Source organism: Ahrensia sp. R2A130 (genome assembly GCF_000179775.1).
Classification (GTDB): domain Bacteria; phylum Pseudomonadota; class Alphaproteobacteria; order Rhizobiales; family Rhizobiaceae; genus Pseudahrensia.
In genome coordinates, this window is sequence record NZ_AEEB01000014.1 from 1 (window position 1) to 57,305 (window position 57,305).

General features: G+C 55.0%; 52 protein-coding genes (1 of these 52 running past the window's edge). 21 read left to right on the forward strand and 31 right to left on the reverse strand.

What is annotated here, in order from left to right; translation table 11 throughout:
* Positions 1–372: 372 nt before the first annotated feature.
* The 12 genes from R2A130_RS08145 to R2A130_RS08200 all read right to left on the reverse strand — a co-directional run bounded on the left by R2A130_RS08145 (position 373) and on the right by R2A130_RS08200 (position 15,050).
* The gene (locus tag R2A130_RS08145) at positions 373–1,401 is read right to left on the reverse strand and encodes a phosphotransferase (RefSeq protein WP_009464569.1); all 1,029 of its coding nucleotides are present in this window, start codon (positions 1,399–1,401) and stop codon (positions 373–375) included.
* Positions 1,402–1,458: 57 nt separating this feature from the next.
* Positions 1,459–3,015, reverse strand: a complete 1,557-nt coding sequence (locus R2A130_RS08150; protein WP_198008682.1) for a class I SAM-dependent methyltransferase — start codon at positions 3,013–3,015, stop codon at positions 1,459–1,461.
* A gap of 18 nt (positions 3,016–3,033) precedes the next feature.
* Positions 3,034–4,734, reverse strand: a complete 1,701-nt coding sequence (locus tag R2A130_RS08155; protein WP_009464571.1) for a phytanoyl-CoA dioxygenase family protein — start codon at positions 4,732–4,734, stop codon at positions 3,034–3,036.
* 634 nt (positions 4,735–5,368) lie between these two features.
* Positions 5,369–6,652: a TRAP transporter large permease gene (locus tag R2A130_RS08160; RefSeq protein WP_009464572.1), complete on the reverse strand. Its 1,284-nt coding sequence runs from the start codon at positions 6,650–6,652 to the stop codon at positions 5,369–5,371.
* Positions 6,652–7,197, reverse strand: a complete 546-nt coding sequence (locus R2A130_RS08165) for a TRAP transporter small permease subunit (RefSeq protein ID WP_009464573.1) — start codon at positions 7,195–7,197, stop codon at positions 6,652–6,654. The genes R2A130_RS08160 and R2A130_RS08165 overlap by 1 nt, the downstream gene beginning before the upstream one ends.
* Before the next feature lie 39 nt (positions 7,198–7,236).
* The gene (locus tag R2A130_RS08170) at positions 7,237–8,274 is read right to left on the reverse strand and encodes a TRAP transporter substrate-binding protein (protein ID WP_009464574.1); all 1,038 of its coding nucleotides are present in this window, start codon (positions 8,272–8,274) and stop codon (positions 7,237–7,239) included.
* Between the two features lie 86 nt (positions 8,275–8,360).
* The gene (locus R2A130_RS08175; RefSeq protein WP_009464575.1) at positions 8,361–9,209 is read right to left on the reverse strand and encodes a putative hydro-lyase; all 849 of its coding nucleotides are present in this window, start codon (positions 9,207–9,209) and stop codon (positions 8,361–8,363) included.
* 63 nt (positions 9,210–9,272) lie between these two features.
* Positions 9,273–10,181 (reverse strand): LysR family transcriptional regulator, encoded by a 909-nt coding sequence (locus R2A130_RS08180; protein ID WP_009464576.1) that lies wholly within the window; start codon positions 10,179–10,181, stop codon positions 9,273–9,275.
* A gap of 57 nt (positions 10,182–10,238) precedes the next feature.
* Positions 10,239–11,810, reverse strand: a complete 1,572-nt coding sequence (locus R2A130_RS08185; protein ID WP_009464577.1) for a proline/glycine betaine ABC transporter permease — start codon at positions 11,808–11,810, stop codon at positions 10,239–10,241.
* A complete protein-coding gene (locus R2A130_RS08190) occupies positions 11,807–12,871 on the reverse strand; it encodes a glycine betaine/L-proline ABC transporter ATP-binding protein (protein ID WP_040305488.1) in 1,065 nt (354 codons plus the stop codon). Before R2A130_RS08190 ends, R2A130_RS08185 begins: the two co-directional genes overlap by 4 nt.
* Positions 12,872–12,967: 96 nt before the next feature.
* The gene (locus R2A130_RS08195) at positions 12,968–13,933 is read right to left on the reverse strand and encodes a glycine betaine ABC transporter substrate-binding protein (RefSeq protein WP_009464579.1); all 966 of its coding nucleotides are present in this window, start codon (positions 13,931–13,933) and stop codon (positions 12,968–12,970) included.
* A 73-nt stretch (positions 13,934–14,006) separates the two neighbouring features.
* Positions 14,007–15,050 (reverse strand): D-cysteine desulfhydrase, encoded by a 1,044-nt coding sequence (locus tag R2A130_RS08200; RefSeq protein WP_009464580.1) that lies wholly within the window; start codon positions 15,048–15,050, stop codon positions 14,007–14,009.
* 101 nt (positions 15,051–15,151) lie between these two features.
* Between R2A130_RS08200 and R2A130_RS08205 the strand changes: the two genes are divergently transcribed.
* The gene (locus tag R2A130_RS08205; protein ID WP_009464581.1) at positions 15,152–16,057 is read left to right on the forward strand and encodes a LysR family transcriptional regulator; all 906 of its coding nucleotides are present in this window, start codon (positions 15,152–15,154) and stop codon (positions 16,055–16,057) included.
* Positions 16,058–16,113: 56 nt separating this feature from the next.
* Here the strand turns inward: R2A130_RS08205 and R2A130_RS08210 are convergent, their stop codons facing one another.
* Positions 16,114–16,794, reverse strand: a complete 681-nt coding sequence (locus R2A130_RS08210; protein WP_009464582.1) for a YafY family protein — start codon at positions 16,792–16,794, stop codon at positions 16,114–16,116.
* Between the two features lie 128 nt (positions 16,795–16,922).
* On the opposite strand from R2A130_RS08210, the gene R2A130_RS08215 reads away from it, so the two are divergent.
* On the forward strand, positions 16,923–17,318 hold the full coding sequence (locus R2A130_RS08215) for a RidA family protein (RefSeq protein ID WP_009464583.1): 396 nt from the start codon (positions 16,923–16,925) through the stop codon (positions 17,316–17,318).
* A 54-nt stretch (positions 17,319–17,372) separates the two neighbouring features.
* Here R2A130_RS08215 and R2A130_RS08220 read toward each other — a convergent pair whose 3' ends face one another.
* The 4 genes from R2A130_RS08220 to R2A130_RS08235 form a co-directional block, all read right to left on the reverse strand.
* Positions 17,373–18,908: a tripartite tricarboxylate transporter permease gene (locus R2A130_RS08220; protein WP_009464585.1), complete on the reverse strand. Its 1,536-nt coding sequence runs from the start codon at positions 18,906–18,908 to the stop codon at positions 17,373–17,375.
* A 4-nt stretch (positions 18,909–18,912) separates the two neighbouring features.
* Positions 18,913–19,371, reverse strand: coding sequence for a tripartite tricarboxylate transporter TctB family protein (locus R2A130_RS08225; RefSeq protein WP_009464586.1), 459 nt, complete (start codon positions 19,369–19,371; stop codon positions 18,913–18,915).
* A 90-nt stretch (positions 19,372–19,461) separates the two neighbouring features.
* Positions 19,462–20,433, reverse strand: coding sequence for a tripartite tricarboxylate transporter substrate binding protein (locus R2A130_RS08230; protein ID WP_009464587.1), 972 nt, complete (start codon positions 20,431–20,433; stop codon positions 19,462–19,464).
* A 239-nt stretch (positions 20,434–20,672) separates the two neighbouring features.
* Positions 20,673–21,911 carry a urate hydroxylase PuuD gene (locus tag R2A130_RS08235; RefSeq protein WP_009464588.1) on the reverse strand — a complete coding sequence of 413 codons (1,239 nt, stop codon included), beginning with the start codon at positions 21,909–21,911 and terminating at the stop codon, positions 20,673–20,675.
* Positions 21,912–22,042: 131 nt separating this feature from the next.
* Here R2A130_RS08235 and R2A130_RS08240 point away from each other — a divergent pair, with 131 nt between their 5' ends.
* On the forward strand, positions 22,043–22,939 hold the full coding sequence (locus R2A130_RS08240; RefSeq protein WP_040305489.1) for a LysR family transcriptional regulator: 897 nt from the start codon (positions 22,043–22,045) through the stop codon (positions 22,937–22,939).
* Here R2A130_RS08240 and uraH read toward each other — a convergent pair.
* Positions 22,936–23,295: a hydroxyisourate hydrolase gene (gene uraH, locus R2A130_RS08245; RefSeq protein WP_009464590.1), complete on the reverse strand. Its 360-nt coding sequence runs from the start codon at positions 23,293–23,295 to the stop codon at positions 22,936–22,938. The two genes, R2A130_RS08240 and uraH, sit on opposite strands and share 4 nt — an antisense overlap.
* Positions 23,296–23,455: 160 nt before the next feature.
* Here uraH and puuE point away from each other — a divergent pair, with 160 nt between their 5' ends.
* From puuE to R2A130_RS08270, 5 genes are all read left to right on the forward strand, one after another.
* On the forward strand, positions 23,456–24,871 hold the full coding sequence (puuE, locus tag R2A130_RS08250) for an allantoinase PuuE (RefSeq protein ID WP_009464591.1): 1,416 nt from the start codon (positions 23,456–23,458) through the stop codon (positions 24,869–24,871).
* On the forward strand, positions 24,868–25,698 hold the full coding sequence (locus tag R2A130_RS08255) for a bifunctional allantoicase/(S)-ureidoglycine aminohydrolase (protein ID WP_009464592.1): 831 nt from the start codon (positions 24,868–24,870) through the stop codon (positions 25,696–25,698). The genes puuE and R2A130_RS08255 overlap by 4 nt, the downstream gene beginning before the upstream one ends.
* A gap of 24 nt (positions 25,699–25,722) precedes the next feature.
* Positions 25,723–27,174: a uracil-xanthine permease family protein gene (locus tag R2A130_RS08260; RefSeq protein WP_009464593.1), complete on the forward strand. Its 1,452-nt coding sequence runs from the start codon at positions 25,723–25,725 to the stop codon at positions 27,172–27,174.
* A gap of 147 nt (positions 27,175–27,321) precedes the next feature.
* Positions 27,322–28,464, forward strand: a complete 1,143-nt coding sequence (locus R2A130_RS08265) for an aminotransferase class V-fold PLP-dependent enzyme (RefSeq protein WP_009464594.1) — start codon at positions 27,322–27,324, stop codon at positions 28,462–28,464.
* Positions 28,461–28,811 (forward strand): RidA family protein, encoded by a 351-nt coding sequence (locus tag R2A130_RS08270; protein ID WP_009464595.1) that lies wholly within the window; start codon positions 28,461–28,463, stop codon positions 28,809–28,811. Before R2A130_RS08265 ends, R2A130_RS08270 begins: the two co-directional genes overlap by 4 nt.
* Before the next feature lie 11 nt (positions 28,812–28,822).
* Here R2A130_RS08270 and bhcD read toward each other — a convergent pair whose 3' ends face one another.
* Genes bhcD through bhcA form a run of 4 tightly spaced genes read right to left on the reverse strand, consistent with a single transcriptional unit; the run spans position 28,823 to position 33,187 of the window.
* Positions 28,823–29,788 carry an iminosuccinate reductase BhcD gene (bhcD, locus tag R2A130_RS08275; RefSeq protein ID WP_009464596.1) on the reverse strand — a complete coding sequence of 322 codons (966 nt, stop codon included), beginning with the start codon at positions 29,786–29,788 and terminating at the stop codon, positions 28,823–28,825.
* A gap of 33 nt (positions 29,789–29,821) precedes the next feature.
* Complete coding sequence (gene bhcC / locus R2A130_RS08280) at positions 29,822–30,985, reverse strand: 3-hydroxy-D-aspartate aldolase BhcC (RefSeq protein ID WP_009464597.1); 1,164 nt, start codon at positions 30,983–30,985, stop codon at positions 29,822–29,824.
* Between the two features lie 46 nt (positions 30,986–31,031).
* A complete protein-coding gene (gene bhcB, locus R2A130_RS08285; RefSeq protein ID WP_009464598.1) occupies positions 31,032–31,991 on the reverse strand; it encodes a beta-hydroxyaspartate dehydratase BhcB in 960 nt (319 codons plus the stop codon).
* Positions 31,988–33,187 (reverse strand): L-aspartate--glyoxylate aminotransferase BhcA, encoded by a 1,200-nt coding sequence (gene bhcA / locus R2A130_RS08290; protein WP_009464599.1) that lies wholly within the window; start codon positions 33,185–33,187, stop codon positions 31,988–31,990. The genes bhcB and bhcA overlap by 4 nt, the downstream gene beginning before the upstream one ends.
* A gap of 91 nt (positions 33,188–33,278) precedes the next feature.
* Between bhcA and bhcR the strand changes: the two genes are divergently transcribed.
* The 3 genes from bhcR (at position 33,279) to R2A130_RS08305 (ending at position 35,504) form a co-directional block, all read left to right on the forward strand.
* Positions 33,279–34,229, forward strand: a complete 951-nt coding sequence (gene bhcR / locus R2A130_RS08295) for an HTH-type transcriptional regulator BhcR (protein ID WP_198008684.1) — start codon at positions 33,279–33,281, stop codon at positions 34,227–34,229.
* Positions 34,230–34,371: 142 nt separating this feature from the next.
* Positions 34,372–34,920, forward strand: coding sequence for a hypothetical protein (locus R2A130_RS08300; RefSeq protein WP_156798454.1), 549 nt, complete (start codon positions 34,372–34,374; stop codon positions 34,918–34,920).
* A gap of 86 nt (positions 34,921–35,006) precedes the next feature.
* Entirely contained in the window at positions 35,007–35,504 is a 498-nt protein-coding gene (locus R2A130_RS08305; protein WP_009464602.1) for a Dps family protein, read from the forward strand.
* A gap of 42 nt (positions 35,505–35,546) precedes the next feature.
* Here the strand turns inward: R2A130_RS08305 and R2A130_RS08310 are convergent, their stop codons facing one another.
* A complete protein-coding gene (locus R2A130_RS08310) occupies positions 35,547–35,888 on the reverse strand; it encodes a DUF1289 domain-containing protein (protein ID WP_009464603.1) in 342 nt (113 codons plus the stop codon).
* A 167-nt stretch (positions 35,889–36,055) separates the two neighbouring features.
* Here R2A130_RS08310 and R2A130_RS08315 point away from each other — a divergent pair, with 167 nt between their 5' ends.
* Positions 36,056–37,090 (forward strand): Fe(3+) ABC transporter substrate-binding protein, encoded by a 1,035-nt coding sequence (locus R2A130_RS08315; protein WP_009464604.1) that lies wholly within the window; start codon positions 36,056–36,058, stop codon positions 37,088–37,090.
* A 61-nt stretch (positions 37,091–37,151) separates the two neighbouring features.
* Here R2A130_RS08315 and R2A130_RS08320 read toward each other — a convergent pair whose 3' ends face one another.
* Complete coding sequence (locus tag R2A130_RS08320) at positions 37,152–38,186, reverse strand: substrate-binding domain-containing protein (protein ID WP_009464605.1); 1,035 nt, start codon at positions 38,184–38,186, stop codon at positions 37,152–37,154.
* 19 nt (positions 38,187–38,205) lie between these two features.
* Here R2A130_RS08320 and R2A130_RS08325 point away from each other — a divergent pair, with 19 nt between their 5' ends.
* From R2A130_RS08325 to R2A130_RS08350, 6 genes are all read left to right on the forward strand, one after another.
* Positions 38,206–39,801, forward strand: a complete 1,596-nt coding sequence (locus R2A130_RS08325; protein ID WP_211098034.1) for a tripartite tricarboxylate transporter permease — start codon at positions 38,206–38,208, stop codon at positions 39,799–39,801.
* On the forward strand, positions 39,798–40,259 hold the full coding sequence (locus R2A130_RS08330; RefSeq protein WP_009464607.1) for a tripartite tricarboxylate transporter TctB family protein: 462 nt from the start codon (positions 39,798–39,800) through the stop codon (positions 40,257–40,259). Before R2A130_RS08325 ends, R2A130_RS08330 begins: the two co-directional genes overlap by 4 nt.
* Before the next feature lie 21 nt (positions 40,260–40,280).
* Positions 40,281–41,243: a tripartite tricarboxylate transporter substrate binding protein gene (locus R2A130_RS08335; protein ID WP_009464608.1), complete on the forward strand. Its 963-nt coding sequence runs from the start codon at positions 40,281–40,283 to the stop codon at positions 41,241–41,243.
* Between the two features lie 54 nt (positions 41,244–41,297).
* Positions 41,298–42,716 carry an aldehyde dehydrogenase family protein gene (locus tag R2A130_RS08340; RefSeq protein WP_009464609.1) on the forward strand — a complete coding sequence of 473 codons (1,419 nt, stop codon included), beginning with the start codon at positions 41,298–41,300 and terminating at the stop codon, positions 42,714–42,716.
* Positions 42,713–44,161: an AMP-binding protein gene (locus R2A130_RS08345; RefSeq protein ID WP_009464610.1), complete on the forward strand. Its 1,449-nt coding sequence runs from the start codon at positions 42,713–42,715 to the stop codon at positions 44,159–44,161. The genes R2A130_RS08340 and R2A130_RS08345 overlap by 4 nt, the downstream gene beginning before the upstream one ends.
* Positions 44,162–44,253: 92 nt before the next feature.
* On the forward strand, positions 44,254–44,751 hold the full coding sequence (locus tag R2A130_RS08350) for a hypothetical protein (RefSeq protein WP_009464611.1): 498 nt from the start codon (positions 44,254–44,256) through the stop codon (positions 44,749–44,751).
* A 13-nt stretch (positions 44,752–44,764) separates the two neighbouring features.
* On the opposite strand, the gene urtE is transcribed toward R2A130_RS08350, so the two are convergent.
* The 5 genes from urtE to urtA form a co-directional block, all read right to left on the reverse strand.
* The gene (gene urtE, locus R2A130_RS08355) at positions 44,765–45,457 is read right to left on the reverse strand and encodes an urea ABC transporter ATP-binding subunit UrtE (RefSeq protein ID WP_009464613.1); all 693 of its coding nucleotides are present in this window, start codon (positions 45,455–45,457) and stop codon (positions 44,765–44,767) included.
* A gap of 3 nt (positions 45,458–45,460) precedes the next feature.
* Complete coding sequence (gene urtD / locus R2A130_RS08360; RefSeq protein WP_009464614.1) at positions 45,461–46,213, reverse strand: urea ABC transporter ATP-binding protein UrtD; 753 nt, start codon at positions 46,211–46,213, stop codon at positions 45,461–45,463.
* Between the two features lie 2 nt (positions 46,214–46,215).
* Positions 46,216–47,385, reverse strand: a complete 1,170-nt coding sequence (urtC, locus tag R2A130_RS08365) for an urea ABC transporter permease subunit UrtC (RefSeq protein WP_040305490.1) — start codon at positions 47,383–47,385, stop codon at positions 46,216–46,218.
* A complete protein-coding gene (urtB, locus tag R2A130_RS08370) occupies positions 47,379–48,983 on the reverse strand; it encodes an urea ABC transporter permease subunit UrtB (RefSeq protein WP_009464616.1) in 1,605 nt (534 codons plus the stop codon). Before urtB ends, urtC begins: the two co-directional genes overlap by 7 nt.
* Before the next feature lie 174 nt (positions 48,984–49,157).
* Positions 49,158–50,399, reverse strand: a complete 1,242-nt coding sequence (gene urtA, locus R2A130_RS08375) for an urea ABC transporter substrate-binding protein (RefSeq protein ID WP_371179390.1) — start codon at positions 50,397–50,399, stop codon at positions 49,158–49,160.
* A gap of 206 nt (positions 50,400–50,605) precedes the next feature.
* On the opposite strand from urtA, the gene R2A130_RS08380 reads away from it, so the two are divergent.
* Positions 50,606–51,508, forward strand: a complete 903-nt coding sequence (locus tag R2A130_RS08380) for a LysR family transcriptional regulator (RefSeq protein WP_040305502.1) — start codon at positions 50,606–50,608, stop codon at positions 51,506–51,508.
* Positions 51,509–51,548: 40 nt separating this feature from the next.
* On the opposite strand, the gene katG is transcribed toward R2A130_RS08380, so the two are convergent.
* Positions 51,549–53,771 carry a catalase/peroxidase HPI gene (gene katG / locus R2A130_RS08385; RefSeq protein ID WP_040305491.1) on the reverse strand — a complete coding sequence of 741 codons (2,223 nt, stop codon included), beginning with the start codon at positions 53,769–53,771 and terminating at the stop codon, positions 51,549–51,551.
* A gap of 171 nt (positions 53,772–53,942) precedes the next feature.
* Entirely contained in the window at positions 53,943–54,803 is an 861-nt protein-coding gene (locus R2A130_RS18460; protein ID WP_009464620.1) for a LysR family transcriptional regulator, read from the reverse strand.
* 71 nt (positions 54,804–54,874) lie between these two features.
* Here R2A130_RS18460 and R2A130_RS08395 point away from each other — a divergent pair, with 71 nt between their 5' ends.
* Together R2A130_RS08395 and R2A130_RS08400 are read left to right on the forward strand one after the other, a co-directional pair.
* Positions 54,875–56,665, forward strand: coding sequence for an ATP-binding protein (locus R2A130_RS08395; RefSeq protein ID WP_009464621.1), 1,791 nt, complete (start codon positions 54,875–54,877; stop codon positions 56,663–56,665).
* A gap of 14 nt (positions 56,666–56,679) precedes the next feature.
* A protein-coding gene (locus tag R2A130_RS08400; protein WP_256364873.1) for a response regulator crosses the window boundary here: on the forward strand, positions 56,680–57,305 show its 5' portion. It continues 91 nt past the right edge of the window; 626 of the gene's 717 nt are visible here — the first part of the coding sequence; it begins with the start codon at positions 56,680–56,682; its stop codon lies beyond the right edge, outside the window.

A 57,305-nucleotide genomic window follows, 5' to 3' on the forward strand; every position in this document is an offset into this window, starting at 1 on the left:
AGAACCCTTACCGGAGCCCTTGCCGGAGCCTTTACCTGAGCCCTTACCTGAGCCCTTGCCAGAACCTTTGCCTGAGCCCTTGCCGGACCCTTTTTTTCTGGCCGCGTATTCGTCGTTAGCACTGGCTCCGCCATCAAAGGCATACCAATCGAACTGATTATAGAGATTATCTAACATGAAATGATCCTCGAAATATGAAAATCAAATATATCAAAGCGATTCTTGTTTGTGGAAAATTCTAGATATTAACATAACTAAGTAATATGAATATTTACAATTTTAGTTATTAACCATCAACTGTAGATGCTGCGTTCCTGCCCATGCAGGCGGAAATTTAAATTTCTCAATGAAGTGGTCCAATAAAAGGACGGATTAGCCTAGGCCGTAGCGATCGTGTACGGCGCAGAGCCAAGGCGTAAGTGGTGCCCATTCTTCCACACCATCGCTCCATCTTTGCAACCTGTCGATCAGGCGAGAGACCTCTTGGGCCGTCACGCCGACCTTGTCACCGGCAAGGCAATAGTCGCGATCCCACCATTCATCGTCGCGATGGTAATTTTTTGTCGCAAGCCGCAAGCGCAACAACATATGAGTAATACCGAAGTTGCGAAGATAATGGTGCGCTCTGTTGCGATCCATCGAACCGGAAAAAGCGGGTAGATAGCTGTTCAGCAAGCGTTGTTCTGCTTCGACAGTAAGGTTGGACCACTCGTCGCAAATCACAAAGGCGAGATCGTCCAATGCCTTGCTGCGTCCGCAGTCTTCCCAGTCGAACCACACCGAACCAGAAGGGGTGACCATAGCATTACCGGGTCTTGCGTCCCATTTAACGAATTCGTCGCGCTTGACGTTCATGAACTGGACTAACCGGTGACGATCCAGCGCGGGTGCTTCGATGCCTGCAAGTACAGAAATGCGCTTGGCAGCACCTGTGCGGTTCCAAAGCCAGTTATCGGCAACGCCGATACGTGGCACGCGGTGTTGCAAGCCAACAGTGCGTGCAGCCTCATGTAAGGCATGCAAACTGTCCAATGCATCTGCGGTTAGTCGCTCGCGCTCGTCTGCGTTCTCGGTGCGGTCCATGACCACGGGCAACCGCTCGCCGGTGACGAACTGCTGCACCACCCAGTCATCCTCTACCGCTCGCAGTTGAGGCACTTTGCCCGTCGAACCCAGAGCTTTTAATACGATGCCCTCGAGCTGAGCATCGTTGCTGTTTTCACGTCTGGCGAAGACGCAACGCTCATCCCCCATGTCGGCGATGAAGGCCGTTCGGCTTGTTCCGCCTGGAAACGCAACGCGCTCGGGCAAGCGTCCGAAAACCTTGCGGCTTAGCCGCTTTACCTGATCCGACCTTTCCTCACTGAACACTTCGGACGACGATTTTCCTGTTGCGGACATGTGTTTCGTTCCTTGGTGGGTATTCAGATCGTAGGGTAGCTGTCGTTCAACCTAAGACTATGCCTGTTCGATTACGCCGCCTGCATTGAGTGCTGCTAGTTTGCCGGTGAAGAATTCGTTTGCCTTACGCTTAAGACGGGCAACGCCTTTTTCGGACGCGCCAAATCCATGCTTCTCCCAGAAAGGATCATTTCCTTCTACGATCTCTATCGCCACTGTCTCAACGGCTTGTTGGAAAGTTACGCCATTGAGGGCTTTTAACAGTCGCCCTTCCATGAAGCCGACGCGGTAAGCGCAGCCGAGTTTTGGTGCCATAAGGTAACAACGACCTTCGCCGTCAAGAATTTGGTCGAGGCATGTGCGGTTGATCGCATGTGCCATCTTATAGCTTGCAGACGCGCTGAGATGTTCGTGGTTCATCGTCTCCATGATGGGCTGGATCTCTTCGGTGCCCACTAGATCAATTGCGATGTTCACAGCTGCTTGCAAATCAGACGAGGCGGCCTTCTCTATAAACTGTCCGACCGTTTGACTGCCCCGCATCATTTTAGTGCGAAGTGCTGCAACCTCGGAGCTTTGCAGATCAAGCGTACGTCTTCCCAGCGAAGCCGTCTTACGTTTAGGTTCAAGCTGTTTTTTTGCACCCAGCTCATAAGCAGACAGCGCACGGTTACGTTCATCAGGAGTTAGTCGCAGCCCGTCCCGAATATACAAATCACGCCGGAAGAATTCGTTGCGCATCAGACTGCGGCGAGCTTCCGCTTCTGTTTCGTTAGCGGCTGAGTCTGCAAAGGTCTGCAGGTCCGGCGATAACACGTTGTCGATGTCGTTGCGGTGCGTTTTCATTGTGCCTGCAAAGTCCAAGCCCAAGTTCTTCATTCCGTTGGCGACATCTTCAAAATACATCGGTTCAAATATCTGGTTGCAAAATTCATGCGCCACGTAGTTGGGGTCGCGCACCATAAGTCGATCGAGATAGGTCGATGCTGACGGGTTGTCCTTGAAATAACGCGCTCCACCATCACGGACAGCGGCAATTGTCTGCAGAGCTTTTTGTGCCCGCTCCACCGACGTGCCAGATTCTGCATTGGAATAAGACTGCATCATTCGCCACAGAGGAATGAGCTCAGACCAGCCGGGCAAAGTGTTGTAGCAGACATAAACCAGCCCACCCGGCTTCAGCGTCCGGTCGATCAGGTCGCGGATCTGCACACGGACATCCTCGCTCACCCAACTGTAGATACCGTGCAGGGCAAGAAAATCGAACATCGGTGGATCGCCATCGGCGTAGTCGCCAAAGCTGGCATCAATGAATGTGGTGTTGCTCAGCCCGCCTGCGGTCGCCAGTTCATTGGCGTTGACGATGTGTTCGGCGTTGAAATCAACACCGTGAAAATCACCTGTCGGGAACATGGGGGCCAGAAGATTGACGCTCACCCCATTGCCGCAACCAAGATCGCAATAGCTAAAATCATCTATGACAGACGGTGCAGCAAAGCCGTTCAGGTTCGCAATGAAGCTCATTTTCAGCGGATTCTGATACTCGAAATACGACCAGGTGTATGGTGCATCGAGAACGTATTCGCCTTCGGTGTCGGGCATGTTAGTGGTCATGATGTTGTTCATTTCAGGCTAAAGCCAGCTCAAAAGCTTGGCGTGTTCAGGCGAAAGCTTGCTGATATCGAGATCGGCAAGATCGACGGGGCTTTGGTTGTCGTAATTTAGATAGTCGCGGAACCACGGCCGTTGATAGACCATCGAAACGATTGGCCGCGGATGCAGTGAACGATTGGCAAGACCGCGATGCGACAGCCGGAAATCCATCAGGAAAGCCGAACCAATTGTAAGGTGCGGATCTACATGCGGCATCGATTTCGACGCACTTGAACTGATGCGATGGCTTTCAGGCACCAAACGTGTCGTGCCGGTTTCTTCTGTAAGATCGACCAGTGGGACAATCATGGTCATGGCAAACGGCGGCAACGCCATTTCGCCAGCTTCCGGGAAAAGTGCCGAATGGTCTTTGTGCATTCGCTGGTCTTTAGACCCTGGAAGCGATGTCACGCAGGTATAGCTACCAAGGATCGCGTCGTCGGATAACAGCCGTTTTACAACCGGCATTATTGGCTTCGCGGCGAAGAAATCCGGCTCGTCGAAAGGTGCGTTCATCGCAAGCGTCACCATGAAACGCTTGTCGCCTACACGAAGCGTGTCGTCATGATTGGCGGAGGACAGGTAAGAGCCGTATTGTGATAGATAGGCTTCCCGCATCCGTTCGATATGGGCGGTGGAAAAAGCGTTTTCCATGATGAGCGTACCGTTGCGCCCGAACAGTTCTGCGGCCTCGTCAAGCTTTGTGGAAGCGACATCGCCGGACTCACGCTCCGTTTGGGTAAACGTTACCGCGAGCTTCGACCAATGCGATGTTTTCGCGGGTTCTACCTTTGGGGATGTTGGTTGTTTGATAGTGTCGGCTGGCGGTGCAACCGAGGCCTCATACATTTTCAGCACCATCACCAGGTCGTCCAGGCGTCGTGTAATATTACGTGCGATGGTGGACGATCCATCAGGTACCACAGGGGGATAATCTGCAAAGCCGAGTACATAGTGCATGACGCCAGCCACCGCTGCAGATGGCACCGCGCTGCGCAACGCGCGCTCGTCAAGTAAACCCGCTTTCATGAGCGGAGTGGCCCACGCCATCACCTGCGCAAGGTCGCTTGCGATGGGGTTATCTGTGCCTGCCATTGCAGCAGGCGCAGCACGAAGTGCCCTGTACACGCGTGCTGCACCTGAAAACTGTGCGTGGAGCGAATAGCCAGCCGGGGCAAGCAACGCGTCGTCCCAGTCGAAAATGACGGTTGAACCGTCAGCGCAACGCATGGCATTAGAAGTGCGCAAGTCGCAGTGCTCCAAAAGCACTGGAAGGCTGTCACTGCGAGAAACTAATTCCTGCAGCCGATCCCGCTGAGGTCCCAACTTCGCGCGATACCCCTCAGCCTTTTCGCTACCCACCAATTGAGAAAGGTTCGCACTACCATCACCTGCAATTTCGATTTCTTCTCCGTTCACGAACATGAAGAAATTTTCGACGAGTTCGTTTGTCGGAAGATATCGCCGGTGACCCATGTTGGGATATTGAGCGTGAATTCCGACTTGGATGGCGGCAAAGCAGCTTAGAATATCGTAGCGGTCCTCCGGTTTTGCATCACGAGCGAATTTGGTGCCGTCAATATCTGCAAATAGGTACCATCCGCGATCTGGACGACTGGCCAAGAGTTCGGGAACCCGTTCAGGAACCGTATTGGACAAGGCCGTGTGAAGCGTCTGCAAGCCAGTATCAACAGTTGGCGAAGTCTTGAGGAAGCACCGGGATTCGCCGCCATCTAGCTGGTAAACACTGGCCCACGCATGATCCGATATCATTTTTGAGTTTTTGTGGCCGGAATAAAGACGTGCCCACCCCAGGCAGCGTTGCTCTTGAATCGACATTTTGAAATATCCACATTTCCCTAATTCCCTGCAGGATCGGATAAGTCGATTACAGTCGGGTTAATGTGGGCAGGCAGAGCATTTTTTAGACATCCGCTAGCGGTGCTGCGTGCTCGAGATCAGTTCTCTTGAACCGCGAGGTGAACTAAATTTCGTGGCCCGTGCACCTATATGACGACGAACATCCCATAGGCTTTTCCGGAATTGCAAATTGTGAATTTTGAGATGATCTGGTGCCTGCCCAATCGTCTGTGAACGAAAATAGCCAGAACTCACCTTCCTGTGGGTCGACGTGATGGCCTACCGTATCGCTTGGGCCAAGGTGTGCGGTCTTAGCTTAGTCAATATCGACGGTGTTGCCAGATCGAGGCCTCTACTCGAACGCGAAAGGATCAAACGAGACACGTTCAAACAACGGCGTTTGCAACACTGCAACCAAGCCGCGTAAAATTGGAAGCGTTGTTCTATCTTGCGATCAACGAAGCGCGCCAGGCAGATAGAGTGCCAGTTGAGGCAGCGCGATGAGCGCTGCGACCATTGCCAACATGGCGAGTACAAACGGCATAGCGCCCAGCATCACTTCGGACATAGAGCCGCCCTTGCGTGCGGCCTGAACCACGTAGAGATTCAAGCCCACAGGTGGTGTAATAAGCGCCATTTCGATGAGAACAATCATCAAGATGCCGAACCAGATCGGATCATAGCCGAGGCTGACAATAATCGGCACGACGATCGGAATAGTGATGACCATCAGCGACAGCGTTTCGATGAAAAATCCGAGTACGATATACATGGCGACGATGACCATGAGCATCCAGAACGGGTCGAGACCGAGACTTGCAAGGAATGCGCTGAGCTCATTCGACAAACCGGCGGCGGATAAGGTGAAGTTCAGGAATGATGCGCCAATGACGACCAGCATGATCATGCACGTGATTTTGACCGTACCGACCAGCGCTTCCGTTATCATTTTGACCGATACTGCGCCGAACATCGCGGCGATAATGAACGCTCCGCCAACTCCGACGGAAGCGGCTTCCGTGGGTGTTGCCCAACCTTTGTAGATTGATCCGATGATCATCGAAAATAGGATGATGATCGGCCCTAGCGAAGCCAGGCCCATGATCATTTCACGCAAGGGAAAAGTTCGTCTCTGGCCGCCCAATTCAGGGCGGATGGAACAGATGACAGCGACCATCGCCATGAACAGAAGCGCCAGCAAAATGCCTGGCACCAGGCCAGCAAGGAAAAGCTGTGGAATGGAAGTCTGGGTTAGGAACCCATAGACGATGAGATTGATCGACGGTGGGATCATGATGCCCAACGTTCCGCCTGCTGCGATAGCACCAGAAAATAGTTTGGGATCGTAGCCCAGCTTTTCAGCTTGTGGCATGGCAACCGTTGCTACAGTTGCTGCCGTGGCTACCGACGAACCGGACGTGGCGGAGAACATGGTTGCGGTTGCGATGTTGGCGTGAACCAGCCCGCCGGGAAGCCACGATACCCAGCGGTCGAGCGCTTCATATGTGCGCGCGGCGATGCCGCTGCGGACCAGCAATTCGCCCAGCAGCACAAAGAAGGGAATGGCGATAAGGGCTGCGTTTTCGGATGTGGACCAGACCATCGACCCAAGCCCACGCAGAAGCGGAAAAGGCGTGAAGAATTGATCGATGCCAATGCCCAGCAGGAAAAGGACAATGCCGACGGGAATGGAGAGTGTGAGCAGACCCAACAGGCCGATAGAAATGAAGCCGAGCATTACGCGCCCTCCACTTCAGGAAAGACTCCGGTGAAGCTCTCGGCTTTCTGGAACTCGCCCTTTGCCACCAGCGCCATTGCCGCAATGAAAGTTAGCCACGCCATAATGGCGAACCAAATCCAGCCCGCAAACCACGGTACCTGAACGAGGGCCAGCGGTGTTTCCAGCGGCGTGTTCGCGTGGGAATTATTCTTCAGCGTTGCGGCAACTACCTGCCAGCACTGGACCGCGATGATCGATACGGTGGAAGCAAGCGTAAACATCGACACCAGATCGAAGACGGCCTTCCATTTTGTCGATGTGTTGCTGCGCAGGAAATCGATCCTGACATGGGAGAGTTCGAGCAGGGCATAAGCCATGCCCCACGCGGTACCGATAGCCATCACGTAGCCGGAAATTTCGTCGGTACCGCCGAGAGAATTGCCCAGACGGCGAAGAACGATGTCGACAAGGACCAACGCAGCGCAGGCGAGGAACATGACGCCGGTGATGATTGCCACGCCCCTGTTCAAGCTGCGCAGTCCTATGAGAATTCGTTCCGCCATCTGGGCGCTCCTTAGTTGTCCCCGTTACTTTTGGGCCTGTTATTGAGTTTTGATCGCCACACCGACGACTTTGCCAACACTGTCGTTCCAGCGTTTTGCCCAATCACCACCGGCGCGTTCTGCCCATTCCGGCAGGACCTGTTCTTCCAGAATACCGCGAGCCTTGGCGATATCCTCATCAGTGGCTTCGACCAACGTCATGGAGCGCTTGTCACCGGAGGTGCAATCGCCTTTACCGGTGAGGCAGCCGATATCATTAGCCAGCGCGTTTTGGGCAGATGCCCATGCTGGTGCTTCGAAATTTTCTGTGACCTGCGTCTGGATCAACGTCTGCGTTTCAGCATCCAGAGTGTTCCATTTGTCTAGATTGATCGCAGTGACCACCGGATCCCATCCACCCAGTGGGATAGTCAGCAGGTGCGTGGATACTTCCCACCAGCCCGCGCTGTAGCCAGAACCTGCACCGGTAACGGCGCAATCGACCACACCCTTTTGCAACGCGCCGGGAACTTCCGAGAAGGAGACGTTCACACCTTCAGCACCGAGCGCTTCAAGAAATTTTGCGGTCATGCGGCCGGACGCGCGGATTTTCAAACCCTTTAGATCATCCAGCTTGGTGACGGCTTTGTTGCAGAACACAACCTGTGGCGGATAGGGCGCGATGGCCAGAACCTGTGAGTTGAAGCGAACCTTGAAAATTTCCTCCACCATCGGGCGGGCAGCTTCTACGGAGGCTTGCGCTTTAGCAGCGGTCATCGCGAGGAGAGGAACGTCCAGACCTTCCAGTTCAGGTGCGTCTGCAACCGCGTAGTCGCCAACCGTCATGCCAACGTCGAACACGCCTTGTCCGAGAAGACGGAAGACTTCGCCGACACCAAGATTCATCTGGTTGTGGGTGGTCACAGATGTGTTGATTTTGCCGCCGGAAGCTTCGGGCAGGGTCTTGCCCCAGAACGGCGCTTCATACTCGTTGTGCAGCGGCAGGCTCGACCAGCTGCCGACGACTGCAAGGTCTTCGGCAAGTGTCGGGGTAACGATTGCTGCGGAAGCTGCGCAGGCGATGAGAAATTTCTTCATTGGGTTCGTCCCTTTCAGGTGTGCTGTGGGTGTTTGAAAAGATGCACGGGCTGTCACAGCGTTGATCCGTACATCGAAGATTGACCTCATGAGGTGGCGCGGCGCGGCTCACTTGTTTGGTCGGTGAAATCTAGGATTGACGGCATAACCACCGGCACATCGGAGGAGTGGATGTCTGTCACCAACATGCAGCCTGGTGCATGGGTGATGCAGAGTTCCGGCTTTGCCCGTTCGATGGCCGCTTGCGGCGTTACTCCGCAGGCCCAAAACACGGGAATTTCGTCGGGGGGGACATCGACTGCATCGCCGTAGTCTGGCGCACCGAAGTCAGTAATTCCGATTTTCTTAGGGTCGCCCCAATAGATCGGTGTGCCATGGGCGTGGGGAAAATTGGCGGATAAATCGAAGATCGCCGGTATCTGATGCTCGGGAAACGAGCGCATCGTGACGACAAGCGGGCCGTGAAAGATACCCCCTGGCATTGTGTCGATATTCGTCTTGAACATCGGTACATTCCTTCCCTGCTCGATGTGACGAACGGGATAGCCGTGAGACATGAGAGCCTCTTCAAACGTGAAGGAACAGCCCAGCACGAAGGTCACCAGATCATCGTTCCACAGGTCGGCGATGTCTGTGACCTCGCGTTCAAGCTTGCCGCTGTTATGAATGCGATAGCGCGGCAAATCGGTTCTGATGTCGAAATTGCCGAGAGTTGGAATCGAGACCTCACCGGGGCGTGTGATGCCGATCAACGGGCATGGCTTTGGATTGTTGGCGCAGTAGAGCAGAAAATCCTGCGCATGTTCGCGCGGTAGAATGACAACGTTGCCCTGCAGGAAATTGGGCGCTTGCCCGGCAGTCTGGCCGCTGAAACGGGCGGCTCTGACTTCTTCACGAAGCTTTGCACCTGTCTTGAATTTCTCAGCAATTTGCATGTTGCAAGCCTCCCGCTGTTAAAAGGCAAGAGACCAAGCTGAAAATCAAATCGAAAAAATTGTTCAGTTTTGATAAATATTTTTTATCAGTTGGGGGTCGAGAAACTTGGCGGCGCTAACGCCTATATCTTGCACAAGGCTGCTGTTGGGTGTGCCGGAAACGTGGCTGGATGTGAAATGAATGGGCGGTAAAGACGGCTCGGCGTTCAATTCGACCAGATCGCCACGCGCAATTTCGGCGCTAATGATTGCACGAGGCAGTGCGCAAATGCCGTAGCCAACCAACGCAAGGCGCACGATCGCGCCGAGTGATGTTGAGCTCGTTATTTTCAATGTGCCGGATGTGTGGGGAGACAGCAATTCGCGCAGATAACGGTAGGGGCGTGTGTTGGCGGAAAATGTTAAAATGCCTTGATCTGCCAACGATGCTGCGTCCCATAAGCTGCTTTGTATTGCGATTTTTGGCGCAGCAGCGAAGACCATATCATATCCGCAAAGGTCGACATTCTCGATGCTTGCCTCGGCAATTGGGCCCATGAGAAATGCGAGATCCAATTCGCGTGCGACCAAGGCATTTCGCAAGTTGTTGGTCGCATCGACGGTTAGATCGAAGCTGAGGTTGGGCCGCATTTGCGCGTAGTTCGATAGGAAATCTGGCAGCCAACTGCCGACCACAGTTTCTGAGGCGCCAAGCCGCACCGACTGCTCTGCTGTCGTGGTGTCGGAGAAGCGGTTGATGACGGACTGGTCCAGCTCCATCATTTTGGTGGCATAGGGCAGCAAATCACGACCGGCTGCTGTCAACTCCGTATTGCGCGTATCGCGCTGAAAGACAGCTGTTCCGAGGTCCTGTTCTAGAACCTGAATACGCGCGGTGATTGCCGGCTGAGTGACGTTTAGATGCTCTGCTGCTGCCCGAAACGAGTTCAGATTTGCGATCCAATAGAAGGTGTCGAGGTTTCTGATTTTCATGGTGAGCGCGTATCACGCCTAAGTTTGAAATCAAAAATGTCTCGCCTCGACCTTCTTCTACTTCCGTGCGCCTTGCACGATACGGTCTAGGATCATGGCGCAGAAGAGGATTGAGAAACCGGCCAGAATACCTTGGCCAACATTGGCGTATTGAAGCGCTTCAAGCACATCTTCACCGAGGCCTTTTGCACCGATCAGCGATGCAACCACGACCATGGCGAGGGACAACATGATCGTCTGGTTTATGCCTGCTCGGATTGATGGAGCAGCCAGAGGCAGATCGACCCGTGTCAGCAAATACCATTTCGATGCGCCAAAGGATATTGCAGCTTCGCGCACGGCTTCAGGCACACCTCGTAAGCCAAGCACGGTTAGGCGCACGACAGGAGTGCCACCGAAGATCATGGTTGTTACGACTGCTGCCGGTTTGCCGGTGCCGAAAAACGCGATGACCGGGATCATGAATACGAAGGCGGGCATGGTCTGCATGAAGTCCATGATAGGCTGGATCACCGCATAAAGCCGGTGACGGCGCGCGCATAACATACCCAGCGGAATGCCGATGAGGATGGACAGGCACGCGGCTGTGCCAAGAAGCGCGAGCGTCGTCATCGCTTTTTCCCAAAAGCCCAGCAGCCCCATGTAGAGCAGAAACGCGCCTGACCAAAGGGCAGGGCGGACGCCCGCAGACAACCATGTGAGCAGGATGATGAAGCTCGCCACAACGATCCACGGTGTCTGAACGAACACCGTTTCCAGCGCGTCCAAAAGCAGACGGATGCACCACGTGATGAAGTCGAACAATGCGTCGCCGCTGGATACGGCCCATGCAAAGAAAGCCTCCACGCCGGAGATGGCCTCCAGTCGTAAGGAGGGGTCCGTTGGGAATTCTGATAGCGCGGGCAACGTGCCCGGAAAGCTATAATGTAACACGGCTGCAGCAACGATGAAGATGCAGAAGACCGCGCTGAAAATGATCTGCTGTACTGGCATACCTGAAGGCACATCCGGGTCGGATAGCCAGTCGGAAAAACGGGCTTCCAACACGCTGTTGGCAACGAGTCCTTGGCCGATTTTGGCAATGAGCAAAATAGCGAAGCCGGCAAGGGCGATCCAGATGCCCTGATCTGCAATCTGCTCGGCCTCCAACCGTATGCCGCCGATTGCGCTTTCAAGCGACTCCACCGTTCGGCGATAGACATCAATCTTGTCTGAACCGGACTCTTCAGCTGCTGCAAGCTGGCTGCGCCGCAGTTCCAGTGTGCCTTCGATGGAGGCAATGCGTTCGCGGGCAGCGATTGCGAGATCGCCGAAAAGGCCGCGGGCGATTTGAACGAAGGCAATCGTTTCAACGATCAGGAACCCCACCGCCCATTTCCACAAACCGCGACCGCCAAACCAGATGGGGCCGAACAGGGCTGCGAAAAAATTAAAAGTGGCGGTGAAACCGGACTGACTGCCGATCTTCTGGAATTCGGTGGCGTAGCGCTCTGGATTGGTACGAACAAATTCGGCGACCTTTTCGCGTCGTTCCGCTGCAATCGCGTCCAGCTTTTCTGCCGATACGATGATTGCATCATCCATCGTGGTTTCAGCTTTTAAATCGGGAGCCAAGTCGGTCACGCTCATGATACTTCCGTTCCGTCGATGACGACTTGAAGGATGTCGCGGCGGGTGATGATCCCGACAGATTGTCCCTCATCCATGACGACAATGGGTGCGTCGTCGGCGATGGCCATGTGGATGATTTTGGACAGGGCTTCGCTTTCTGCAACTTGCGGTGCGTCAGCTGGAACGGGTCCGACCTCGGCCTCATGCTGCGCGACAGGCCGCATCACAGCATGGGCGCGAACAACCTTCAGGCGCGAGATACCGGCAACGAATTCGGCGACGTAATCGTCTGCGGGGTTCATCACCACTTCTTCAGCGGTGCCGATTTGCACAACCCGGCCATCGCGCATGATCGCGATACGGTCGCCAACGCGGACGGCCTCGTCGAGGTCGTGGGTGATGAAGATAGTGGTCTTTTTCAGAATCTTAGACAGGCGAATGAACTCATCCTGCAGTTGACGCCTAATCAACGGGTCGAGAGCGCTAAAGGGCTCATCCATCAGCAGCACGTCGGGGTCGGCTGCTAGTGCGCGGGCCAAGCCCACGCGCTGTTGCATGCCGCCCGATAGTTCATGGGCGAATTTGTTGCCCCAAGCGCCGAGGTCCACGATGTCGAGAATTTCGCGTGCGCGGCGCATTCGGTCATTCTTGTTTAGCTGGCGGATTTCCAACGGCATGGCGACATTATCGAGAACCGAGCGGTGGGGCAGCAACGCGAAGTTCTGGAACACCATCCCGATCTTGCGATTACGAAATTCCCGCAGCGGGGCTGGAGCAAGGGACGTAACGTCGGTGCCCTCAATAGAGATTGTGCCTGACGTGGGGTCCAGAAGGCGGTTGAAATGGCGCACCAGCGTGGATTTCCCACTGCCGGATAATCCCATGACGCAGAAGATTTCGCCGCGGTTGACCGACAGGCTGACATCGGCGACGCCGACGACCGCGCCATAGCGCTCAAGAACCTCGGCCTTGCCGATGCCCTCTTCTTTAACAGCCTTCATGGCGATGTCGGCATTGGCGCCGAAGATCTTCCATACCTTGGAAACTTCAACTACCGGAGCTGTCTGATCTGCCTGCATATCGCTCACCGGCTGGCCACTCCATGGTTTGCTATCTTGGGATTTGAACGGTGGCGGATGGTAAAGGCATCCGCCACCGAAAAGGTTATTGCAGGACTAGAGGCCCAACCAACCGTCAACACGATCGGAGTTAGCGGCGACCCATTCCTTCGCTACTTCGCCCGGCTCGCGGCCTTTACCGGAAATTTCGTAGGCAAAGCTGGATACATCATCGGCGCTCAGCTTGAAGCGGTCGAAAAATTCGGCGATGGCCGGCGAACGTTCTGCCAGAGATTTGGACCAAGCGATCTGTACGTTCTTCAACGCATCCTTGGTGGCGACCTTTGAATCGGTGAACCAGTCAGGTGAGTCTGAAGGCTGCACCATTTTGTAGTTAGCTGGGTCGAATGTAGGCTCGGTGAGCATTTCTACGTCGAACATGTACCAGATAGCGTGGGGCTTGTAGCAATAGAAAGCGTAACCTTCGCCTTTGGCAATTGAATCTTTCACGCGGGCAGTTTTGACAGCTTCTTCTGCTCGGATAGGCTCGATGAAGTCACCCAAACCATAGTCGCGCACTTTGACTTCGTTGACGTTGGCCGAAGCCCAACCCGGTGCGCCAATCCACATTTCGCCTTTGCCGTTGCCATCGCTGTCCATTTTGGCAGCAACGTCTGGGCGGCCAAGATCAGCGATGTCAGTCACTTTGTTTTCAGCAGCGAAGTTTTTGGAAACGCAGAAGCCCTGATTGCCTTCGTATGGATTGGAGGAGAGCTGAACGGTGCCTGCTCCATCGACATATTTCTTCGTGAAGCTTTCCTGGTTGGGAAGCCACACATCCGGGTGCACGTCGATGTCGCCTTTGCCCTGATCCATCGCTTGGAAAATCGTGGCATTGTTGCCCGGTACAAGTTCTGCCTCACCGCCGATGCGGCTGGTGACCACTTCAGCCAGCAGATGCGCAACGGCCTGCGCGCCGGTCCAAGACGGTACGCCGATGGATACTTTTTCAGCTGCGAAAGCTGTGGTGCTGAGTAGGGACAGCGTTATGGCTGCAGTGAGCGTTCTCATGGAAGTTTTCATGATGTTTCTCCGGTTGGTTTTAGATTTTCAGTCCTGGACCCCGACCAAACGGCCGGGTTCAATTCGCAAGCGTTCAGCCGGTGCGGCTCAACAGAGTTTCTTCATAAGCGGGCAGCGCTGACGAGCCGCCTGTGTGCAGAAATAGAACATTGTCAGTGGGCTTGAAAAACCCATCGCGCACAAGCCCGATAAGACCAGCCATTCCTTTTGCCGAATAGACAGGGTCAAGCAGCAAGCCTTCCTGACGGGCCGATAGGTGGATTGCTTCGATAGTACTGCCGGCGGGTATGCCGTAGCCCTCGCCAACGTAACCATCATCGACGATGACCTTGTCTTCGCTTATTTCGGTGCCGCCGAGCTTGGCAAGCGTGCGCTGCGTTAGGCCGTGAACAGCAGCGATCTGTTTTTCGCGCGGCTGACGTACGCTGATCCCCATAATAGGAAGATCGCGGTTCAGCATCTGGAAACCCGCCAACAGACCCGCATGAGTACCGGTGCTACCGGTGGCCATGACGAGCCAATCGAAGGGTTTGTCGAGATCGTTTTCTTGCGCCACGATTTCCTCAGCGCAAACAGCATAACCCAGCGCGCCGGTGGGGTTGGAGCCACCACCGGGAATGAAATAGGGCTTATGTCCTTCGCTACGCAGCTTTTCGGTCACGGCCATTGCTTCGGCATTCATATCAAGACCGGCTGGACGATGTTCTAGGGTCGCACCGAACAGCTTATCGAGAAATACGTTGCCGGAGCTTTCGTAATTATCGTCGTGCTTAGGCACCCGCCGTTCCAAAAGGGCATGGCATTTCATGCCCACTTTACAGGCAGCTGCCGCTGTCTGGCGAACGTGGTTGGACTGAACCGCGCCTTGCGTGACCAGCATGTCTGCGCCTTCAGCTACAGCTTCACCTACAAGAAATTCCAGCTTACGGGTTTTATTACCGCCGGTTGCAAGGCCGGTGCAGTCGTCTCGCTTGATGAACAAATTTGGTCCGCCGAGATGCGCCGACAGACGGGGCATGGCTTCTATCTCTGTCATGAGATGGCCGAGCGAGACGCGTTCGAACCTATCTATGTTCAAACCATCAGCCGATGCTGAAGTTGGGGCGGTGGTGTTCATCGTAAATCCGTGTCGCGCTTTTCTGATGTGAAGACTAGTCACGGGTGCCAAGCTAGGTCCAATGTCATGTTCACCTAACATCATGCAAGAAACGCATAACTATGCAATTCGACTGGCTCCGCGATCTCGACCATCTTGCCGAAACGGGCAATTTCTCTCGTGCTGCAAAACTGAGTCACCTCAGCCAGTCAGCCTTCAGCCGGCGCATCAAGGCGCTGGAAGAATGGGTGGGTGCTGCGTTGGTTGATCGCTCCCGCCAGCCTGTTCATCTGCTGCCAGCAGGCGAGCAAATTTTGCATGCAGGCAGGCGTGCTCGCGAGCATCTGGACAACGAGCGCAATACAATTCGTGAGGCGCTTGGCGTGACTGACAAACAGGTGGTGACGTTTGCTGTTCCTCATTCAATCGGCTGGCGGTTTTTTCCTGATTGGTTGAACGGACTTGAGGACGGTTTCGGTGCTTTTCCATCCAGCCTGCGGGTAGATGATCTTCCGCGTTGTCTGGAAGCTTTGGAGAACGGGCAGGCTGATTTTATTCTCAGCTATGAGAGCGCAAACTCGCGAGGACTTGCAGACAATGAAGGGCTGCAATCACTGGATATCGGGCGGGACGAGTTGCTGCCGGTGTCGAAACCATCGCCTGATGGAACTCCTGTTTTTTCACTTGATAAGGAAGCGGATGAAAATGTCCCGTGGCTACGTTTTGATACGCATGCGCCAATGGCAGGGCACTTAGCTCCGATTGTCAGCGAGCTGGAAAATTCCGGTCGCCTCAAGGTTGTTTATGAAAACAGCATGGCTGGGGCTCTACGCATTCGTGCGCGTGATGGCGCAGGCATTGCCTGGTTGCCTCGAAGTCTCGTTGCTCCAGATCTGGCAGCAGGTGTCTTGGTGGTGGCTGGATCGTGGGCCTTGCAGGTTCCAATGGCAATCAAGCTCTACCGCGATGTCGATGGCGCAAGAGACCAAGCGGTGAAGCTTTGGACTTTTCTACAAAGCAAACTCTAGCAGTTGAGTTTCACCAAAGTCGTGCTGCTGACGGCAGACAGTTCTCAGTCGCTCAACTAGAATGCGTCGGCTGCCTTGAATGCTTCCAACCCCTTGTCTTCTTCGTCGTCGAATATGTCGTCAGACGCTTCCAATTTACCTATACGGTCCAGCCGAAAGTTGCGAAAATCGCGGCGCGTTTCGCACCAACTGGCCAGCACCCAAACCGGCGTTGCGAAAATGAGGGCCAGCGGGCGCAAAGTTCGTGCTGACTCCCTGCCGCGCTCATCTGTATAAGTGATACCAATTTTTCGATGCTCGCGGATGCATTCCCGCAAGTGCGAGAAACTCACGGTCCATGGCACTAGGTTTGCATCGGGAATGGAGTAGGTCGTGATCTGCTGCATCTCACTTTGGATTTCTGCGGGAAGAACAGTTTGTATTTTGTCGAAGGCGTTCATGGCCTTCTGCGCGAACTCGTCATCCGTCCATTGCCGAACCATAGCGATGCCCAGACCAATTGCTTCCAATTCGTCCATGTCGAAGGCGACTGGTGGCATGTAGTAACGCTTGTCGATCACATACCCCACGCCTGCTTCACCGCTGATTGGGATATGCGAGTCCATCAGCGCCTGCATGTCGCGATAGACGGTACGGGTGCAGATGCCGAACTCATCGGCAATCTGCTGGCCCGTTACCGCGCGACTGCGAGAACGTAGAAATTGGACGATACGGATTAATCTGTCCGCTCTTCTCATGGGGCTACTTCCGGCTTGGTTAAATTTTGTCGCTGCAAAGACTACTGACACTATGCTGTCAGTAGGGTGTCTTTAGGAAGAGCTTATTCGCCAATCAGGCGATCGCACTTTTGATGAGGAATAGTCCTATGAACAGAACACCAGTGAACCCTTGGCCTTGGTCTTTGCACGTTGGCTACAATCAGGCGGAGATCGTTGAGGGCAACAAGCGACAGTTGATATGCGCTGGCCAGACTTCGGTGGATGCTGAAGGCAAGCCGCAACATGCCGGTGACATGCGTCAGCAGATTGCGCTTGCGTTGGACAATCTGGAAGCGGTTCTGGAAGCCGCTGGCATGAGTTTGGCAAACGTCATCCGTCTGAACATCGCTACCACTGACGTGGATGAAGCACTGAAGAACTTCGATTTGATGGGTATGTGCTTTGGGCCAGCGGGTGTTGCCCCGCCGCAAACATTGCTCGGTGTTACGCGGTTGGCGCTTCCCGAATTGATGTTCGAGATTGAGGCTACTGCGGCAGACTAGATCGGCCTAATGAATGGGGCGGCTGGGCGTTCAGTCACCCCATTTTGTTCAGGCTCAATCTGCTGAAGGCGCATCCTGCGTCTTGCTGCGCATTTTCGCGATCACCGGCGACAGCATCGGCACGAACAGGCACGCTGCTGCGATTAGCAGGATGGAAAGCGTCAGCGGGCGCTCCCACAGGAATGACCACGAGTCATCGCTGATAAGAAGTGCGCGGCGCAGGTTCTCTTCCATCATGCCACCGAGAATGAAGCCGAGGATCATTGGTGCCATGGGGAACGATAGAAGCCGCAGGATCGTGGCCGCCAGTCCAAACAGCACCATGAGTTGAATGTCGAAAGTGTTGAAGGACACGAAATAGACGCCGATGAGTGAGAAGAACAGAATGAGCGGCAGCAGAAAGCGGGCGGGGATCGCAAGAACGCGGGCGATGTGCGGGATCAGCGGCAGGTTCAAAACCAGCAGAATGATGTTGCCCAGCCACATGGAAATGATGACCGACCAAAAGACGTCCGGCTGGTCGATATAAAGGCGCGGTCCAGGTTGGATGCCGTAGCCGATAAGTGCGCCCAACATTATGGCGGTTGTGCCTGAGCCTGGAATGCCCAAGGTCAGAAGAGGAACGAAGGAACCTGTTGCAGCTGCGTTGTTTGCGGTTTCAGGAGCGGCCAACCCGCGAACGGAACCCTTGCCGAATTCCTTCCCCTTCACCGGACCAGCAATGCGCTGTTCCGTGCCGTAGGCGAGGAAACTGGCAATGGTTGCACCAGCGCCGGGCAACACACCGATGATGAAGCCGAGGACGGACGAACGCCCGATCACCGGCACCATTTCCTTCACCTCTTCTTTGGTGATTTTCATTGAGCCGAGTTCGGAGGCGGCCTTACGTTCGGCTTCGCGTTTGGATTCGTCCACCTTCTTGATGATAGCCATCAAAGCTTCCGACAGTGCGAATGTTGCCATGACCAGCAGTAGGAATGATATGCCATCAACGAGGTCGATCATGCCCAAAGTGAAGCGGGGCACGCCGACGGTCTGGTCAGTGCCCACGGTAGATAGCATGAGGCCGACCACCGTCATTAGTAGCGCCTTCAGCACTTCGCCTTTGCCCGCAAATGCGGCGACTGCGGAGAGGCCGAGCACCATAAGCGCAAAATAGTCGGTCGATTGAAACGAGAGCGATACGGATGCCAGATACGGCGCGGCGATCAGCAGCAAGAGCGCTGCAATTACACCGCCGGAAAATGACGAATAGGCGGCGATAGCGAGCGCTTTGCCCGCCTTCCCTTGTTTCGCCATCGGGTAGCCGTCGAAGGATGTCGCAACCGTGGAGGCCACACCCGGCGCGTTGATGAGAATGGAAGACGTCGAACCGCCGAAGATTGCGCCGTAATAGACTGCAGCCATAAGGATTATACCGGCCGAGGGCTCTAAACTGGCAGCGACAGGGATCATCAATGCAATCGCCGACATTGGTCCGAGGCCCGGCAACATGCCGATGAATGTGCCAACGAGGCAGCCCATGACGACGAAGATGATGTTTTGAAATGTGAAGGCCGTGGATAGGCCGATGAGGATGCCATCAATCATCGGTTCAGCCTCTCAGAAACGCAGGAAGCGGTTCGATGAAGACGCTCAGGCCATAGTTCATCAAAACCCAGAAAGAGACCACCAGCGGCACCGCAACCAGCAGCAGCTTTGCGATGCTGCGCTCGCCCAACATGGCGAAGCCGATCGTCAGGAACAGCGATGTCGATAGCAGGAAACCGGCGGGGCGAACGGCCAGCCCGTAGGCTGACATAAGTGCCAGAAAGGCTAGGCCGAGACCAAGCTTCTGACCCGTCAGTGTGAAGCGTTCCTTATCGCTTGGAAAAGCGATCACAAGCACAGAAAGACCGACGCCTAGCACGGCCAAAACTTCTGGCATTGTGCGGGCGTGGAAGGAGGAGTTCAACTGGAACGGCAACAGTTTGATGTTCTGGCTTTGCCAAGCGTAGATCAGACAAAACGTTAGCATCAGCAAGCCGCCGATACGGTCTTTGGACAAAGCCATCCGTCCATCCTCCCAAATGGTTTGTTGTAAAAAGAAGGCCGGGCCATAGGGACCCGGCCTTCTTCGTTTTCGTCAGTTCAGAGTAGCGTCCTAGAGGAAGCCGAGCTCTTTCATCAGTCCACCGATCTGCTCTTCCTGACCTTCCAGGAATTTCACGAAATCAGCGTCTGCATTGAAGATGTCGACCCAGCCGTTGCGATCACGAACGGTGGCCCATTCTTCAGTGTCGTACATTTCCTTGAGAGCGGCGATATATGCTGCCTTCTTCTCGTCGGAGATGCCGGGCGCTGCAAAGAAACCACGCCAGTTGACGAAGTTCGTGCCTTTGGAACCAGCTTCATCGCAGGTCGGGGTGTCCTTGGATGCTGCAACACGCTCCGGAGATGTGACGCAAAGGATGTTCACTTCACCCTGACGGGCGAGTTCAATTGCTTCACCGAAACCGGTGGTCAGAGCCTGAATTTCGCCGGACAAAAGGCCGGCCATCGCTTTGCCGCCAGCGTCATACGGGATGTACTTCACTTTTGTAGCGTCCTGACCGGCGTTCTTCATGACCAGTGCCGCGATCAGGTGGTCCATGCCGCCTGCAACGGAACCACCACCAACTGCGACAGTTTTCGGGTCGGCTTTGTATGCTTCAACCAAACCGTTCAAATCGGCGATCTTGGAGTTTTTGCCAACGACGATTGCGCCGTAGTCACCAATGGTACCCGCAATTGGTGTCAGATCGCGGAACGACTGCGGGAAAACCTTGGTCAACGAACGGATGACGATAGGCGTGGAATTCACCATCAAAGTGCCTTCGTCCTTGGTCTCGATGATGTGGGCGATGGCCTTGCCGCCGCCGCCGCCGGACATGTTTTCGTAGGTAGCAGCGCCCACTAGACCGGACTTGGTCAGGGCTTCACCTGTTCCGCGTGCGGTACCGTCCCAGCCACCACCGGCGCCGCCGGGGATGAGGAATTTAACGGCATCGACTTTCTGGTGACCATCGGCATGAGCGACTGAAGCGCCAGCCACGAGTACGCTGGCAGCCAGTGCCAGCTTGAGCATTTTCAACATATGTTCCTCCCAGGAATATTTTCGACGCGCTGTTAGCCGCGCGCTGCCGTGACGCTAACACCGCATTTTGGTTAGGCCAATGGAAGATATTGGAAGGTTTATGAATTTACGGATGTCGCTGTATTTTGACATTCAGCGGCCGTGCAGCAGGCCGTTCGAGCATTAGCCAATATAGCCGAGCTTCGCTTTGTTAGTGCGACCTATTACGCGTCCGCAACAGAGCTTAGGAAATTTGAATTTTAGTTGGATTGGCCGCTAACCGCTGCCTCGTACCACTCCACGATCAACACGCGTTCGTCATCCGTGATCTCTGACAGGTTGCCGGGCGGCATGGCGATGGAACGACCGGCTTGCAGATAAATTTCCCGAGCGTGACGGGCGACGTCTTGGTCGCTTTGCAGAACCACACCTTTGGGCGGCACGATCATACCTTCCCATGTGGGTTCATCTGCATGGCACATGGCGCAGCGGCCTTGCACGGCGATAGCCGCCTTTTGGAAACCCGGAGCAGCCATGAATTGCTCGACCCGCGCTGAGGTCGCAGCTTGCGCTTCTCCGGTGGAGAACTTTGGATTAGTGGACAGCCAAGCTGCAACAACGAACAGGATCGCAGTTGCGAGCCATGTCCAGCTCGGCCCTTTGCCGGTAGCATGCATGGTGTTGAAGTAGTGGCGGATGGTGACGCCCATTAGGAACACCTGCGCTGCGATGATCCAATTGTACTCGGTGCCAAATGCCAGCGGATAATGGTTCGACAGCATCAGGAACAGCACTGGCAACGTCAGGTAGTTGTTGTGCATCGAGCGTTGCTTGGCGATTTTGCCGTATTTGGGGTCGGGTTTTCGTCCCGCCTTCAAATCGGCCACCACGATGCGCTGGTTGGGCATAATGATGACGAAGACGTTGGCCGTCATGATGGTCGCCGTGAAGGCGCCAAGATGTAGAAATGCGGCACGGCCCGTGAAGATTTGCGTGTAACCCCAACCCATGATGACCAGCAGTACGAACAGCAGAACCATGAGGCCGTTGGTGTTCGCGCCGATGGGCGACTTGCACAGGAAGTCGTAGATGATCCACCCAATGGCGAGGGAGCCTGCCGAAAGCGCGATGGCCTGCCATACGGCGAGGTCAGCCACGTTGCGGTCGATCAGATAGAGTTCCGCACCGGCCCAATAGACGATGGCGAGCAGCGCGACCCCCGAGACCCACGTTATGTAGCTCTGCCATTTATGCCATGTCAGATGTTCGGGAAGGCGTGCCGGTGCCACGAGGTATTTGGTGGTGTGATAAAAGCCGCCACCGTGGACTTCCCATTCCTCACCGGATGCGCCTTCCGGCATGTCGTCAGCCGGTTTCAACATCAGGTCGAGCGCGATGAAGTAGAAGCTTGCACCAATCCAGGCCATGGCTGTGATGACGTGCAACCAGCGCACCCCAAAGGATAGCCAGTCCCACATGACTGCGTAATCGTAATACATCGTTGCCTCCAAACGGTGCAGACGGTTGGCCTGCAGACCCTGCGTAAGGTCATGCCCAAGCTTGTCTTTGCATTGAAGGGTTGTAAATCTCCAGCACTTTCAAATTTCATTTGGAAATGGTGAGATTGGTCATGTCCTACGTACCCAATATCAAAACATTCGTGCGGGTTTACGACCTTGGCTCCATGTCAGCGGCGGGGCGCGATTTACGTATTTCGGCGGCGGTTACTAGCAGTCGCATTGCAGATTTGGAGCGCCATTTGGGAGTGCGGTTGTTCAACCGCACCACGCGCAGCCTAAGTCCGACCGAGCAGGGTGAGCTATTTTACAAGGGGGCAATCCGCATTCTCGATATGATTGAGGAGGTGGAGGGTTCGATTGCCGATGTGACGGACAGCCCGAAGGGCACGGTATTTGTTGCGGCTCCGTTGGGGCTTGGTAAAAAACTGATCGCGCCTTTGGTGCCAAGCTTCAAAGAGAACTATCCAGACGTAAATGTTCGCTTGCGCCTATCTGATCGCAAGGTCGATTTCACGGCAGAAGGCTTGGACGCGGCATTCGTGCTGGGTGAGTTGAAAGATTCTGAAATGCGGGTTCGGCCAGTCCATGAGTTCAAGCGGGTTTTGTGCGCCTCACCCGCCTATCTCGAACGACAAGGTGCGCCAACATCGCCAGAAGATTTGCCAAACCATCATTGTTTGTTGCTCCGCTTTCCCGGAGCTGAAGAATTCTTCTGGACTTTACAGGTGAATGGCCGCCGCCAACGCTATGACTTTTCAAGCCCGATGGAGTCGGACGATGGCGACGTGTTAACCGGTTGGGCTGTCGACGGCTGTGGTATTGTTAGCAAGACCCGCTTCGAGGTGAGCGAGCAGTTGGAGGACGGTCGATTGGTCGAAGTTCTGCCCGATACACCGCCGACATCAATCCCGTTTTCATGCGTCTTTCCGCACAAGCGATTGCAGGACCCGAAGACCCGATTGCTTATCGATCATATGATTGAAGGTTGCCAAAAACAGTTGGGTTAGCTGCCGCGGTAGGTGGAAAAGCTGAAAGGAGAGGCGAGCAGCGGCACATGATAATGGCTTGTCTCGTCGTCTATACCGAAGCGGATTGGCACCACATCGATGAAGGGGTGTTCGCTTTTGGGGGCTGATCCTTGGAAAAATGCGCCAATTTGGAAAACTAGCTCGTAATTTCCGCAAATAAGGTCGCCTTTTGCGATGAGTGGACTGTCGGTACGGCCGTCATCATTGGTGGTTTTGGTGACGATGTGCTCACGGGTCTCGCCATCCAATCGGTAGAGATCAATCGTGACATTGTGCGCAGGACAGCCGTTTGCCGTGTCTAGAATATGTGTCGTCAGAAAGCCTTGTTCGGCCATGGATGTCTCAATCGTCGATCGGGTGGTGCTGGTGCGTAATTTATAGGGCAAGAATGCCATGCGTGTCAGGCTTACAGTTCTTCAATAAATATTTGAAAGCGCTGACTGTTTTCTTCCTATAGGATGCATGAACTTTGATGCACGAGCAGGGAGAGCTCAGGTGCACTATCCACGAGATTTGCAGGGCTACGGTCCCAACCCGCCATCTGCGAATTGGCCCAATGGTGCCAAGATCGCTGTTCAGTTCGTGGTCAACTACGAAGAGGGCGGCGAGAACTGCACGCTTCACGGCGATGCTGGGTCTGAAGCGTTTCTATCAGAAATCGTTGGTGCCGCATCATGGCCGGGTCAGCGGCATTGGAACATGGAATCGATCTACGAATACGGCGCGCGCGCAGGTTTCTGGCGGCTGCATCGACTGTTCACAAGTTCCGCAATTCCTGTGACTGTATATGGTGTAGCGACGGCGCTGCACCGCTCACCCGCGCAAGTTGCAGCGATGCAAGAAGCTGGCTGGGAGATTGCGTCCCACGGCCTGAAATGGATCGAATACAAAGACTTTTCCCGCGAGCAAGAGCGCGAGTGGCTGGATGCAACGGTCAAGCTACATGAGGCGGTGACCGGCGAGCGGCCACGCGGCTGGTATCTGGGGCGTGCGAGCGAGAATACGGTTGATCTCGTGACCGAAGAAGGTGGCTTCGACTACATCTCGGACACCTATGATGACGACCTTCCATACTGGCGACGTCATGCAGATCGTTACCAGTTGATCATTCCCTACACGCTTGACTGTAACGATATGCGGTTCGCCACACCGCAAGGTTTCAACTCGGGCGACCAGTTCGAAGCCTATCTGCGCGATACGTTCGATACGCTTTATGCGGAAGGCGAGGCGGGTGCGCCTAAGATGATGTCGATCGGTTTGCATTGCCGTTTGGTAGGACGTCCGGGCAGGCTCGCGGCACTCAAGCGGTTTATCGATTACGCCAAGTCCCACTCTGATGTGTGGTTTGCTCGTCGTGTAGATATCGCAGAACATTGGGCTGTTGTTCATCCGCCGCAGCATCAGGCGGACCGTCCTTCTTTGATGGAGCGAGACGCTTTCGTTTCCACATTTGGCAGCGTGTTCGAACATTCTCCATGGATTGCTGAACGCGCTTGCGATGCTGGTCTGGGCGCTGCCAATGATACGGCTCAAGGGCTACATGCCGCCATGTCTGTGCAGTTCCGTTTGGCATCAGAAGACGAGCGGTTGGGTGTGTTGAACGCGCACCCTGATCTTGCCGGAAAGCTTGCTGCTGCAAACCGGTTGACCGAAGAAAGCACCAGCGAGCAGGCAAGCGCTGGTCTCGATTCTTTGACCGATGACGAGCGCGGTACCTTCACCGAATTGAACACGCGCTACACCGACGAGTTTGGCTTTCCCTTCATCATCGCGGTGAAGGGGCTGAGCAAGACCGACATTCTGCAAGCCTTCAACACCCGCATCAGTAATGACCGCCCGACCGAGTTCGCTACCGCCTGCAAACAGGTAGAGAAAATCGCCCGATTGCGGTTAGGAGATATGCTGCCATGACCCGCCACTACCACGTTCCACGTGGCGGTTTGCCACCGCAAACGGCGCTGATGGACGAGCGTGCGGTCTTTACAGATGCTTATGCGGTGCTGCCAGCATCAACGATGAGCGACATTACAACAAGCTTCCTTCCCAATTGGGAGAAGACGCGGCTGTGGGTTATCGCGCGCCCGATGTCCGGTTTTGCCGAAACGTTCTCGCACTACGTTATGGATGTTGCGCCCAGCGGTGGCAGTGAGCACCCGGAACCGGATACAGGTGCGGAAGCGGTCATCTTCGTCGTTGATGGAGAGTTGCGTCTCACTATTGATGGCGATACCCACATTATGCGCCCGGGCGGCTATGCGTTCATTCCGCCAGCCAGCGACTGGACTGCACAGAATCTGAGTTCGGAACCTGTTCGGTTCCACTGGATTCGCAAGCGATATGACGCTGTCGGCGGGCTAGATGTTCCCGAAGCATTTGTCGTCAACGAGAACGACATCGAACCAATAGCAATGCCGAATACTGAAGGCCGTTGGGCTACGACCCGTTTCGTAGATGCAGCCGACATGCGCCACGACATGCACGTCACTATCGTCACGTTCCAGCCGGGCGGGGTCATTCCGTTTCCTGAAACGCACGTGATGGAGCACGGGCTTTTCGTGCTGGAAGGCAAGGCTGCCTACAAACTCAATCAAGACTGGGTGGAAGTGGAGGCCGGTGACTTCATGTGGCTTCGCGCTTTTTGCCCGCAGGCTTGTTACGCGGGAGGCTCCGGCCCCTTCCGCTACCTTCTCTACAAAGACGTCAATCGCCATGCGCAGCTTGGAAGCTTCGTAAGGTAAAAACCAAAAACTGGGGGAATTCCAATGACTGCCAATTCATCACTCGGGACACCAGCGCAGCTGCGTGACCCGAACTACACGCCGCCGATGGCGCAAGCCATTCCGTTGGGCATCCAGCATGTGCTGGCGATGTTCGTTTCCAATGTCACGCCTGCGATTATCATTGCAGGTGCGGCTGGTTTCGGCTTCGGTTCCAATTCGCCGGACTTCCCGAACCTGATCTATATGATCCAGATGTCCATGCTGTTTGCCGGTGTCGCCACGTTGATGCAGACCATCGGTTTTGGCCCTGTCGGTGCCCGCCTGCCAATCGTGCAAGGCACATCGTTTGCTTTCATTCCCATCATGATCCCGCTCGTCGCGGGCAAGGGTGTCGATGCTATGGGCGCGCTGATGTGCGGCGTTATCGTGGGTGGTATTTTCCACGCGTTCCTTGGCCTGTTCATCGGTAAAATCCGCTTTGCGCTTCCGCCGCTCGTTACTGGCCTCGTTGTCACGATGATTGGTCTGGCTCTGGTGAAAGTCGGCATTCAATATGCGGCAGGCGGCGTGCCCGCGATGGTCTCGCTCAACAAAGCGATTGCTGCCGGTGGTGATTTGTCCGGTCAGGAATACGGTTCGCTGCTCAACTGGGGCATCGCGCTTCTGGTGGTCGTCGTGACGCTTGCCATCAAGTTCTTCACTCGCGGTATCCTGTCGGTTGCTGCAGTTTTGATCGGCCTGATCGTCGGCTACATCGTTGCTTACATGCTGGGCATGGTGTCCTTCGTAAATGTTGGTCGCGCTGCAGTTTTCGCTTTGCCTAACCCATTCCACTTTGGGTTTGAGTTCTCGGTCGCTGCCATCATCGGCTTCTGCCTGATGTCTTTCATCTCGGCTGTGGAAACTGTTGGCGATGTCTCCGGCATCACCAAGGGTGGCGCTGGTCGCGAAGCGACTTCTGAAGAAATTCAGGGCGCAACCTTTGCAGACGGCATCGGTACTTTCATCTCTGGTCTGTTCGGCGCGCTGCCCAACACATCGTTCTCTCAGAACGTTGGCCTGATCGCGATGACCGGTGTTATGTCCCGCACGGTTGTTACAATCGGTGCACTGTTCCTGATCGCTGCGGGCTTCTTCCCGAAAGTTGGCGCGGTCATCTCTTCGGTGCCAATCGAAGTGTTGGGCGGTGGCGTTATCGTCATGTTCGGCATGGTGGTTGCAGCCGGCATCTCGATGTTGTCCGACGTGGTTTGGAACCGCCGCAACATGGTGATCTTTGCGATTTCCATCTCGGTCGGTCTCGGCTTGCAATTGGAGCCTAACGCACTGTTCTTCGTGCCTGGTACGGCCAAAGTTCTGCTGACATCAGGTCTGCTGCCAGCTGCTTTCCTAGCTATCGTTTTGAACCTCATCTTGCCGGAAGATTTGGCTGATGAATCCACGGAAGAAGTATCCGGTGGCATGTCCGGTCAGGGAACCGGTTTGAAAAGCTAAGACTTCCCCACAAGAGAAACACACTTAAAAATGCAAAAGGCCCCGTCGCTTGCGGCGGGGCCTTTTGTCATAGCGGAAGGCCATCGCGTATCTGGAGATTTGGAGCTAAAAGCGTTGAACGCGCTGCAATGAACCAAGGACACAGCCATGACCATTTCCAGCATCGACCCGAACGGATTGTCCGAGTTTTCGGTCGTCTTTACCGAGCGCTCGCTCAACCATATGTCAAAGCGTTTTCAGGGCGCCATGAATGATATTTCTGCTGCACTGAAAGAGGTCTATCACGCTGATGGTGTAGCGCTGGTTCCCGGCGGGGGCACCTTTGGAATGGAAGCTGTGGCCCGACAGTTTGCTGGTAACCGCGATGTGCTGGTGGTCCGCAATGGCTGGTTCTCTTACCGCTGGTCGCAAATCATGGAGGCTGGCGATATCGCGTCGAAGGTCACTGTGCTGAAAGCGCAGCAGGTTGATAACGAGCAGCCACGTTCCTTTGCTCCACACCCCATCGAAGACGTGACGGCCCGCATTGCCGAAGAACGGCCAGCGGTCGTTTTCGCGCCCCACGTTGAAACCTCTGCAGGCGTCATGCTGCCGGACGAGTACATCACAGCGTTGGCCGATGCGGCACATGCTGTGGGCGGTTTGATGATTTTAGATTGTGTGGCGTCCGGTACGATCTGGATCGACATGGAGTCACTGGGTGTGGATGTGGTTATCAGTGCACCGCAAAAGGGCTGGAGCGCCTCGCCTTGCGCCGGTCTCGTGATGATGAGCCAGCGCGCTTTGGACACGATGGCGGACACAACAAGTTCCAGCTTCGCGGTCGACCTGAAGAAGTGGCACGACATCATGAAAGCCTACGAAAACGGTGGCCATGCTTATCATTCGACTATGCCCACCGATGCGCTTATCGCCTTTCGTGACGCCATAAATGAGACCCGTGCGTTTGGCTTTGATGTCGCTAAGCAACGTCAACTTGAGCTCGGTACGAAGGTGCGGGAGTTGCTTGCGGACCGCGGTTTTAAAAGTGTTGCCGCGCGTGGATACGAAGCGCCTGGCGTTGTCGTTTGCTACACTGGCGACCCATCAATGCAGAATGGATCGAAATTTGCAGCCAAGGGTATGCAGATCGCCGCCGGCGTTCCGCTGCAATGTGATGAACCTGAAGATTTCAGCACGTTCCGTCTCGGCCTGTTCGGGCTCGACAAACTCAAGGACGTCGATGGTACGGTCGCACGCCTAACTGCCACGCTTGATGCGGTGGTTGCAGAAACTGGAGAAGCAGCATGAGCAATATCGAACGCATCCACACGGGAGAGCGCAGCTCGAAGATCGTGAAGCATAATGGCACGGTATATCTGACAGGTCAGGTCGGCGGCACCGAGGGCGACATCACCGTGCAGACGCACGAAGTTTTTTCGCGGGTGGAAGCGTTGTTGAAAGAAGCCGGTTCATCAAAAGAGCAGATGCTCCAAGTCGAAATCTGGCTGGCCGACATGGCTGATTTCGCCGCGATGAATTTGGTGTGGAATGCCTGGGTGCCCGAAGGCCATGCTCCGGCACGCGCCTGCGGTCAGGTGCCAATGGCGCGGGCAGCGCTGAAGATCGAAGTGATCGTCACCGCTGCCTACGACTAGGCTTCTACCGCTTATAGTTCGACTTCGATCGCTTTGCCCTGCGCCTTGGCCAAGACAACGGCTGCTGATGCCACTGCGAGATCTTGAAGGCCGACGCCTGTGCCGTCGAACAATGTGATCTCATCATCCGACATACGGCCGGTATGGGTGCCGTTGATGACAGCGCCGATTGGAGTGATATCCGCTTCCTTGATCGAACCGTCTGCAATGGCGTGCTGGCATTCACCTATGGAGATGGACTGTGCGATCTCATCGGCAAACAGGGTTGCCTTGGCGATCAGATCGACGCCGACCTCCTGCTTACCTTTTGTATCTGTGCCCATGCAGGCAACGTGCGTGCCGGGGGCGACATGATCGCCCATCATTGTGGCGTCAAAGGATGAGGTGATCGTGATGATGACGTCCGCTTCCGTCATGCCGGAAAGCTCGACCGCCTCGAAAGGCAGGCCGGCCTCGGCAGCCACCTCTTCCAGATTTGGAAGCATTTCAGGGTGCAGGTTCCAGCCGATAACTTTTTCGAAATCGCGATGTTCAAGCGCTGTGCGGAGTTGGAACTTGGCCTGATGGCCAGCACCAATCATGCCCAATACCTTTGCGTCTTTTCTGGCCAAATGTTTGATTGAGACCGAAGATGCCGCAGCCGTTCGAAGGGCAGTTAGCAGATTGCCGCCGACCATTGCTGATACCTGACCGGTGTCCGGATCGAACAGGAACACCGTCGACTGATGGTTGATGATGCCCTTGGTATCAAGGTTGTTGGGCCAGTAGCCACCGGCTTTCAAACCCAATGACATGCCTGCCTTATCGAAGCCGCCCTTGAAGCCATAGAGCGCATCGACGTGGCCGATTGCTTCGCGGATAACCGGGAAGTTGTAGGCATCGCCTGATGCCATAGCGGCAAAGACGCTTTCGACCGCATCGAAGGCAGCCTCGCGTGTAACGAGACCACCGATTTCTTTTTCAGGCACGATAATCATTTGGCAGTCTCCATTCGGGAAGTTGAGGCAGGCTTAGTAGGCTTTGCCGCGTGCGGAGACGGGCCAGACGGTTTCCACCTTGCCGTTGCGCACGCCGACATACCAGTCGTGAACGTTGCAGGTCGGGTCGCAGTGACCGGGAACCAGCTTGAGTTTATCATTGACCTTCAAAACGCCATCGGGGTCTGCAACCACGCCATGCTCATCGGAGCATTTGACGTATTCGACGTCATCGCGCCCGAATATGAACGGCAGACCGGAGTCGACCGACTGTGCTTTCAGACCGGCATCAACGATAGCCTTGTCTGCCTTGGCGTGGCTCATCACTGATGTGAGAATGAACAGTGCGTTTTCCCATTCGCCTTTGTCGATGCGGTTGCCGTTTTCGTCGAGGATACGGCCGTAGTCAGCGTCCATAAAGGCGTAAGAGCCGCATTGTAGCTCGTTATAGACGCCGGAATTGCTTTCGAAATAGTAGGAACCTGTTCCACCGCCACCAACAATATCGCACTCGATGCCTTCGGCTTTTAGCGCGTCTACAGCGTCCTTTACCTGCGCGACTGCAACGGCGAGTTTCGCTTTGCGGTCCTCGAAGGAGTCCATGTGCTGCATGGCGCCCTGATAGGCCTGAATGCCTGCGAATTTTACGTTGTCCGCCGCCTCCAAAGCCTTGGCGATTTCAACGACGGCTTCCGTAGTGGTCACGCCGCAACGGCCTGCGCCACAATCGATTTCTACGAGACACTCGATCTGCGTGCCGTGCTTTTTGGCGGCTGCTGAAAGGTCGGCAACATTGTCGATATCATCAACGCAGCAAATGGCGCGTGCACCGAGTTTTGGCAGGCGGGCGAGGCGGTCGATTTTGTCGGGCTGACGCACCTGATTGGAGACCAGCACATCCTTGATCCCGCCGCGTGCAAAGACCTCGGCTTCCGAAACCTTCTGGCAGCAAACGCCGCAGGAGCCGCCGAGTTCTTCCTGCAACTTTTGGACGTCGACCGATTTGTGCATCTTGCCGTGGGACCGGTGGCGCATGCCGTGGGCTTTTGCGTAGTCGCCCATCTTCTTCACGTTGCGCTCCAGGGCGTCGAGGTCGAGTACAAGGCAAGGTGTGGCGATATCTTTTTCATCCATACCGACATGGGCTGGAACGTCGTAACCGACTTCAAAATCTGCTGCGTTGACGATGGCGTTCATAATTATGTTCCTTCTGATCGAATTGGGTGGGGCGTGCAGGGCGGACCTACATCCAAGGCAATTTCTTGAGATCGACGTTACCGCCCGTGATGACGACTCCGACGCGCTGACCTGCAAACAATTCGCGGTTCTTGATGATAGTGGCTAGTGGCACAGCGCAGCTTGGTTCGATGACGATCTTCATGCGCTGCCAAGTGAGGTACATCGCATCGATGATCTCCTGTTCCGACGCGAGCAGAATGTCGGTCACGTGGTTGCTGACAAAATGCCATGTGAGGTCTTTCAGTGGAACTTTCAGACCATCGGCAACTGTAACCGGCGCATCGTCTGCGATTATGTGACCTGCCTTGAACGAGCGATAGGCATCGTCCGCCTGCTCTGGTTCAGCAGCGTAAATCTTCGTACTAGGCGAGATATTGGACAGCGTCAGGCAGGTGCCAGAAATCATGCCCCCACCACCAATTGGGGCGATCACAGCATCAAGATCTTCAACCTGTTCATGGAGTTCTTTTGAACATGTTGCCTGCCCGGCAATGACGCGCGGGTCGTTGTAGGGGTGGACGAAATCTGCACCTGACTGTGCGACCACATCGGCAAACACCTTTTCGCGCGATGTTGTGCTGGGTTCGCATTCGACGACTGTCGCGCCGTAACCGCGCATTGCCTCTTTTTTCGCTTCCGGTGCGGTGCGCGGCACGACTACGGAGACGGGAATTCCGCGGCGCCCGGCAGCATAGCTGAGGCACAAGCCGTGATTGCCTGAAGAGTGGGTTGCTACACCTTTCGCAGCTTGAGCGTCTGACAGGCCGAAGACAGCGTTTGATGCGCCCCGTGCCTTGAAGGCACCTGCTTTTTGCAGGTTTTCGCATTTGAAGAACAGTTGGGCGCCCGTTAGCTCATTCATGAATTCGCTGGTCAAAACCGGCGTACGGTGAATGTGTGGCGCGATGCGTTCGTGGGCTGCAACGACGTCATCATAGGTTGGAATGATGTCAGGCGTGGTCATGCTGCTTTGTCCATAGGCTGTGCGGTGGCTACCGGGTTGTTGCGGTAATATTCCTGCGCGGCCGTTACCCCGGACCCGGCTTTGATGGGAAAGCCTAAGTCGAGCATCGTCATTTCTGCCGTGGAAAGTCCGGCGCACATCATGACATCAGTCAGCATGCCCAGATGGCCGATGCGGAAAAGCTTGCCTGAGACCTCACCGAGGCCGACACCAAAAGCGACGCCGTATTTTTCTGCGGCATGGGTAACGACTTTTGTGCCGTCGAAACCATCCGGCACCAACACAGCGCTGACCGTGTCCGAGTAGAGGTCAGGAGACGTTGCGCAGAGCTTCAAGCACCATGCGTTGACGGCTTCCCGCACGCCCTGCGCCAAACGTGCATGACGGGCGAAAACAGCGTCAAGTCCTTCTGACTCCAGCATGGCGATCGCATGATCGAGACCACGGATAAGCTGCACCGGCGGCGTGTAGGGAAAACTGCCATTTCCGTTTGCTGTCAACATGTCTCGGAAGTCGAAGAAGGTGCGAGGCAGCTTTGCGGTTTCCATCGCTGCAATAGCTTTTTGGCTGATGCCAAGAATTGCGAGGCCCGGAGGCAACATGAAACCCTTCTGCGAGCCGGCGATGGCGAGGTCGACCCCCCATTCATCCATTCGGAAGTCCATGGACGCGATGGAACTAACGCCATCGACCATCAGAAGGGCTGGGTGTTTGGCCTTGTTCATCACAGCGCGCACCGCACTGATGTCTGACTTTACGCCCGTTGCTGTTTCATTGTGTGTGGCTAGCACTGCTTTGATTGCATGGCCCGTGTCACCTTCAAGGGCAGCAGCGTAAGCATTCAGCGGAACGCCATCGCCCCAGTTGGCTTCCGCTACGATGACATTGAGGCCGTGGCGTTCACACATGTCGATCCAGCGGTGGGAGAACATGCCCCAACAGCCGACAAGCACTTTGTCCCCCGGCGACAATGTGTTGCTGATCGCTGCTTCCCAAGCACCTGTTCCGGTCGATGGGAAGACCAGTGCCTCGCCGTCTGTCGTTTTCAAAATGCGCTTCACACCGGCAATTGCGGGCGCAAGCATTTCATCAAACACGCTGGAGCGGTGGTCGATGGTGCCAAAATCAATGACACGCCGCAGCTCGTCAGGGATATTTGTAGGGCCTGGAATGAACACCGGGTTCTGCATGGACATGGACACCACCTAAAATATGAAATATATTTTCAAAACGAGAATGAACTGAACTTAGGCGTTGCGCAATTTTTTCGTTTGCTGTGTTCATAACTTGAATGACTTCTATAAAATATCTAAAAATCAATGGCTTGTTGTTTTTCAATCGAGCGAGCTGTGTTTCATTTTTCGTAAAAAATGTTTGCGGAACAGCTTGGAAGCAATTTCTCAGGGAATGAAAATGGATATTGAGGCACGCAAGCGTGGGCGTCCGCGGTTGTTTGAAGGACGCGATGAAGACAAGGTCGTACGTGCTTTGGACAAGGGCTTGGTGGTGCTTCGGGTAATTTCTGAAAGCGACGGCTTGTCTCTTTCAGAAATTGCCGAAACCAGCGAGGTGTCGGCTCCAACAGCCTATCGGTCGCTCATCACCATGCAGATGCACGGTCTTGTCGCCTTTGATGATCACACGCAGTTGTGGCGCATCGACGTTGAAGCGTTTCGTGTTGGAAGCGCCTTTCTTTCCAATAGCGCCGTTTCAGAACAGGCGCGTCCCGTCATGCAGCGATTGATGGAAAGTACCGGTGAGACGTCTAATTTGGGCATTTTGTCCGATAGGGAAGTGGTGTTCCTCAGTCAGGCTGAGACTCACGAACCCATTCGAGCCTTTTTCCGCCCCGGAACACGCAGTCCTGTTCATACGTCCGGTATCGGTAAGGCTCTTTTGGCCTTTCGTCCCCGTGAAGAAGCGCAGCGGCTGGCCGAGCAGCTGGATATGAAGCCCTTTACCGACAACACTATTTGCAGCGCGGATGACCTGATGAAGGCTGTCGATGAGATGGTGGCGCAGGGTTTTGCGGTTGATGATGAGGAGCGGACGCTGGGCATGCGTTGTGTGGCTGCTCCCATCTTCAATAGTTTTGGCGAAGCGGTTGCGGCCATCTCGACATCAGGCCCCAGCGTTCGTGTGACGAAGGATCGGGTATTGGCTTTGGGCAAGCAGGTGCGTGCTGCTGCAGATGAGATCAGCCGCAACATTGCGGGGCGGATTGTAGATTTCTCCTGAGTGGGCGTTCTACCGACTGGATTCAGATCGTTGCTGTTAGTGGGGCTGCGTCAATAAAGTTTGACAATTTTCTGTATTGAACGCCTGACAACGCCTTTACTTTTCCAGATGCCTCGTGCCACATTTTTGAAACTGGATTTATATGATCCAGTATTTTAATGTGCTGGTGCACGTGAGAATCCGCGTGCGTCTGGATAACAGGGTTATGATGAATTCTGCTTCAGCCGAACGGACCAAACCTGCCGCTTTGTCAGTGCCTGCGGAGCTTACAAATGTCGTCGTTCGTCCCGCCTGCTTTTCTCATGTCGTTCAAAAAACTACTGAGCACTTTCAGCCAACAGAACAGCAGCTTGTGACGATTGACCGGCTGCGCTGGTTGGCAATGCGGGCTTGTCTGCGCGGGCACGAGGACTTGGAACGCGCCTGCTTCTTGCTCGTTGGCAGTAAAAGCGAAAGCTTTGAGCGGTTCGGCCTTTTGTTCTTTGGCGCGTTGCGACGGCATTCCCGTCACGGTCTTGCTTTCCACCGGCCAGGTGCAAAGAGCCTGGGGCCAGACGAAGTGTGGGTTTTGCGGTTGTTAGAACAAGCACATGACACTGCCATGTTGTCGCGGATGGTGGCTTGGCACGTTGAAAAGCCAGCCCAACGCTGGTTCCGCTTTCTTGCTGCTGGTCTCGCGCGTCTGGCGTGAAGCGTGATTTCCCGATCGTCGGGCTGGTATTCCCGCGATCGTTGATTTATCTAATCTAGAAGAATTCTAAACTAGGAGATTCCCCCATGAGCCTTGTTGCTGCAAAAATGGAACCGGCTGCTAAAGCTGCAATCATCGAAGGCCTGACACAGGCGCTGGCGGAAACCGCTGTAACAACTGTAAAGGCGCAGAATTTCCACTGGAACGTGACCGGTATGGGCTTTGGTCCGCTGCACGCGCTGTTTCAGGAAATCTACGAAGATCACTTCATCGGTCAGGACACATTGGCCGAGCGCATTAAAGCTCTGGACGGCCATGCCGAGGGCCGTATGGCGAAATGGCTGGAGCGTTCCGCTGTTGAAGAGCATGATGGATACGCCACGGCTGAAGAGATGATTGCCGATATGGTAGCTGCACAGGAAACGCTGTCTTCTACGATGTCGGCTCTGTGCTCCGTTTCCGATGAGCATAGCGACTGGGCGACAAACGATCTGGCTACAAGCCGTGTGGACACCCACGACAAGTTTGCATGGATACTGCGCGTACACCTGCGCGGAAATCCGGTAGACAATTCCGGTAAATAAGTTTCGGTTCGGCTGCTCGTTCTACGGGCCGCTCAAGTGACTTCAGGTCTTTTCGCTGCCCGGACCGTCCAACGGTTCGGGCAGTTTTAGTTTCTCCAACGGATTGGGAACATCTTTCTTGGCGCATTTGCGCGAATAGATCCGCACCCATCGTTCCAGCCTGTTGCTATCGTTCTTGCTGTCTTGCTCCTTCAAGCGGCTGATCAAGGCTTCAAGGAATGGTCTGCGCTCTTCTTTGCCAGACAGTTTTTTGAAACGCTTCTTCTCTTTTTTCAGCATTCCGCAGCCTTTGCAGAACCCGCCATCAGGATATTTGCACACGTCGATGCACGGACTTGGCGCGTCGCGCCATCTGCGCTTGGTGCGATCTTTTTTGACGCTCATGTTGCAGGTTGCCCAATTCTTAATGGGATTTTTAGGTCTAACCTGATCTGGCAACAGGCGGCTCTCAGCACAAGCGCAGATTGGAAATTTTCTAAAATTGGATTATTGAACTCCTATAAAAAACTGAATAGGAGTTTTCTTGTCCATTTTAACGGAGAATGCTCCCTATGACCTCCAAAGCCCTACGTAATGCCACGCTTGCCGCACTTGTTGGCGCTGCATCTTTCGCCACTCCGTCCTACGCTGAAGGCGAGTTGAACCTCTATTCCTCGCGTCACTACGACACTGATGAGCGTCTGTATTCTGACTTCACTGCCCAGACGGGCATCACAATCAACCGTATCGAAGGCAAGGCCGACGAGCTGATAGAGCGCATGAAAGCGGAAGGCGCCAACAGCCCTGCTGATGTGCTTTTGACGGTCGACACGACACGTCTGGAGCGGGCTAAAACGGCTGGTGTTCTTCAGTCGACAGAGTCAGCTGTTCTTGAAGAGCGTATTCCTGCAAACCTGCAGGATGCTGATAACCAGTGGTTCGGCTTCTCCCAGCGCGCCCGTATCTTCTTCTATGACAAAGCTGATGTGACAGAGCCACCGCAGACCTACGTCGCGCTGGCTGACCCGAAGTATAAAGGCCAGGTTTGCCATCGTTCTTCGACCAACGTGTACACCCAGACGCTTCTGTCTGCTGTGATCGAAAACCACGGCGCGGAGGCTGCAAAGGCATGGGCACAGGGGGTTGTCGACAATTTCGCCCGTGAACCACAGGGCGGTGATACCGACCAGCTTCGCGGTCTTGTGTCAGGCGAGTGCGATATCTCGGTCTCCAACACATACTACTTTGCCCGTTCGATCCGTAAGGATGTGAAAGGCTTGCCTGCCGATGCGCGCGAAAACATCGGTTTCGTGTTTCCCAAGATGACTGAGACCGCCGGTGCACACGTCAATCTGTCTGGTGGTGGTGTTGCCAAGAATTCGCCGAACAAGGCCAATGCGGTGAAATTTCTTGAATATCTCGCATCCGATAGCGCCCAGCAGTATTTCTCCGCTGGTAACGATGAGTACCCGGCTGTGAGCACGGTCGCATTGAGCGACTCCGTCAAACAGCTTGGTACCTTGGAAGCAGACCCCGTCGATCTGTCCAAGGTAGCTCAGAACCTCGAAGAGGCTCAGAAAATCTTTGCGGCTGTTGGCTGGAAGTAGTCGCTTCCAAAGCTGAATTGATTAAGGGCGCGGCTATTGTCGCGTCCTTTTTCGTAGTCGTTTACGTTTGGTGCGGGGCGGTGGATGTCCTTGCAATCAGTGTCACTTCCGCCTCCGTAGAACGCGGTTTTGGCGGTCCGCCAGTTTCGCTCATTCGTACCAGCGTTTGCGCGCCCAGCTGACCGATCCGGCGCGCTGGAAGTCGAACGGTTGAAAGGGCAGGTTCCATATCTGCAGCTCCACGGAAGTCACCGATACCAACAACCGATATGTCGTGAGGCACCGACAGGCCTGAAGCGATACAAGCGTAAATAACGCCCTGTGCGATTACGTCATTGGCACAGATCACTGCGCTGGGGCGGTCTTTTACAAAGAGCTTCGTTGCTAGTTTCTTTGCCTCGCCCACATCGTAGGGGCATTCGAAAATGCGTTTCTCACCAAACTCAAGGCCTCGTTTTGCAGCTGCTGTCATAGCGCCTGCAAGCCGGTCGCGGGCGCGGTCGTTTCGACCGGTTTTCGGGAAAAGGAGGATCGGGTCGGTATGGCCTAAATCGAGGATATGCTCAGCGACGAGGGAACCGGCTTTGAAGTTATCAGCACCGATACAGGGTATGGTACTGTCTGCACGATAGTTCCAAAGCGACAGAACGGGTATCTGTCGCTGTGCGAGAAATTCCAGTGGCACGTCATCATGATCGAAACCGACCAGCGCAATGCCGTCGATACGACGCTCCACCAATGCGTGAACGATGGCGACCTCTTTCGACAGATCGTAGTCATGCGTGGCGATGAGCATGGTGCGGCCCTGCGCCTGCAATGCCGTTGAAAAAGCATCAGCAAGCTCTGCAAAAATCGCGTTATCGATGGTCGGCAACACCAACCCAATAGTCCCGGAAAATCGGTTGCGCATAGTGCCGGACGATCGTTCGCGCACGTAGCCGATTTCGCCAGCGGCTTTCAAAATGCTTTGCCTTGTCTCCGGACGCAGCATGTCCGGTGTCATAAAGGCACGGGACACTGTGGCGGGGGACACGCCTGCGCGGATCGCCACATCCACCACACCCGGCGCGCCCTTGCGTGATCTGTATCGCTTCATGGACGCAACATGAACTGTAATGAAAACATTTGCATCACTATTTTCATTGCATAGTCTGGCCCAAATCGTTGTTGCTTGGGAGGGTGCTTCGGGTTTGGAATTTCTGGGTTACTTTGGCGGTGTGTTTGAGCCGATCGCATTCATGTTGCTGATTGGCGGCACGATTGGCGGTTTGATTTTAGGTGCGACGCCCGGTCTGTCGCCGACTATGGCCGTAGCTTTGCTGATCCCGTTCACGTTCCAACTTACCCCCACGCAGGGCCTTATTTTGCTAGGCGCAGCCTATACCTCGACCGTGGCGGGTGGTGCCGTTTCCGCGATCCTTTTAAAAATCCCCGGTGCTCCGGCAAACATTGCAACTGCACTCGATGGCAACGCCATGGCGGTGAAGGGAGAGGGAGCGAGAGCGCTGCATCTGTCTTTTCTGTCGTCAGGTATCGGTGGTGTGATCGGGGTGTTGCTTCTGATCTTCCTGACGCCGGTTCTCGCGAAGTGGGCATTGGCTTTCGGGCCGAGCCACCTCTTTTGGATTGCAATTTTGGGTGTCACCGTCATCGGTTCACTCGATTCAAAAAGTTTCGTGAAAGGGCTGCTGTCCGGTTGTATTGGTCTGTGGCTCTCGACAATCGGCTATGACGATATTCAGGGGGCTGAACGCTTCATCTTCTTCGATGCGCTTGAGGGCGGTATTCATATTATCCCCGCATTGATCGGCCTGTTCGCCATTCCGCAGGTGATGGAGATGCTGGCCAAGGGCCGCAATCAAACGCTGATCGAACAGATCGACGTGCCGCCACACGCTTTTTCAGACAGCGCACGTGAGATCGGTAAATCCGGAAAGGCGCTTACGATTGGTACCGTGATTGGCTCAATCGTTGGCCTTATTCCTGGTGTCGGTGGACAGATTGCCGGCCTCGTCGCTTATGACCAGAGCCGCAAGATGTCGAAGACGCCGGAGAAGTTTGGTACTGGTCATGCGGAAGGTGTGATTGCTGCTGAAAGCGCGAACAACGCGATGGTTGGACCATCACTGGTTCCACTGCTGACATTGTCCATTCCCGGTTCACCTACGGCAGCAGTACTTCTCGGCGGGTTACTGATCCATGGCATTTTCCCGGGGTCAGACATTTTCACCAAACACCCTGAAGTTGTTTGGACCTTCATCAACTCCATGTTGCTGGGTCAGATTTTGATGGTTGTCTTCGGCATTGCTACTGCGGCCTACGCTGCGAAGATTGCCCGTGCTCCGGTGCCTATCATGGCCGCGGGGGTCACGGTGCTTGCGGTCTTCGGTGCGTACTCAGTTCAACAATCCATGGGTGATGTGCACATCATGTTTGCGCTGGGTGTCGGCATGTATGTCTTACAGAAATTTGGTTTCTCTGCCGCCCCTCTGGTGCTGGGCCTTATTCTCGGACCGCTTGCGGGTGACTACTTCGTAAACGGCTCAATGATCGCTGCCGCGCAGGATGGACCTTGGGTCTATTTCTTCACCGGTGCTCTCAACATTGTGCTGATCATGCTCGTGTTGGCATCTGTCGCTTATTCGTTCTGGTCCAACATGCTGCAGGGACGGTCTGCCCCGGAACAGTTGAAGTCAGAGGCCGCAGAATGACCTCATCACGCGCTCAACATGTCGTTCCGGCAGGCGTCGTTTTAGCTCTGGCCATACTCGTGGCGTGGCTATCGTTCACGCAGGAGCCAGCGGATTCGTTCTTGTTCCCGCGGATCATTTCAGTCTTTTTCGTAGCGCTCGCTATCTGGAACTTTGCCCGCGCAGCACTTGGCATGGCAAAGGTCGGTGGCGGTATTGATATGGGTACGGCTGGCCGCATTTTTCCCGGCCTGATCATCATGTCCGTCACGGTTTTTTGGGCGGCCAAAGCGTTAGGCTTCTACGTTGCTTGCACGCTCGCGTTTTTCCTTATTTTTTCGCTCTACGACCCTGCGCCGCACAGCCAGCTTGGCTCATGGTTGCGTCGTATTGTTGTGACGGTTGCTTTTATGGCCGTCATTTATGCTCTCTTTGCCATGCTGCTTCAGGTGCAAACGCCACGCGGCATTTTTCTGTGATTCAACCGGGAGACTAGACACATGAAACACATCCTCACCACTGCGCTTTTGAGCGCTGCAATGCTGGCAAGCCCTGCGCTTGCCGAAGGCTATCCGGACCGACCAATTGGTGTCGGCGTATCTTACGGCGCTGGCGGCGCGACGGACTTTCAGGCCCGTATCGTCACCATGACGGCAGGCAATGAAGATGCGCTGGGCCAGCCCATGTACATCATCAACAAACCGGGTGCCGGTGGTCGCAAGGGCTGGAACTGGTTTGCTACGGAAGCTGAAGCCGACGGCTACATGACATCCGCCTACAACGTGCCTCACTTCATCGCGCAATCGATCAAGGGCGGCGTAAAATATTCGGTCGATAGCTTTGAGCCCATCGCCAACTGGGGTGCTGACCCTGCCGTTGTGATTGTCGGTAAGGACTCCGAGTTCAACAGCGTCGGTGACATGATTACGTTTGCCAAGGCGAACCCGGGTAAGGTTACCACGTCCGGTGCAGGCTTGTTTGTCGGCCATCACATTGCTGCGCTGCAGATTGAAAGAGCGTGCGAGTGCAAGCTGGCTTACATCCCCACAAAGGGCGGCGGTGCGGCAGCTATGAAGGCTGTGATCGCTGGTGAAACAATGGCCGGGATCAACAACCTGTCCGACGCCTATCGTGCTGCACAGGCCGGCAACGTGAAAATTCTTGGCGTTGCTGACCTTGAGCGCAATGCGGAATTCTTGCCGGATGTGCCGACGCTCAAGGAAGCAGGCCTCGACGTCGATAACGCATCGGTCAATTTCCGCGGCCTGATGGTGCCTAAAGGCACGCCGCAGGATGTGATCGACAAGCTGGCGGCTGCGGTGCCGGCAATGTTCCAGAACAAACGGGTCATGGGGCGCATGAAAGCGGGTGGTTCGCCCATGAAGGTTATGTCTCGCGAGGAGGTCCAGAAAATGTGGGCTGCTCGCCAGGAAAGCCTGAAAGAACTGCTCGCGGGGCTTTAGTGAGCCTTATTGGGCGGGGCGTACTGTTCCGCCCATCTTTTCCGGAGAAATTTGATGGCTGTCGCCGTATTGCGTGAAAAACTCAACGACGAAGAACGCGAGATTGACGCACTCGTCGTTCGCGCACGCGCTGCTCAGGAACGTTACGTCGATGGCGCTACCCAAGAGCACTACGACCGTGCAGCTTTCGCTGCCGCATGGGCTCTTATGGAGCCTGCCCGCAATTCAGAACTTGCTGAAATGGCAGTCGCAACCACGGGTCTTGGCAATGTTACCGACAAGATTACCAAGAACCACCGCAAGACACTCGGCCTGCTGCGCGATATTCGCCATGCCAAAACATGTGGCATTATCGAAGAGGCCCGAGGTATCACGCGCATTGCGCGGCCCGCTGGCGTGGTTGGCGCAGTCGTGCCTTCGACCAATCCGGTCGCGACCCCTACCAACAATGTCATCAACGCACTGAAAACCGGCAACGCTGTCATCCTGTCGCCAAGCCCCAAGGGTGTGCAGGTTTGCGAGAAGCTGGTGGGGTATATCCACGACGAACTTCGCAAAGTCGGTGCCGATCCTGATCTCGTTCAAATGGTGCCAGCGCCGGTGTCCAAGGCAAAGGCACAGCGGCTCATGGAGGCCGTTGATATTCTCGTTGTTACCGGTTCGCGCAACAATGTGCAGCGTGCCTACGCATCTGGCACGCCAGCTATTGGCGTGGGTGTCGGCAATGTGCCAGTTATCGTCGATGAGACCGCTGATCTCACTGATGCAGCAGCAAAGATTACCGCGTCAAAGACCTTTGATAATTCGACATCGTGCTCGTCTGAAAACGCACTGGTGGTGGTTGACGCAATCTACGATGATTTCGTTTTGGCGCTCGATGCTGCTGGTGGACGACTTCTGGCTGGCGACAGTGAGCATATGCTACGCGAGGCACTTTTCAGGCCTGAGGGCTTGAACCGCACCATGATTGCGGCGGACATATCGATGGTTCTGAAGCAGGCAGATTTGCCTGCAGATCCAGACGCGCGTTTCTTGCTCATCGAAGGGCAGGGCATCGGCGCAGAGCATCCGGAGTCAGGCGAGAAACTATCTCTTGTTTCAGGCATCTATCGTGCGCGTGATTTCGGTCATGCTTGCGAGGTTGCAACTGAAATTCTCAAGTATGAAGGTGCTGGCCATTCGATCGGCATCCACACAAGTGATGACTCCCGTGCTGTTGCGTTGGGCCACAGCATGCCGACCTGCCGGGTGATTGTGAACCAGGCGCACTGCTTTGCGACAGGTGGAGCTTTTGATAATGATATGCCGTTCTCGCTGTCAATGGGCTGCGGTACATGGGGCGGGAACTCCATCGACGACAATTTCAATCACACTCACCTCATGAACATCACTAAGGTGGTGCGAACAATTGAGCCAAATGAACCCGCGCTTGATGATATTTTTGCCGATCACTGGTCAGTCGCTGGAAAATGAGAACCGTTCGCGACGTCATAGACGCGCAGGCGGCGCGGCAGGGTGCTGCCGTTTTTCTAAAAACGCCTGATGGTGACGAGCTTACATTTCTGGAATTGCAGCGGTCGTGCCGGTCGTTTGCAGCGCGCCTTCTGGGACATGGAATTGGAGCCGGTGACAGTGTTGCTTTCGCCATGCCCAACGGTCTCGATACGGTCCGCGTCATTTTGGGCAGTCTCTATGCTGGCTGCCTTACCACGGCGGTCAATCTTGTCGCGGGTGCAACCACGATCAGCTACGTTTTGGAGCACTCTGGCGCTAAGGTTGTGTTCGTTAGTGAGGCGTCTCGCCATCTCATCGAGGGTGATGCAATTGTTGCGACCGGCGATTGGTTCGATGGCGATGACGACGAACTAACGCCTCTTTGGCCTACCGATGACGCCTTGCTAATGTACACATCGGGTACAACCGGTCGCCCAAAGGGTGTGGTCCATACGCATGCAAGTTTGCTGGCTGGCGGGGACAATGCGGTCTTGGCTCATGAACTTTCACCTGAAGACTTCGGTCTTTGCGTCTTGCCGCTCTACCATATCAATGGGCTATGCGTGTCTTTGATGGGAGCGCTCGTTTCGGGCGGTTCACTTGTCATGCCCCCGCGCTTTTCCGTGTCGACCTTCTGGTCGGATGCGCGCGATTGCACTTGGTTTTCCATCGTTCCCACGCAGGTGTCCTATTTGCTGCACGATGAAGTGGATCGTGAAATGCCAAAGCGCCTGCGCTTCGGCCGTTCCGCGTCTGCTCCTTTGTCACCTGAAATTCAGGAGGCGTTCGAGGCCCGCTTCAAGGTGCCGATTATTGAAACAATGGGCCTGACTGAAACGGCGGCTCAAATTCTATCCAACCCTATGCATGGTTTGCGAAAGATCGGCTCGCCAGGCATCCCATACGGCAATGAGGTCATAATTGCCGATCCATTGCAGATGGAGTTACCGTGCGGGGAAGAAGGCGAGATTTGTGTTCGAGGCTCCAACGTTCTGCGTGAATACCGTCAAAACCCCCAAGCTACGGCTGACGCGATCACACCTGTCGGCTGGCTGCGTACCGGTGATCTTGGGCGGATGGACGAGGATGGCTTTGTCTTCGTGACCGGTCGGTTGAAGGAACTTATTATAAAAGGTGGCGAAAACATCGCCCCACGGGAAGTGGATGATGCGCTTTACACCCATCCCGATGTTATCGAAGCGGGTGCTTTCGCTAGAGCCTGCGCTGACTACGGTCAGCGCGTAGAAGCTGCGGTGAAACTAACCGAAGGTTCTACGTTGACCTCGGATGCGCTGGTGAAGTTGTGTCGTGAGCGTATTGGCAATTTCAAAGCGCCTGACCACGTTCATATTCTATCAGAGCTGCCCAAAGGGCCATCCGGCAAGATACAACGGCTTACGTTGGCAGAGCTGACATCGGTGTAGCGCGTCTTTGTCCAAGCGCGTTTGAATTATCCTTACAGTCTCCTACTGACGTGCTATCTCTTTGCGAAGAGTTTGGATAAGGAGCGCCCGTTGTGAGAGTTGCCCTGGGTTTTGCGATTATGATGATGACAACAGCGAATGCTGTTGCCGATGTAGAGGTTTCCTTCCGCGAGGGTGCGCCTAAAGATCGCTTTGAGATCGTGAACACATCGAAATGCAAACTGGCAAATGCAGAACTGGTGATTGATCTTAATGGATCTGCCGGTGGTCTTATCTTTGATGTCACTGCGACTGGCGCTGGTGTTGAAGTTTTCCAACGGTTTGAAGTCGTAGCAGGCAACGAATTCCTGACAAACGAACCTCAAGTTAAAGACGGTGATCGTAGCCTTGCGCTATCGATTGGAACTCTGCCTGCAGGTGGAAAAATCGGTTTCACAATAGATGTCGATGACACGGCTAACAGCCGCGAAATCACTGTCACCGATAGCGAATTGAGCGGCGCAAAGGTTGTGCTTCGCGGGGCAAACGGGACCGTGGAAAAAGCGTTTGGTTCCCGGCCGAGCCTGAAGCTCGATGGTTCAATCTGTTAGTCGGGACAGAACTCTAGACCGTTAGGAATGCTCTGACACGCTCTTGGTCAAGGCTTTCCGGCGCGCCTGCGTGCACAATCTGGCCGCGATCCATAATAGTAATATGATCGCCAATTTCGCGGCAGAAATCCAGATATTGCTCCACCAACAGAATGGTGATGCCTTGATCGCGCAGAGAGACGAGCGCCCGTCCAATGTCTTTGATGATGGAAGGTTGAATCCCTTCGGTCGGCTCGTCGAGCACCAGCAGTTTGGGCCGCAACACTAGCGCGCGACCAATGGCGAGTTGCTGTTGTTGGCCGCCTGATAGATCACCACCGCGCCGCGACAGCATTTCTTTGAGTACGGGAAAGAGTTTAAAGATCGTGTCTGGGATGGAACGCTGCGCCCTTGGCAGGGCTGAGAATCCGGTTTGCAGATTTTCTTTTACCGTCAGCAGCGGGAAAATTTCCCGGCCTTGTGGCACAAAGCCAATGCCTGCACGGGCGCGGTCATGGACGTGCTTCTTAGTGAAAATGGAACCGTCGAACTGAACGTCTCCATGCGACAGCGGATGCTGGCCAATGACCGCGCGCAGAAGGCTCGTTTTACCCACGCCATTGCGACCCAGAACGCAGGTGATTTTTTGTTCAGTAATATCCAAGGATACGCCGCGTAGTGCTTGCGATGCGCCGTATTGAAGGTGAGCATCTGATACGGTGAGCATGATCTAACGTCCTAGATACACGTCGATGACGCGCTGATCGGCGCTTACGCTATCAAGCTGGCCCTCGGCCAAAACTGCGCCCTCGTGCAGGCAGGTTACCTTCACGTCTAAATCTCGAATGAAATCCATATCGTGCTCCACAACTACGACCGTGTGATCTCGCGCGATCTCGCGAAGCAGTCTGGCTGTCTCTTCGGTCTCGGCATCGGTCATGCCTGCGACTGGCTCATCGACCAGCAACAGTTTTGGATCTTGAGCCAGCAACATGCCGATCTCCAACCATTGCTTTTGACCGTGTGACAGATCGGCGGCGAAGTCCTTGCGACGCTCACCGAGGCGGATTGTGTCGAAGATTTCGTTCATGCGCTGGGCTTCTGCTTTGCCGCCGGGGTCCAGCAGCATTGTCTTGATAGAGCGGCGTCCGGACATAGCGAGTAGCAGGTTGTCCTCCAACGTGTGGCTTTCGAAGACTGTGGGCTTCTGAAATTTTCGACCTATTCCCATGGTGGCAATCGCGGACTCATCATAGGTGATGAGGTCGTGTTTCCCATCGAACCATACGTCACCTTCGTCGGGTGCGGTTTTGCCGGTGATGATGTCCATCATCGTGGTTTTACCCGCCCCGTTGGGGCCGATAATGGCGCGCATTTCGCCTGGCTCTAAAATCATCGATAGACCGTTGATTGCTTTGAAGCCGTCGAAGGCGACGTGGACGTTATCGAGATATAGCATTGATGATGTAACGCGGTTGGACATGATTACTCCGCCGCCTGAGGCTGAGGTTTCGGTAATGCTAGTTCACCGTCCTCCAGATGTTTGCTGGTCCTGATGCCACGTTTTGCAATCCAGCCCTCGCGCAATGTGCCTATGACGCCCTTAGGCAGGAACAGTGTTGTCAGCACGAAGAGCGCGCCCAAGACGAAGAGCCAGACCTCAGGGAACAAACCTGTGAACCAGCTCTTCCCGCCATTCACGAGGAAGGCTCCGATCACGGGACCGATGATGGTTCCGCGTCCGCCGACGGCGGTCCAGATAACGACCTCAATGGAGTTCGCTGGTGCAAATTCACCTGGGTTGATGATGCCGACCTGTGGCACGTAAAGCGCACCTGCAATGCCTGCCATGACTGCGGAAAGTGTCCAGACGAACAGCTTCACTTTCTCTGGCCTGTAGCCGAGGAAGCGTGTGCGGCTTTCAGCATCACGAGTTGCAATCATCAACTTGCCGAAGCGGGAGCGCGTGACCAACGCGGTGATGACGAGGAAGAGGCAAAGGAAAATTGCGCTCGTTGCAAACAAGGCTGCCCGCGTCTCTCTGGTCTGGATATCGAAGCCCAGAATGTCCTTGAAGTCGGTCAGGCCGTTGTTACCGCCGAAGCCCATATCGTTGCGGAAGAAGGCCAACAACAAAGCGTAGGTCATGGCCTGCGTGATGATTGACAGATAGACACCCGATACGCGTGAGCGGAAGGCGAGCCAACCGAAAACGAAGGCTAGTAGACCCGGTACGAACATCGCCATAAGTGCTGCGAACCAGAACTGGTCGAAGCCATACCAGAACCACGGTAGTTCCTTGTAGTTCAGGAAGACCATGAAGTCTGGCAGGACCGGGTTGCCATACACCCCGCGGGTGCCGATCTGGCGCATGAGATACATGCCCATTGCGTAGCCACCCAGCGCAAAGAAAGCGCTATGGCCCAGCGACAGAATTCCGCAATACCCCCAGACGAGATTCAGCGATACTGCAAGCATGGCATAGCAGAGAAATTTGCCTAGCAACGCCACTGCATAGTCTGGAACATGCAGCGCGCTGTCGGGCGGGAAGCCGAGATTGGCAATGGCGATGGCAATTGCCAATAGTGTGATCGTGGCGACTGAAATCCACGTGCCGCGTCCCGGCCCGGTCGCCGTGTTGAACGACGTCACGATTCCACCGCCCGGCCCTTTAGAGCGAACAGACCGCGTGGGCGCTTCTGGATGAACAGGATGATGGCGATCAGCACGATAACCTTACCCAGAACTGCGCCAGCATAGGGTTCGAGGAACTTGTTGATGATGCCGAGCGACATCGCGCCCACCAAAGTACCCCAAAGATTACCCACGCCGCCGAACACGACGACCAGAAAGCTGTCGATGATGTAGGATTGGCCGAGATTGGGGGACACGTTGCCGATCTGGGAAAGCGCAACGCCCGCGATACCCGCGATGCCGGACCCCAATGCAAATGTCATTGCATCGACCCATGATGTGCGAATGCCCATCGCGCCAGCCATGCGCCGGTTCTGGGTAACAGCCCGCATGTCGAGCCCGAAAGAAGTGCGATTAATGATAAAGAAGAGCGCGGCGAAGACGGCCATAGCGAAGACGAATATCCAAAGCCGGTTCCAAGTGATGGAGAGTTGACCGAGTTCGAATGCACCCGACATCCAGTCCGGATTTCCGACCTCACGATTTGTGGGGCCAAAGATACTGCGTACTGTTTGTTGCAAGATGAGCGACACACCCCATGTCGCCAGAAGTGTTTCCAACGGGCGACCGTAAAGAAAACGGATCAGGCCGCGTTCCATGATGAGACCTACCGTCCCGGAAACGAGAAACGCCAAAGGCAAAGCGATGGCTAGCGACCAGCCAAAGAGTTCAGGCGCGGTGGCGCGGATGAATTCCTGCACGGCAAAGGTGGTGTAGGCACCCAACATGACCATTTCGCCATGAGCCATGTTGATGACGCCCATCACTCCGAAAGTGATCGCGAGACCGATAGCGGCGAGCAACAGGACCGAACCGAGCGAAATGCCGTACCAGATGTTCTGTGCATTCGCCCAAATGGCGAGGCTGCTTTCGATCTTCGCTATCTCGTTCGCAATGGCTGATTTCAATTCGCCTTCGCTTTGACCTTCAAAGCGCGACAGTAGTGAAAGTGCCTCACGGTCGCCGCGTGCAGCGATATGTTTTACGGCGGTGATTTTATCCGCATCGTCGCGACCACTGGCTAGCGTGGCGCTGGCGCGAGCGTCTTCGAAGGCCGCTTTTACATCCTGATTTTGCTCATCTTTAATTGCCACTTCGAGCGCTTCTAAAGCCGAGGCGTCGGCTGTTTCAAAAATCGTGGAGGCGGCGCGTAACCGTCGGTCGATAGACGGGGACATTAATGTAAGACCGGAAAGCGCAGCTGAGATTTTACGGCGGATCGAATTTTTTACCCGGACTTTTTTGAATTTTTCAGGATCATCCGTGCCAACATCAACTGTCTCACGGGTGATGGGGTCAAGCGCCTGGCCGGACGTTACAATGAAAACTGCTCCATCGCTGCGGCGAAAGCGCAGATTGCCGGCAGATAAGGCGCGCAAAGCATTTCCGACTTCCGGATCACCCGTGGCGGCCAGCTTGTCGATGACTACCTCAACGCCCTTGAAGCCTTTGGCGGTGGCGAATTCTGATATGATTGGGCCCAGTGTTGCGCGGTCTGCAAAAGCTGGTGTTGTGATCAGGGCAAACAGCAGCCCGATCAGAGCAAGAATACGCGTCATAGAAGTCCCGTCGGCGGCTTGCTGGAATAAAAAGTTCGCAGCGACCTCATCTTGCTAGAAACCATCGGGAGGATGAATTTTGCACTTTGGGCAAGGAAAGGTCGCTGCGACAGTAAACGATCCGGACTGTCTGGGAGGAGCTTATGTCCGGACCGAGGGCGTTAAGGCTAAGCGTCAGCTACCGACGCAGGCCTTTGTCTCGGTGTTGTAGTTGCCGCAATTCAGCTCGACCCAATCAGATTTGAGGGGGGCTGATTCAGGCAGATAATCGGACCAAGCATCGCCAGGAACGAGATCATCGGTCTGGGAGACCACCTCGAACTGACCGTCTGCCTGTATCTCGCCGATAAGAACCGGCTTGGTGATATGATGGTTTGCCAACATTGTGGACATGCCACCGGTCAGGTTCGGGACCGTGATGCCGGGCAACGCTGCGATAACGGCATCGGAATCGGTGGTTCCAGCAGCTTCAACTGCCTTCACCCACATATTGAAACCGATGTAATGCGCTTCCATTGGGTCGTTGGTCACCCGCTCAGGGTTTTTGGTGAACTCTCTCCATTTGGCGATGAATTCGGCGTTTTCTGGAGCTTCGACGGACTGGAAATAATTCCACGCGGCGAGGTGACCAACGAGAGGTGCGGTGTCAAAGCCTGCAAGCTCTTCTTCACCGACTGAAAATGCGACAACGGGAATATCAGAGGCTTTGACGCCTTGGTTGCCGAGTTCCTTGTAGAAAGGAACGTTGGCATCGCCGTTGACCGTGGAGACCACGGCGGTCTTCTTCCCGGCCGAACCGAAGCCTTTTATGTCCGACACAATCGTTTGCCAATCGGAGTGACCGAAGGGTGTGTAGTTGATCATGATGTCTTCGGCCGCAACGCCTTTAGACTTCAGGTAGGCTTCGAGAATTTTGTTGGTGGTGCGCGGGTAAACGTAGTCGGTACCTGCCAGAACCCACCGCTCCACGCCTTCTTCTTCCAGCAGGTAATCGACGGCAGGAATAGCCTGCTGGTTCGGCGATGCACCCGTGTAGAACACGTTGCGTTCGCTCTCTTCGCCTTCGTACTGAACTGGATAGAAGAGGATGGAATTCAGTTCCTTGAACACCGGCAAAACGGACTTGCGGGATACAGAGGTCCAGCAACCGAAAACAACGGACGAACCGCTTGCTGAGATCAGTTCGCGTGCCTTTTCAGCAAAGAGCGGCCAGTCTGATGCGGGATCAACAACGACAGCTTCCAGCTTCTTGCCCAACAGACCGCCCTTGGCGTTTTGCTGCTCAATGAGCATCAGCATCACGTCTTTAAGAGTCGTTTCAGAGATTGCCATGGTGCCGGACAGCGAGTGCAGGATGCCGACTTTGATCGTTTCATCAGCGGCCAAAGCGATGTGCGAGACGCTGGTCATCAGCATGGAAGCAGCGGCGGCACTGACTAGGAATTTTCTTCTGTTCATGGGTCGTCCTATCGGTCGGATCCGGTGTGCAAATGTCACCGGTCAACAATTCCACGGCCGTCTGTTGTGCCGATGACCAGAAGCTAAATGATGCGTAGTGCTTGCGTCGTCTGCTGAATCTGAAGCAGGGTGTTGCCGAAAATGCACCACCTGAGGCCGCGCCAATGCGACATCAGACGACCCTTAAATTCATTGACGCAATCGCGCGCGCGGGTTCCATTAGGCGCGCTGCCGAGCGCATGGCGATCACTCCATCAGCTCTCAACCGGCGTTTATTGGCTGTGGAAGAAGAAATTGACGCCCCGCTTTTCGAGCGGTTGGCGACCGGTGTGCGGTTGTCTGCTGCAGGCGAATTGTTCCTCGCTCATGCTCGCCGACAGATGGCGGACATGGAGCGTATCCGTTCGCAGATAGAAGACATGAAGGGCGCGCGGCGCGGCCATGTGAGCTTTGGCTTCGATGCAGGACTGCAAATGCGTGGCTTCTCTGAAGCGATTGGCATGTACCGAGGGAATTATCCCGATGTTACGTTCGAGGTTGAACGCATCGACCGCGATGATGTGCAGCGCAGCCTGAGCGACTACCGCATCGATCTGGCAGGGGTTGTGCAGCCGGAGTCATTTCCGAACATGACGACTTTGGCCGTCGCGCCATTGTTGATCTCGGCGGTGGTGCACGAAAGCCATCCACTGGCTTCGAAAGAGCAAGTGACCTTCAACGACCTTCTACCGTGCCCGCTTGTGATGCCACCTAGAGGTTCGTTGCGTGATCTTCTTGACGTGGCGGCCCGAAGGCAGGACTTCGAACTGCGCCCGGTTCTTGAAGGTGAATTGCCCTTCGCACAATATGAAATGGAAAGCGGTGAGGCAGTGGGTTTTGCCGCTAATGTCTCGACGCGAAGAGAGGTTGTGTGGCCCGGAATGGTCAACATTCCTCTGTCACCCCGGGATATGGCGACACCGAACTTGCACCTCGTGCAGTTACGCGGAAGAGCGCTTTCGGTAGCTGCAAGCCGGTTCGCTGATATGCTGGTACAGCGCTTTGCAAAATATCGTGGCGATGACTGAATGTAGTCCCCCGACCTGCTAAGGCCGGGGGCATTTAAAGTTAGCGGTGCAGATCGAAGCGGTCCAAATTCATGACCTTGGCCCAAGCGGCTGCAAAGTCGGCGACGAATTTCTTCTCGCCATCGGCAGAGGCATAGACCTCGCCAAGCCCGCGCAGGATCGAGTTGGAACCAAACAGCAGATCAATGCTGGTGCCGGTCCATTTCGTTTCGCCTGTCGCGCGATCAGCACCTTCGTAGCTGTTCTTCGACGTGGCTTTCCATTCCGTGCCCATGTCCAGCAGGTTGACGAAGAAGTCGTTCGTCAGAGTTCCAGGACGATCGGTGAAGACGCCGTTGGATGAGCCGTCTGCGTTGGCACCAAGAACGCGCATGCCGCCAACGAGAACGGTCATTTCCGGACCGGTCAGCGTCATGAGATGAGCTTTGTCGATCAGCAATTCTGCTGGTGTCCGGCCAAGGCCATCCCAGTAGAAATTGCGGAAACCATCAGCGCGGGGTTCGAGAATTTCGAAGGATTCGACATCCGTCATTTCTTGTGTCGCGTCTGTGCGGCCCGGTGTGAATGGCACGGACACATCGTTTCCACCATCTTTCGCAGCTTTTTCGATTGCTGCTACGCCGCCCAACACGATGGTGTCGGCCAGCGAGATAGCTTTGCCGTCGGTCTGCGCATCGTTGAAGGACGAACGGACACCCTCCAGCACAGCCAGCACATCCGTAAGTTCACCGGGATTGTTCACTTCCCACTCGTTTTGCGGAGCAAGGCGCAGGCGCGCACCATTGGCACCACCGCGCTTGTCTGAATCACGATAGGTGGCCGCTGAAGCCCACGCTGTGGTGACCAGTTGCGTGACTGTCAGACCGCTATCAAGCAATGTTGCTTTCAGCGCGGTGATGTCAGCATCGTTGACCAATTCGTGGTCCACCGCTGGAATTGGGTCCTGCCAAAGTTCTGGCTTAGCTGGCACGAGTGGGCCGAGGCAGCGCTCGTAAGGGCCCATGTCACGATGGGTAAGCTTGTACCAAGCCTTTGCAAAAGCTTTCGCGAACTCATCCGGGTTCTCGTGGAAACGTTTCGAGATTTTCGCGTAGGCCGGGTCTTCTTTCAACGCGATATCAGCGGTGAACATGATGGGCTGGTGGGTTTTGCCTTCGATATGTGCGTCGGGCACCATGTCGGCCGCTGCACCATCTTTCGGCACCCACTGAATTGCGCCGGCAGGGCTGCGTGTCTGTTCCCAGTCGAAACCGAACAGGTTGTCGAAATATCCGTTGTCCCATTTGGTCGGATGGGCAGTCCATGCCCCTTCGAGACCCGATGTGATCGTGTCTGCGCCGTGGCCTTTACCGAACGTGTTGCGCCATCCGGTTGCCTGCTCTTCGAGGCCTGCGCCTTCCGGTTCTGAACCGACATATTCGCCCGGGTCTGCAGCGCCGTGGCCCTTGCCGAATGTGTGGCCACCGGCGGCGAGTGCGACTGTTTCCTCATCGTTCATCGCCATACGGCCAAAGGTTTCGCGAATGTCTGCAGCGGATGCCAGCGGATCAGGGTTGCCGTTAGGGCCTTCCGGATTCACGTAGATGAGACCCATCTGCACTGCGCCAAGTGGATTTTCCAACTCGCGCTCGCCAGTGTAGCGCTGATCGTCCAGCCACTCGGTTTCAGGGCCCCAGTATATGTCTTCCTCTGGCTCCCAGATGTCTTCGCGACCACCTGCGAAGCCATGAGTTTCCAAGCCCATGGATTCCAGCGCAACGTTGCCGGTGAGGATCATCAGGTCGGCCCATGAAATTTTGCGACCGTATTTCTGTTTGATCGGCCACAACAGGCGACGGGCCTTGTCGAGGTTGCCATTGTCCGGCCAGCTGTTCAGTGGTGCGAAGCGCAGGTTGCCAGCACCAGCGCCACCGCGACCATCACCGATGCGGTATGTGCCAGCTGAGTGCCAAGCCATGCGGATGAAGAACGGGCCGTAATGGCCATAATCTGCCGGCCACCAGTCCTGCGAGTCCGTCATCAAAGCGTGAAGGTCGGTCTTCACAGCTTCAAGATCGAGGCTCTCGAATTCGGCTGCGTAGTCGAAATCGTCCTCCATCGGATTCGACCTGGCGGTGTTCTGATGCAGCACCTTGAGGTTGAGCGAGTTCGGCCACCAATGCTGATTAGCCGTCGTGCCTTTGGCCGAGTGACGATCTGCGCCGCCCAGAACTGGGCATTTGCTGATGCCCTGATCATTTGTGTCTTCGAAAGCTTCGCTCATATCTATCCCTATCTGTTGGTTCCCGGAGCGTTGCGTTTGAATAGCAACAACACCGTTTTGGTGTTCGCTTGGAATCATCTGACTGTATTTTAGCTGACGCACAACGATCAGGTAAAATCATCTTTTATATAGTCATCAATAATCTATGGCTATGGCACGACGTGTTAATGATCACCGATCAAATGCTAGAATATCTGCAAGAGTAACGCTGAAACGCTCGAATTGCTCTGAGCGTGGATCGGTCTTCCGGTGAGCCAAAACGATGCGACGGGACGGCTGGGGTTCTGAAAATGGTTCGATGTTGATGCGCGTTGCTTCCTTAGGGCGCATTCGTGTCAGCAGTTCTGGCAGCAGCGTCGTGCATGCTCCGCTGGCGACCATTTCCAGCAGTGTGGCGAGGCTCGTTACGCCGGGTTCCGATGGAGGTGCCTTTAGATCGCAAGCGATAATAGCTTGTTCCCGCAGACAGTGCCCTTCTTCCAAGAGCACCAACGGTAGATCTCGTTCTTGGGCACTGCCGTGAGGAGAGGCTCTAAAGAAGCGATCCTGCCCCAAATCCCACTTCACTATACCGTCACGGCTCAACGGTGGGCTGGCGAGCACGAGATCAATCTCGCCTGCTTCCAGCTCGTTCATCAGCCGCTCAGTGATCGTTTCGCGAATGATGGGGCGTATATTGGTTTTCGACAAACCATCGTAGATGCGCCTTACTACGAATGGCGCGATGGATGGGATGATACCCAGCCGCACTGGCCCTGTCAGATCACCGGCATACGCACCCGCCATTCCCTCAACTTCGGATGATGCAGCAAGGATAGCGATAGCCCGTTCAGCCAACTCATGACCGGCATCGGTGATACGGGCGCCACGGGCATGACGTTCCGCTAGCTGCAACCCGGTGATTGTTTCGAGTTCTGCAATACGAGCCGATAAGGCGGGTTGTGATACGCCGACGGCGGCTGCCGCGCGGCCAAAATGTTCAGCTTCGACCAAGGCACGGAAATATCGCAGGTGGCGCAGTGTTAATTGCATGGCTGCAAAGTGGTAGACACCACTATCATTCGCAAGAGTGTGCCGTGGCTTTATAGGCCCGAAGCGGTGGCATGGGCCACGCGAATGACGATAGAGTAATTCTTCACCGCAATACGGGTTCGTCCTTGGCTTCCGATTTTCCATCTCCTCGCCGCGGCGTTCTCTTAACTGTTGTCTCTGTCACGCTGGCGACTGTTCTGCTTCTGCTTTTGGCGTCGCAATCTTACTTCCGCAGCATCGAGGTGAGCGATGCGCGCAACCGTTTATCGCTCTATGCACGAGGGTTTGACGACGCTGTGAAGCGGTTCGACGACATGCCGTTCGTGTTGGCCAACGATGTGCGTGTGGTGTCTACGTTGGCGGGCGATGGTGTCGGTGAAATGAACGATCTTTTGGAACGGTTTGCAGATCGCTCCGGTCTCGAGGCGATCTACATCATGGACCCGACAGGACTGGTGATCGCAGCTTCGAATCATAGAAAACCGCGAACATTCCTTGGTCAGAATTATGGTTTCAGGCCTTATTTTCAGACAGCAATGGCAGGTGAGCGTGGCACCTTCTTCGGTGTTGGTGCGACCACAGGCCGTCCAGGTTATTTTGTGTCTGAGCCTGTGGTGTCGCCGACCGGTGTGCCGGGTGTAGTGGCCATCAAGATCGACCTCAGTGAGTTACAGAAGACACTCGAAGCCGAGGATGAGCGCCTTCTCGTAGAGAATAGCGATGGCATAGTAGTCCTCGCATCAGACCCCTCTTGGCTCTACGGATCGTTGAGATCCATGGATGATGAGAGGCGGTCAAGAATTCAGGCAGCACAACAGTTTGGCGGCAAACTAGGTGCTCCGCTTGATTGGCGCGAAGATGAAGGCAACGCGGTTTCATTTGGTGGAGAAAAATTGATCCATGTGTCTGGCCCAACGGGCCGTGACGGCTGGACTTTGCATTACCTTCGTAACGATGCTCGTGTGAATGAACGATCCGCTCTTGCTACTTTCTTGCTTGGCCTACTGGTTACCGCTTTGGTCGCGTTCTCGTTCTTCTTGCGATCCAAACGTATCGAGGCAGCTTTTAAAGCATCGCAGGCCGACCGAGACGAACTGCGTGCGGCCAATAGCGAATTGGAACGCGCACAGGGGCGGTTAGCAGAGGCCAGCAAGCTTGCTGCGCTCGGGCAATTATCGGCATCGGTCACTCACGAACTGGTGCAGCCCATCTCCGCATTGCGCAATCACGTTGCTGCTGCGGAAATTAGTGGAGAGTTTTCGTCGCCTGAAACGCCCCGTCGGTTCGAGCTTATTATCGGGCGTATGGAAGAGGTGACGCGGCAGTTGCGTTTCTTCTCGCGCCCGCATGACATCGCCCATGAGGCGCTTGATCTGTGCGACGTAATTCGCACGGCTTGGGACCTTCTTTTGCATGATCTTGATGAGGCAGATGTGCAGACAGAGATGAATTTGCCGGATGATCCCGTGATGATATCCGGTCATGCCCTGCGGCTAGAACGGGTGGTTATCAACCTTGTTCGAAATGCCGCCGGTGCCATGGTGGATTCATCATTGCAGCATCTTACGCTAACCGTAGCCAATGAGAACGGGCATGCGGTTTTAAGTGTTCGGGATACTGGAAAAGGCTTGGAAGGGGCATCTTTAGATGATCTCACTGAACCCTTTCATACCACAAAGGCCTCCGGTGACGGTATGGGATTGGGCCTTGCGATTGTGAACTCTATCGTTGCTGAACACGGTGGAACTATCGCAACGACAGACACTCAGCCGGGGGCTTGCTTCATCATCAGGTTTCCGATCTTGGCTGCTGCTGACAATGCCATTGGGACCATTGAGCAAGGAACAAGTGGGCTGAAATGACACAACATCGGATCATGATTGTTGATGATGACCGTGAGATGCGGACCTCGCTTTCGCATTTGTTAGAAAGCGGAGGCTTTGAAGCTGAAGCGTTTTCTCAAGGCGCTGAAGCGCTTGTCGCGCTAGCAGAGCGTGAGTTCGACGCTGTGCTGAGCGACGTGCGAATGCCCGGCATGGACGGACTTGAATTTCAGCAGGAAATGAAGGGACGCTTTGACGTTCCTTTCGTCTTGATGTCCGCTCACGGTGATATTGATATGGCGGTCGCTGCAATTCAGGAGGGCGCTTACACGTTCCTTGAAAAACCGTTTGATCCACGTCGATTGCTGACAATTATCGGCAACGCCGCCGAACTTCATCGCCTTACCAAGCAGGCAGAACTCGTAAACCGCAGGCTGTCAGAATTACAGGATGCCGGTTCTGCGGCGTTGGTTCGCAGCAGTTTGAGTGGTCTAAATGAACGAATAGACGGATGGCTTTTTGACACTCCGGCCAATATTCAACCGACATTCGATGCCAACGACAAACAGTCAAACGATACAGAAGGCGCGCTCCCTCTAAGACATGCAGTGGCCGCTTTTGAGAAGCGTGTCATCGCGCGCGTTCTGAAACAGCAAGACGGGCGCATGGACGATGCGGC

What these genes read in the sequence shown, in the direction of transcription:
- R2A130_RS08240 (WP_040305489.1), top strand. Translation starts at nt 22,043, where the DNA reads ATGTCCTACGTACCCAATATCAAAACATTCGTGCGGGTTTACGACCTT.
- R2A130_RS08340 (WP_009464609.1), top strand. Translation starts at nt 41,298, where the DNA reads ATGGCTGTCGCCGTATTGCGTGAAAAACTCAACGACGAAGAACGCGAG.
- urtB (WP_009464616.1), bottom strand. Translation starts at nt 48,983, where the DNA reads ATGACGCGTATTCTTGCTCTGATCGGGCTGCTGTTTGCCCTGATCACA.
- R2A130_RS08230 (WP_009464587.1), bottom strand. Translation starts at nt 20,433, where the DNA reads ATGTTGAAAATGCTCAAGCTGGCACTGGCTGCCAGCGTACTCGTGGCT.
- R2A130_RS08205 (WP_009464581.1), top strand. Translation starts at nt 15,152, where the DNA reads ATGCAATTCGACTGGCTCCGCGATCTCGACCATCTTGCCGAAACGGGC.
- R2A130_RS08165 (WP_009464573.1), bottom strand. Translation starts at nt 7,197, where the DNA reads ATGGCGGAACGAATTCTCATAGGACTGCGCAGCTTGAACAGGGGCGTG.
- bhcA (WP_009464599.1), bottom strand. Translation starts at nt 33,187, where the DNA reads ATGTCCATGCAGAACCCGGTGTTCATTCCAGGCCCTACAAATATCCCT.
- R2A130_RS08345 (WP_009464610.1), top strand. Translation starts at nt 42,713, where the DNA reads ATGAGAACCGTTCGCGACGTCATAGACGCGCAGGCGGCGCGGCAGGGT.
- R2A130_RS08185 (WP_009464577.1), bottom strand. Translation starts at nt 11,810, where the DNA reads ATGAGCGTGACCGACTTGGCTCCCGATTTAAAAGCTGAAACCACGATG.
- R2A130_RS08305 (WP_009464602.1), top strand. Translation starts at nt 35,007, where the DNA reads ATGAGCCTTGTTGCTGCAAAAATGGAACCGGCTGCTAAAGCTGCAATC.
- R2A130_RS08320 (WP_009464605.1), bottom strand. Translation starts at nt 38,186, where the DNA reads ATGAAGCGATACAGATCACGCAAGGGCGCGCCGGGTGTGGTGGATGTG.
- R2A130_RS08255 (WP_009464592.1), top strand. Translation starts at nt 24,868, where the DNA reads ATGACCCGCCACTACCACGTTCCACGTGGCGGTTTGCCACCGCAAACG.
- R2A130_RS08200 (WP_009464580.1), bottom strand. Translation starts at nt 15,050, where the DNA reads ATGAACACCACCGCCCCAACTTCAGCATCGGCTGATGGTTTGAACATA.
- R2A130_RS08270 (WP_009464595.1), top strand. Translation starts at nt 28,461, where the DNA reads ATGAGCAATATCGAACGCATCCACACGGGAGAGCGCAGCTCGAAGATC.
- R2A130_RS08210 (WP_009464582.1), bottom strand. Translation starts at nt 16,794, where the DNA reads ATGAGAAGAGCGGACAGATTAATCCGTATCGTCCAATTTCTACGTTCT.
- R2A130_RS08160 (WP_009464572.1), bottom strand. Translation starts at nt 6,652, where the DNA reads ATGCTCGGCTTCATTTCTATCGGCCTGTTGGGTCTGCTCACACTCTCC.
- R2A130_RS08325 (WP_211098034.1), top strand. Translation starts at nt 38,206, where the DNA reads ATGAAAACATTTGCATCACTATTTTCATTGCATAGTCTGGCCCAAATC.
- R2A130_RS08175 (WP_009464575.1), bottom strand. Translation starts at nt 9,209, where the DNA reads ATGCAAATTGCTGAGAAATTCAAGACAGGTGCAAAGCTTCGTGAAGAA.
- R2A130_RS08395 (WP_009464621.1), top strand. Translation starts at nt 54,875, where the DNA reads ATGGGCCACGCGAATGACGATAGAGTAATTCTTCACCGCAATACGGGT.
- R2A130_RS08225 (WP_009464586.1), bottom strand. Translation starts at nt 19,371, where the DNA reads ATGGCTTTGTCCAAAGACCGTATCGGCGGCTTGCTGATGCTAACGTTT.
- bhcB (WP_009464598.1), bottom strand. Translation starts at nt 31,991, where the DNA reads ATGACCACGCCTGACATCATTCCAACCTATGATGACGTCGTTGCAGCC.
- katG (WP_040305491.1), bottom strand. Translation starts at nt 53,771, where the DNA reads ATGAGCGAAGCTTTCGAAGACACAAATGATCAGGGCATCAGCAAATGC.
- R2A130_RS08150 (WP_198008682.1), bottom strand. Translation starts at nt 3,015, where the DNA reads ATGACCACTAACATGCCCGACACCGAAGGCGAATACGTTCTCGATGCA.
- R2A130_RS08220 (WP_009464585.1), bottom strand. Translation starts at nt 18,908, where the DNA reads ATGATTGATGGCATCCTCATCGGCCTATCCACGGCCTTCACATTTCAA.
- R2A130_RS08265 (WP_009464594.1), top strand. Translation starts at nt 27,322, where the DNA reads ATGACCATTTCCAGCATCGACCCGAACGGATTGTCCGAGTTTTCGGTC.
- urtA (WP_371179390.1), bottom strand. Translation starts at nt 50,399, where the DNA reads ATGCTGATGACCAGCGTCTCGCACATCGCTTTGGCCGCTGATGAAACG.
- R2A130_RS08215 (WP_009464583.1), top strand. Translation starts at nt 16,923, where the DNA reads ATGAACAGAACACCAGTGAACCCTTGGCCTTGGTCTTTGCACGTTGGC.
- R2A130_RS08235 (WP_009464588.1), bottom strand. Translation starts at nt 21,911, where the DNA reads ATGTATTACGATTACGCAGTCATGTGGGACTGGCTATCCTTTGGGGTG.
- bhcD (WP_009464596.1), bottom strand. Translation starts at nt 29,788, where the DNA reads ATGATTATCGTGCCTGAAAAAGAAATCGGTGGTCTCGTTACACGCGAG.
- R2A130_RS18460 (WP_009464620.1), bottom strand. Translation starts at nt 54,803, where the DNA reads ATGCAATTAACACTGCGCCACCTGCGATATTTCCGTGCCTTGGTCGAA.
- R2A130_RS08170 (WP_009464574.1), bottom strand. Translation starts at nt 8,274, where the DNA reads ATGAAGAAATTTCTCATCGCCTGCGCAGCTTCCGCAGCAATCGTTACC.
- R2A130_RS08145 (WP_009464569.1), bottom strand. Translation starts at nt 1,401, where the DNA reads ATGTCCGCAACAGGAAAATCGTCGTCCGAAGTGTTCAGTGAGGAAAGG.
- R2A130_RS08300 (WP_156798454.1), top strand. Translation starts at nt 34,372, where the DNA reads ATGATCCAGTATTTTAATGTGCTGGTGCACGTGAGAATCCGCGTGCGT.
- uraH (WP_009464590.1), bottom strand. Translation starts at nt 23,295, where the DNA reads ATGGCCGAACAAGGCTTTCTGACGACACATATTCTAGACACGGCAAAC.
- urtE (WP_009464613.1), bottom strand. Translation starts at nt 45,457, where the DNA reads ATGCTCACCGTATCAGATGCTCACCTTCAATACGGCGCATCGCAAGCA.
- R2A130_RS08315 (WP_009464604.1), top strand. Translation starts at nt 36,056, where the DNA reads ATGACCTCCAAAGCCCTACGTAATGCCACGCTTGCCGCACTTGTTGGC.
- R2A130_RS08190 (WP_040305488.1), bottom strand. Translation starts at nt 12,871, where the DNA reads ATGCAGGCAGATCAGACAGCTCCGGTAGTTGAAGTTTCCAAGGTATGG.
- R2A130_RS08335 (WP_009464608.1), top strand. Translation starts at nt 40,281, where the DNA reads ATGAAACACATCCTCACCACTGCGCTTTTGAGCGCTGCAATGCTGGCA.
- urtD (WP_009464614.1), bottom strand. Translation starts at nt 46,213, where the DNA reads ATGTCCAACCGCGTTACATCATCAATGCTATATCTCGATAACGTCCAC.
- R2A130_RS08260 (WP_009464593.1), top strand. Translation starts at nt 25,723, where the DNA reads ATGACTGCCAATTCATCACTCGGGACACCAGCGCAGCTGCGTGACCCG.
- R2A130_RS08180 (WP_009464576.1), bottom strand. Translation starts at nt 10,181, where the DNA reads ATGAAAATCAGAAACCTCGACACCTTCTATTGGATCGCAAATCTGAAC.
- R2A130_RS08380 (WP_040305502.1), top strand. Translation starts at nt 50,606, where the DNA reads ATGCGACATCAGACGACCCTTAAATTCATTGACGCAATCGCGCGCGCG.
- bhcC (WP_009464597.1), bottom strand. Translation starts at nt 30,985, where the DNA reads ATGAACGCCATCGTCAACGCAGCAGATTTTGAAGTCGGTTACGACGTT.
- R2A130_RS08310 (WP_009464603.1), bottom strand. Translation starts at nt 35,888, where the DNA reads ATGAGCGTCAAAAAAGATCGCACCAAGCGCAGATGGCGCGACGCGCCA.
- R2A130_RS08195 (WP_009464579.1), bottom strand. Translation starts at nt 13,933, where the DNA reads ATGAAAACTTCCATGAGAACGCTCACTGCAGCCATAACGCTGTCCCTA.
- R2A130_RS08330 (WP_009464607.1), top strand. Translation starts at nt 39,798, where the DNA reads ATGACCTCATCACGCGCTCAACATGTCGTTCCGGCAGGCGTCGTTTTA.